Source organism: Labrys sp. KB_33_2, assembly GCF_052114505.1.
Lineage (GTDB): Bacteria > Pseudomonadota > Alphaproteobacteria > Rhizobiales > Labraceae > Labrys.
The window spans coordinates 454,768-512,132 of record NZ_JBFREW010000003.1; the positions used below are offsets into that span (position 1 = coordinate 454,768).

General features: G+C 64.4%; 51 protein-coding genes (2 of these 51 only partly in view). 19 read left to right on the top strand and 32 right to left on the bottom strand.

Translation table 11 applies throughout. The features are described from left to right. From AB4037_RS07635 to AB4037_RS07655, 5 genes are all read right to left on the bottom strand, one after another. Positions 1-228: the 5' portion of an HPr family phosphocarrier protein gene (locus AB4037_RS07635; protein ID WP_434959713.1), read on the bottom strand. It extends 51 nt beyond the left edge of the window; 228 of the gene's 279 nt are visible here — the first part of the coding sequence; the start codon lies at positions 226-228; its stop codon lies beyond the left edge, outside the window. A 251-nt stretch (positions 229-479) separates the two neighbouring features. After that, positions 480-881, bottom strand: a complete 402-nt coding sequence (locus AB4037_RS07640) for a PTS sugar transporter subunit IIA (protein WP_068296680.1) — start codon at positions 879-881, stop codon at positions 480-482. A gap of 295 nt (positions 882-1,176) precedes the next feature. Then, complete coding sequence (locus AB4037_RS07645; protein ID WP_441771083.1) at positions 1,177-1,644, bottom strand: HPr kinase/phosphorylase; 468 nt, start codon at positions 1,642-1,644, stop codon at positions 1,177-1,179. Between the two features lie 10 nt (positions 1,645-1,654). Further along, positions 1,655-3,397: a stimulus-sensing domain-containing protein gene (locus AB4037_RS07650; protein WP_434958429.1), complete on the bottom strand. Its 1,743-nt coding sequence runs from the start codon at positions 3,395-3,397 to the stop codon at positions 1,655-1,657. 130 nt (positions 3,398-3,527) lie between these two features. After that, the gene (locus tag AB4037_RS07655) at positions 3,528-4,226 is read right to left on the bottom strand and encodes a response regulator transcription factor (RefSeq protein ID WP_149253366.1); all 699 of its coding nucleotides are present in this window, start codon (positions 4,224-4,226) and stop codon (positions 3,528-3,530) included. Positions 4,227-4,427: 201 nt separating this feature from the next. Here AB4037_RS07655 and AB4037_RS07660 point away from each other — a divergent pair, with 201 nt between their 5' ends. Further along, positions 4,428-5,204, top strand: a complete 777-nt coding sequence (locus AB4037_RS07660; RefSeq protein ID WP_441771084.1) for a HugZ family pyridoxamine 5'-phosphate oxidase — start codon at positions 4,428-4,430, stop codon at positions 5,202-5,204. Positions 5,205-5,279: 75 nt separating this feature from the next. On the opposite strand, the gene AB4037_RS07665 is transcribed toward AB4037_RS07660, so the two are convergent. Beyond that, positions 5,280-6,101, bottom strand: coding sequence for an alpha/beta fold hydrolase (locus AB4037_RS07665; protein WP_441771085.1), 822 nt, complete (start codon positions 6,099-6,101; stop codon positions 5,280-5,282). A 128-nt stretch (positions 6,102-6,229) separates the two neighbouring features. Here AB4037_RS07665 and AB4037_RS07670 point away from each other — a divergent pair, with 128 nt between their 5' ends. Continuing rightward, the gene (locus tag AB4037_RS07670) at positions 6,230-7,240 is read left to right on the top strand and encodes a GlxA family transcriptional regulator (protein WP_441771086.1); all 1,011 of its coding nucleotides are present in this window, start codon (positions 6,230-6,232) and stop codon (positions 7,238-7,240) included. Between the two features lie 119 nt (positions 7,241-7,359). On the opposite strand, the gene AB4037_RS07675 is transcribed toward AB4037_RS07670, so the two are convergent. From AB4037_RS07675 to AB4037_RS07690, 4 genes are all read right to left on the bottom strand, one after another. Further along, positions 7,360-8,601 carry an MFS transporter gene (locus AB4037_RS07675; RefSeq protein WP_441771087.1) on the bottom strand — a complete coding sequence of 414 codons (1,242 nt, stop codon included), beginning with the start codon at positions 8,599-8,601 and terminating at the stop codon, positions 7,360-7,362. Between the two features lie 325 nt (positions 8,602-8,926). Beyond that, on the bottom strand, positions 8,927-10,285 hold the full coding sequence (locus AB4037_RS07680; RefSeq protein WP_441771088.1) for a hypothetical protein: 1,359 nt from the start codon (positions 10,283-10,285) through the stop codon (positions 8,927-8,929). A gap of 276 nt (positions 10,286-10,561) precedes the next feature. Next, positions 10,562-10,963 (bottom strand): RidA family protein, encoded by a 402-nt coding sequence (locus tag AB4037_RS07685; protein WP_434958423.1) that lies wholly within the window; start codon positions 10,961-10,963, stop codon positions 10,562-10,564. Positions 10,964-11,085: 122 nt separating this feature from the next. Then, positions 11,086-11,781, bottom strand: a complete 696-nt coding sequence (locus AB4037_RS07690; protein WP_441771089.1) for an NUDIX hydrolase — start codon at positions 11,779-11,781, stop codon at positions 11,086-11,088. 243 nt (positions 11,782-12,024) lie between these two features. Here AB4037_RS07690 and AB4037_RS07695 point away from each other — a divergent pair, with 243 nt between their 5' ends. The 11 genes from AB4037_RS07695 (at position 12,025) to AB4037_RS07745 (ending at position 23,803) form a co-directional block, all read left to right on the top strand. Then, on the top strand, positions 12,025-12,330 hold the full coding sequence (locus tag AB4037_RS07695; RefSeq protein ID WP_441771090.1) for a hypothetical protein: 306 nt from the start codon (positions 12,025-12,027) through the stop codon (positions 12,328-12,330). 176 nt (positions 12,331-12,506) lie between these two features. Then, positions 12,507-13,562: an SPFH domain-containing protein gene (locus tag AB4037_RS07700; RefSeq protein WP_441771091.1), complete on the top strand. Its 1,056-nt coding sequence runs from the start codon at positions 12,507-12,509 to the stop codon at positions 13,560-13,562. A 72-nt stretch (positions 13,563-13,634) separates the two neighbouring features. Beyond that, complete coding sequence (locus tag AB4037_RS07705; RefSeq protein WP_441771092.1) at positions 13,635-14,525, top strand: hypothetical protein; 891 nt, start codon at positions 13,635-13,637, stop codon at positions 14,523-14,525. Positions 14,526-14,725: 200 nt separating this feature from the next. Next, complete coding sequence (locus AB4037_RS07710) at positions 14,726-15,913, top strand: pyridoxal phosphate-dependent aminotransferase (RefSeq protein WP_441771093.1); 1,188 nt, start codon at positions 14,726-14,728, stop codon at positions 15,911-15,913. A 126-nt stretch (positions 15,914-16,039) separates the two neighbouring features. Continuing rightward, a complete protein-coding gene (locus AB4037_RS07715; RefSeq protein ID WP_441771094.1) occupies positions 16,040-17,632 on the top strand; it encodes a 5-guanidino-2-oxopentanoate decarboxylase in 1,593 nt (530 codons plus the stop codon). 126 nt (positions 17,633-17,758) lie between these two features. Continuing rightward, entirely contained in the window at positions 17,759-18,922 is a 1,164-nt protein-coding gene (locus AB4037_RS07720) for an acyl-CoA dehydrogenase family protein (RefSeq protein ID WP_441771095.1), read from the top strand. Positions 18,923-19,035: 113 nt separating this feature from the next. Then, positions 19,036-19,773, top strand: a complete 738-nt coding sequence (locus AB4037_RS07725) for an SIS domain-containing protein (protein ID WP_434958415.1) — start codon at positions 19,036-19,038, stop codon at positions 19,771-19,773. Between the two features lie 163 nt (positions 19,774-19,936). Then, the gene (locus tag AB4037_RS07730; RefSeq protein ID WP_434958414.1) at positions 19,937-22,003 is read left to right on the top strand and encodes an acetate--CoA ligase family protein; all 2,067 of its coding nucleotides are present in this window, start codon (positions 19,937-19,939) and stop codon (positions 22,001-22,003) included. Positions 22,004-22,082: 79 nt separating this feature from the next. Next, positions 22,083-22,871 (top strand): enoyl-CoA hydratase-related protein, encoded by a 789-nt coding sequence (locus tag AB4037_RS07735; protein WP_441771096.1) that lies wholly within the window; start codon positions 22,083-22,085, stop codon positions 22,869-22,871. 170 nt (positions 22,872-23,041) lie between these two features. Continuing rightward, complete coding sequence (locus AB4037_RS07740) at positions 23,042-23,512, top strand: hypothetical protein (protein ID WP_441771097.1); 471 nt, start codon at positions 23,042-23,044, stop codon at positions 23,510-23,512. A gap of 3 nt (positions 23,513-23,515) precedes the next feature. Continuing rightward, entirely contained in the window at positions 23,516-23,803 is a 288-nt protein-coding gene (locus AB4037_RS07745; protein WP_441771098.1) for a type II toxin-antitoxin system RelE/ParE family toxin, read from the top strand. A 40-nt stretch (positions 23,804-23,843) separates the two neighbouring features. Here AB4037_RS07745 and AB4037_RS07750 read toward each other — a convergent pair whose 3' ends face one another. The 3 genes from AB4037_RS07750 to AB4037_RS07760 are packed head-to-tail and all read right to left on the bottom strand — an operon-like array spanning position 23,844 to position 28,341. Continuing rightward, positions 23,844-25,757: a pYEATS domain-containing protein gene (locus AB4037_RS07750; protein ID WP_441771099.1), complete on the bottom strand. Its 1,914-nt coding sequence runs from the start codon at positions 25,755-25,757 to the stop codon at positions 23,844-23,846. Beyond that, the gene (locus AB4037_RS07755; protein ID WP_441771100.1) at positions 25,744-26,820 is read right to left on the bottom strand and encodes a caspase family protein; all 1,077 of its coding nucleotides are present in this window, start codon (positions 26,818-26,820) and stop codon (positions 25,744-25,746) included. The genes AB4037_RS07750 and AB4037_RS07755 overlap by 14 nt, the downstream gene beginning before the upstream one ends. 3 nt (positions 26,821-26,823) lie before the next feature. After that, on the bottom strand, positions 26,824-28,341 hold the full coding sequence (locus tag AB4037_RS07760) for a hypothetical protein (protein ID WP_441771101.1): 1,518 nt from the start codon (positions 28,339-28,341) through the stop codon (positions 26,824-26,826). A gap of 294 nt (positions 28,342-28,635) precedes the next feature. Here AB4037_RS07760 and addB point away from each other — a divergent pair, with 294 nt between their 5' ends. Next, positions 28,636-31,746: a double-strand break repair protein AddB gene (addB, locus tag AB4037_RS07765; RefSeq protein WP_441771102.1), complete on the top strand. Its 3,111-nt coding sequence runs from the start codon at positions 28,636-28,638 to the stop codon at positions 31,744-31,746. Further along, a complete protein-coding gene (addA, locus tag AB4037_RS07770; protein ID WP_441771103.1) occupies positions 31,743-35,186 on the top strand; it encodes a double-strand break repair helicase AddA in 3,444 nt (1,147 codons plus the stop codon). Before addB ends, addA begins: the two co-directional genes overlap by 4 nt. A 23-nt stretch (positions 35,187-35,209) precedes the next feature. On the opposite strand, the gene AB4037_RS07775 is transcribed toward addA, so the two are convergent. Next, the gene (locus AB4037_RS07775) at positions 35,210-35,599 is read right to left on the bottom strand and encodes a winged helix-turn-helix transcriptional regulator (protein WP_434958408.1); all 390 of its coding nucleotides are present in this window, start codon (positions 35,597-35,599) and stop codon (positions 35,210-35,212) included. 98 nt (positions 35,600-35,697) lie between these two features. On the opposite strand from AB4037_RS07775, the gene AB4037_RS07780 reads away from it, so the two are divergent. Together AB4037_RS07780 and AB4037_RS07785 are read left to right on the top strand one after the other, a co-directional pair. Then, on the top strand, positions 35,698-36,675 hold the full coding sequence (locus AB4037_RS07780) for a quinone oxidoreductase family protein (protein WP_441771104.1): 978 nt from the start codon (positions 35,698-35,700) through the stop codon (positions 36,673-36,675). Positions 36,676-36,875: 200 nt separating this feature from the next. Beyond that, on the top strand, positions 36,876-37,397 hold the full coding sequence (locus AB4037_RS07785) for a GNAT family N-acetyltransferase (RefSeq protein ID WP_441771194.1): 522 nt from the start codon (positions 36,876-36,878) through the stop codon (positions 37,395-37,397). A gap of 256 nt (positions 37,398-37,653) precedes the next feature. Here AB4037_RS07785 and AB4037_RS07790 read toward each other — a convergent pair whose 3' ends face one another. The 13 genes from AB4037_RS07790 to AB4037_RS07850 form a co-directional block, all read right to left on the bottom strand. After that, positions 37,654-38,448: an ABC transporter ATP-binding protein gene (locus AB4037_RS07790; protein ID WP_434958406.1), complete on the bottom strand. Its 795-nt coding sequence runs from the start codon at positions 38,446-38,448 to the stop codon at positions 37,654-37,656. Between the two features lie 10 nt (positions 38,449-38,458). Beyond that, positions 38,459-39,400, bottom strand: a complete 942-nt coding sequence (locus tag AB4037_RS07795) for an ABC transporter permease (RefSeq protein ID WP_441771105.1) — start codon at positions 39,398-39,400, stop codon at positions 38,459-38,461. A gap of 70 nt (positions 39,401-39,470) precedes the next feature. Continuing rightward, on the bottom strand, positions 39,471-40,451 hold the full coding sequence (locus AB4037_RS07800) for an ABC transporter substrate-binding protein (RefSeq protein ID WP_441771106.1): 981 nt from the start codon (positions 40,449-40,451) through the stop codon (positions 39,471-39,473). 96 nt (positions 40,452-40,547) lie between these two features. Beyond that, complete coding sequence (locus AB4037_RS07805; protein ID WP_434958403.1) at positions 40,548-41,513, bottom strand: ABC transporter substrate-binding protein; 966 nt, start codon at positions 41,511-41,513, stop codon at positions 40,548-40,550. A gap of 326 nt (positions 41,514-41,839) precedes the next feature. Then, positions 41,840-42,469 carry a S1 RNA-binding domain-containing protein gene (locus AB4037_RS07810; RefSeq protein WP_441771107.1) on the bottom strand — a complete coding sequence of 210 codons (630 nt, stop codon included), beginning with the start codon at positions 42,467-42,469 and terminating at the stop codon, positions 41,840-41,842. A 279-nt stretch (positions 42,470-42,748) separates the two neighbouring features. Continuing rightward, the gene (gene rpsA, locus AB4037_RS07815; protein ID WP_434958402.1) at positions 42,749-44,446 is read right to left on the bottom strand and encodes a 30S ribosomal protein S1; all 1,698 of its coding nucleotides are present in this window, start codon (positions 44,444-44,446) and stop codon (positions 42,749-42,751) included. 321 nt (positions 44,447-44,767) lie between these two features. Then, positions 44,768-45,133: a cupin domain-containing protein gene (locus tag AB4037_RS07820; protein ID WP_441771108.1), complete on the bottom strand. Its 366-nt coding sequence runs from the start codon at positions 45,131-45,133 to the stop codon at positions 44,768-44,770. Between the two features lie 26 nt (positions 45,134-45,159). Further along, entirely contained in the window at positions 45,160-45,414 is a 255-nt protein-coding gene (locus AB4037_RS07825) for a formate dehydrogenase subunit delta (RefSeq protein ID WP_434958400.1), read from the bottom strand. Then, positions 45,404-46,234: a formate dehydrogenase accessory sulfurtransferase FdhD gene (gene fdhD, locus AB4037_RS07830; RefSeq protein WP_441771109.1), complete on the bottom strand. Its 831-nt coding sequence runs from the start codon at positions 46,232-46,234 to the stop codon at positions 45,404-45,406. Before fdhD ends, AB4037_RS07825 begins: the two co-directional genes overlap by 11 nt. Positions 46,235-46,443: 209 nt before the next feature. Further along, positions 46,444-49,275 carry a formate dehydrogenase subunit alpha gene (gene fdhF, locus AB4037_RS07835; RefSeq protein WP_441771110.1) on the bottom strand — a complete coding sequence of 944 codons (2,832 nt, stop codon included), beginning with the start codon at positions 49,273-49,275 and terminating at the stop codon, positions 46,444-46,446. Positions 49,276-49,294: 19 nt separating this feature from the next. Further along, positions 49,295-50,848 (bottom strand): formate dehydrogenase beta subunit, encoded by a 1,554-nt coding sequence (locus AB4037_RS07840; RefSeq protein ID WP_441771111.1) that lies wholly within the window; start codon positions 50,846-50,848, stop codon positions 49,295-49,297. After that, on the bottom strand, positions 50,845-51,318 hold the full coding sequence (locus AB4037_RS07845; RefSeq protein WP_434958396.1) for a formate dehydrogenase subunit gamma: 474 nt from the start codon (positions 51,316-51,318) through the stop codon (positions 50,845-50,847). The genes AB4037_RS07840 and AB4037_RS07845 overlap by 4 nt, the downstream gene beginning before the upstream one ends. Before the next feature lie 190 nt (positions 51,319-51,508). After that, complete coding sequence (locus AB4037_RS07850; RefSeq protein ID WP_441771112.1) at positions 51,509-52,003, bottom strand: hypothetical protein; 495 nt, start codon at positions 52,001-52,003, stop codon at positions 51,509-51,511. Positions 52,004-52,497: 494 nt separating this feature from the next. On the opposite strand from AB4037_RS07850, the gene AB4037_RS07855 reads away from it, so the two are divergent. Then, positions 52,498-53,538 (top strand): carbohydrate kinase family protein, encoded by a 1,041-nt coding sequence (locus tag AB4037_RS07855; RefSeq protein WP_441771113.1) that lies wholly within the window; start codon positions 52,498-52,500, stop codon positions 53,536-53,538. 2 nt (positions 53,539-53,540) lie between these two features. On the opposite strand, the gene AB4037_RS07860 is transcribed toward AB4037_RS07855, so the two are convergent. The 4 genes from AB4037_RS07860 to AB4037_RS07875 form a co-directional block, all read right to left on the bottom strand. Continuing rightward, positions 53,541-53,738, bottom strand: a complete 198-nt coding sequence (locus tag AB4037_RS07860; RefSeq protein WP_441771195.1) for a DUF2569 family protein — start codon at positions 53,736-53,738, stop codon at positions 53,541-53,543. Beyond that, on the bottom strand, positions 53,699-54,019 hold the full coding sequence (locus AB4037_RS07865) for a DUF2569 family protein (RefSeq protein WP_441771196.1): 321 nt from the start codon (positions 54,017-54,019) through the stop codon (positions 53,699-53,701). Before AB4037_RS07865 ends, AB4037_RS07860 begins: the two co-directional genes overlap by 40 nt. 156 nt (positions 54,020-54,175) lie before the next feature. Beyond that, positions 54,176-54,460 carry a hypothetical protein gene (locus AB4037_RS07870; protein ID WP_441771114.1) on the bottom strand — a complete coding sequence of 95 codons (285 nt, stop codon included), beginning with the start codon at positions 54,458-54,460 and terminating at the stop codon, positions 54,176-54,178. Between the two features lie 18 nt (positions 54,461-54,478). Further along, positions 54,479-55,375, bottom strand: a complete 897-nt coding sequence (locus AB4037_RS07875; RefSeq protein WP_441771115.1) for an MFS transporter — start codon at positions 55,373-55,375, stop codon at positions 54,479-54,481. A 162-nt stretch (positions 55,376-55,537) separates the two neighbouring features. Here AB4037_RS07875 and AB4037_RS07880 point away from each other — a divergent pair, with 162 nt between their 5' ends. Continuing rightward, on the top strand, positions 55,538-56,440 hold the full coding sequence (locus tag AB4037_RS07880; RefSeq protein ID WP_434958390.1) for a LysR family transcriptional regulator: 903 nt from the start codon (positions 55,538-55,540) through the stop codon (positions 56,438-56,440). 123 nt (positions 56,441-56,563) lie between these two features. On the opposite strand, the gene AB4037_RS07885 is transcribed toward AB4037_RS07880, so the two are convergent. Further along, positions 56,564-57,365 carry the 3' portion of an ABC transporter ATP-binding protein gene (locus AB4037_RS07885; RefSeq protein ID WP_441771116.1) on the bottom strand. It continues 383 nt past the right edge of the window, so the window shows 802 of its 1,185 coding nt (coding positions 384-1,185); its start codon lies off the right edge, out of view; it ends in the stop codon at positions 56,564-56,566.

Sequence of the window (57,365 nt, forward strand, 5' to 3'; positions counted from 1 at the left end):
GCAAGCCTGGGCATCATTGCCCGATGTCTCGACCACGATGCTGGTGCCGCGCGCCGCAGCCAGCATCATCAGGCCCATGATCGACTGGCCGCCGACCGTTTCGCCGCAGCGCGTTACCTTGACGGTGGCATCGAAGGCTTCGGCTGTCTGCACGAATTTCGCCGAAGCGCGGGCATGCAGGCCCTTGAGGTTGATGATCGGGAGGATGCGGACGATACCGCCTTCCATCGAGGGAGCGGGAACTGCCTCCGGTTCCTCGCAGGCTTGGCCGTCGGTGCTGTCGGCCTGCATCTGCTGGCCGCCTTGCATCTGCTGCTTGTGCATCGAGGGGGTCTCCGCCTGCATCTGCACCGGGGTGCACCCGCTTGGGGCACTGCTGCCCCAACATTTTGCCCAAGGATTGCTGAATGCGAGCGGTACCGCAAGAGCCGCCTCGGCAAGTTTCTGGCCGCGGCCAGCATAGTTAAGCGAACGTCGAATCATTGGCCTGACAACACACGACTGGCAATATTGATATATTTCCTGCCTGCCTCTTGGGCGCGTGTGACTGCCTCGGCGAGGGGAACCTCGCTGCGGAGCCGCGCCAGTTTGACGAGCATGGGAAGGTTGATGCCGGCCACGACCTCGATGGAGGGGCCGCTCATCACGGAAATCGCCAGATTTGAAGGTGTTCCTCCGAACATATCCGTGAGAACCGCCACGCCGGAGCCGTCTTCGACCCGGCCGATGGCATCGATGATGTCGCGGCGTCGTTGCTCGACATCGTCTTCGGGGCCGATATCGATGGCCTCGACATTGCGCTGCGGCCCCACGACGTGCTCGAGGGCCGACAGGAACTCGGTTGCGAGATGACCATGCGTGACAAGCACCATGCCGATCATAGGATGATCCGCATTGAATCTTTCCGGTCGCCGTCGCTATCGCGACAACTATCCAGGTCCGTTTCGCTTTCGCGCCACCCGGTGTTGAGCAAAATGAGACGACGCCTCCGCAACGCACGGCCAGGATGCCCTTCGGACACCCTGCAACCCGTAGCTCCGAGCGCTGATATTATTCCCGCGCTGCACAAAAACAAGCCTCTGTCCGGCTCACATTGTCGCAGTCTCGTCACATCACGGCCATAGGCGTCAATGTTTCGTTAACGGAGCCAGGGGCGGTTCGTGCCCAAAAATCAGGTCAAACCGGCGGCAATTGCGGCAGGATTGCCTCGATCAGAGCGACAGCCCCGTGAAAATCGCGCGGAACCGGCAAATAGGGCAAGTTCACGCCCTTCAGGCGGATGTGCCGAATTTTTTTGCTGGGGATGACGATCTCTGCGTCATCGTCGAGAATATCCACAATCAGGCTGACCGGCGCCGAGGGTTGCCAGTCGATCCTCTCGATGCCCGAATCCCGCAGGCCGGTGGTGCGCCGTTCGATCAGGCCGGCGATGGTTGATGGCACGGAGGCGATCAGCTTGCCGTCGACGGGTTCGAGATAGACGCGGTCGTCACCCACCAGGCGGGCCTGGCGGCCGCGAGCCGGCGCCGTCTCGATGAAATGCAGCGCCAGCCGGCTCTTGCCGGCGCCGGAGGCCCCGCGCAGCAAGATACCCTGCCCGTCGATGACGAAGCAGGTGGCATGCACGGTCGGCGAGGTTGGCATGGCTAAGGGCCTAAGCCTGCGCGGCCGGCAGGCGCGCCACGAAACGGGCGCCGAGCACCTTGTCGCCATCCTTGCGGTTCTCGACCCAGAGCTTGCCGCCATGGGCCTCGATGATCTGCTTGGAGATGGACAGGCCGAGGCCCGAATTCTGGCCGAAGCCCTGCTCCTCGGGGCGGTCGGTGTAGAAGCGCTCGAAGATCCGCTCGATGGCGTGGTCCGGCACGCCCGGTCCGTCATCCTCCACCGTGATTTCGACGTCGTTCTTGTTTCGCCGCAATTCGACCCGTACTTCGCCGTTCTCAGGCGAGAAGGAGCGGGCATTGTCGACGAGATTGTTGATGACCTGGCCGAGCCTGGAATCGTGGCCGCTGATGAAGAGGGCCGTCGGCGGCAGGCCTGTCGGCATCGACAGGCGCACCGTGACCCCGTCCTCGCGCTCGACGCTGTTGAACACGCCGGTAAGGGCGGTGAGCAACCTGACGAGGTCGACGGGTTCGGCGCCGGAACGCAGCAGCTCGGCATCGAGGCGAGAGGCGTCGGAGATGTCCGAGATCAGGCGGTCGAGCCGGCGGACGTCGTGCTGGATCACCTCGAGCAGCCGGGTGCGCGAGGTGTCGTTGCGGGCGAGCGGCAGGGTTTCGACGGCCGAACGCAGCGAGGTCAGCGGGTTCTTGAGTTCGTGGGCGACATCGGCGGCGAAGCTCTCGATCGCCTCGATGCGCTTGAACAGCGCGTTGGTCATGTCGCGCAGGGCGCCGGAGAGATGGCCGATTTCGTCGGAGCGCTCGGTGAAATCGGGGATTTCCTGGCGCGATTTCACGCCGTAGCGCACGCGCTCGGCCGCCCGCGCCAATTGGCGGATCGGGCCGGCGATGGTACTCGCCAGCAGGATCGACAGGATCACCATCACCACGGCGGCGACGGCGAAGACACGCAGGATGGCGAGGCGCTCGGCCGTGACGATCTCGTCGATCTCGCCGGGACGCGTGGAGAGCAGCAGCACGCCCAGCACCGATTTGAAGCGCTGGATCGGCACCGCCACCGACACGATGGATTCATTCTGCTCGTTGATGCTCACCTGGGTGGAGGGAGCGCCGTCGAGCGCCGTTATCACCTCCGGATAGCCCTTGCCGTTCTGGTTGCCCAGTTCCTTGTAGAGCGGTGCATCGGAACGGAAGAGGTAGCGCTTGACCGTGTTCCAGACGCGCTCCGCCAGGTTCGGTTCCTGCTTGGGCTGCGGCAGGTCGGTGCGGACGATGTCGGAATAGATGAACAGGGCCCGGGAATCGATGACCAGATTGCCGTCGCGATCATAGACCCGGGCGCGCAATTTCGTCGGCGAGATCAGGCGCCGCATCAAGGGCGCGACCTTCTCGGGATTGATCGGAAAATCGAGCGAGCTTGCGTCGTCGCTGTCGTCCTCGCCCGCCGCCTGCTGTTCCAGCAGCTTTTCCGGATCGATGCGGATCGAGCCGGTCTCGACGGAGGCCGATGCGGCCACGGCGCTCGCCATGATCTCACCCTGGGTGAGCAGGGCCTGCACACGCGCGTCGATCAGGCCTTCGCGGAACTGGTTGAGATAGAAGATGCCGACGACCAGGGCGACCAGGCCGGCCAGGTTCAGCACAACGATGCGCCGCGTCAGGCTCGAGAAGGTCTGCACGGTGATGGCGCGCAGGGCCAGCCGCAAACGCCGCCGGATGATTGATCTCGATTTCAGGTGCTCGGATTGGTGCGCGCGCTCGGGGCTCATCGGATCTGGTACGAAATTCTATCGAGAGGAGCGCGAAAGCCTGTTTCACGGCATGAAGAAGGCATCGTTTGACAGAGTGGCCTTCTCCGTTGCGCGGAGAAGGCCCTCGGAACTGGCCGGGAGGAAAGCCTCACGCTTCCTTGAAACGATAGCCGACGCCATAGAGCGTTTCGATCATCTCGAAATCGTCGTCGGCCTGCTTGAACTTCTTGCGCAGGCGCTTGATGTGGCTGTCGATGGTGCGATCGTCGACATAGACCTGATCGTCATAGGCCGCATCCATCAGGGCGTTGCGGCTCTTGACCACGCCCGGGCGCTGGGCCAGGGCGTGCAGGATGAGGAACTCGGTGACGGTGAGCACCACGGCCTCGCCCTTCCAGGTGCAGGTATGGCGCTCGGGATCCATGCGCAGCAGGCCGCGTTCCAGGATCTTGGCGTCCGAGGCCTTGGCGGCGGCGGCATCCTTGGGCTGGAAACGGCGCAGGACCGCCTTCACGCGCTCCACCAGCAGGCGCTGCGAGAAGGGTTTGCGGATGAAATCGTCGGCGCCCATCTTCAGGCCGAACAATTCGTCGATCTCCTCGTCCTTGGAAGTGAGGAAGATCACCGGCAGCTCGGACTTCTGGCGCAGGCGACGCAGCAGCTCCATGCCGTCCATGCGGGGCATCTTGATGTCGAAGATGGCGAGGTCCGGCGGATTGGCCTTCAAGCCGTCCAGGGCCGACATGCCGTCATTGTAGGTCTGGATGCGATAGCCTTCCGCCTCCAGCGCGATGGAAACTGAGGTCAGAATGTTGCGGTCGTCATCGACCAGCGCAATCGTCGGCATTGCAATCCTTTCATGACGCGGTGTAACCGCCAAAGGCTATTATGATGCTTTGCGCGGCAAATCACCATACTTGCCTTGCCATTCTACGCCTAAACCGGCGGAAGTGTGACAATTATCGGTTCAAAACGGTACTTCTTGTTGCCAGTCGGCAGCAAAACGGCATTTTCGTATCCTCTCAATCCAACCGAGTCTTCTAGAGCGATGTCTTCGAGCGATACCACGCGTCTGCCCGGCCAGCCGGTCCCGGCGAACCAGCCTGCCGATTTCGAGCCCGTCACGGAGGCCAAGACGCTGTTGCGGCGTGTCCGCGCCGGCGCGCTGGCGACGCTCGATTCGGCCGACGGCTCCCCCTTCGCCAGCCTCGTCAACGTCGCCACCGACTTCGACGGTGCGCCGCTGCTGCTCCTGTCGAAACTGGCGGCCCACCGCACAAATATCGAGAACGATGCACGTATTTCCCTGTTGCTGAGCGAAGGCGGCAAGGGCGATCCGCTCGCCCATGCCCGCTTGACCGTGAAAGGACTGGCCGAGATCGTCGAGGAGGAGGGCGCCAAGGCTCGCTGCAAGGCCCGCTTCCTCGCCCGGCACCCCAAATCAGCGCTCTATGCCGATTTTCCCGATTTCAGCTTCTTTCGCGTGACGGTAGGCGGTGGCCATCTCAATGGCGGTTTTGCGCGTGCTGCGCTGTTGTCGGCCGAGGAACTCCTCAGCGATGTCGCCGGCGCCGAGGCCCTGCGCACGGCGGAGGCAGGGGCGATCGAGCATATGAACGCGGACCATGCCGACGCGGTCAGGCTGTACGCCACCAAGCTGCTCGGTGGCCGCGAGGGGCCGTGGCGCATCACCGGCATCGATCCCGAAGGCCTGGATCTCGCCTTTGCCGACGACACGCTGCGCCTTGTCTTCGACAAGCCCGTCCTGGACGCCACGGCCCTGCGGTTGGCCCTGGTGCACCTGGCCGAGAAGGCGCGAGGCTGAGGGCAGGCAGAAAGAACCGCAACAAAACCTTCTCCCGCGAGGGGAGAAGGTTTTCTGCGTCTTTTCCGGCTTGCATCACCCCTTGATGAAGGCGAGCAGGTCGGCGTTGAACTGGTCCTGCTGCGTCAGGGTCAGGCCGTGCGAACCGCCCGGATAGACCTTGAGGGTGGCGTTGGGGATGAGCTTGACCGATAGATGTGCGGCAGCGCCGATCGGCACGATCTGGTCGTCGTCGCCATGAATGATCAGGGTCGGCACGTCGATCTTCTTCAGATCTTCGGTGAAATCGGTCTCCGAGAACTGCTTGATGCAGTCGAGCTGGCCCTTGAGGCCGCCCAGCATGCCCTGCAGCCAGAAGGATTCGCGCGCACCCTCGGAAACCTGCGCACCCGGACGGTTGTAGCCGTAGAAGGGCAGGGTCAGGTCCTTGTAGAACTGCGAGCGGTTGTCGAAGGTGCCCTTGCGGATGCCGTCGAAGACTTCGATCGGCAGGCCGCCGGGATTGGCGTCGGTCTTCAGCATCAGGGGCGGCACGGCGCCGACCAGCACGGCCTTGGCGACGCGCTTGGTGCCGTGGCGGCCGAGATAGCGGGTAACTTCGCCGCCGCCGGTGGAGTGGCCGACGAGAACGGCATCCTTGAGGTTCAGTTCCTCTATAAGTTCGGCGAGATCGTCGGCATACTGGTCCATGTGGTTGCCGTCCCAGGTCTGGGTCGAGCGGCCATGGCTGCGGCGATCATGCGCGATCACCCGGTAGCCATGCTGTCCGAGGAACACCATCTGGGCGTCCCAGGCATCCGCGCTCAGAGGCCAGCCATGCGAAAACACCACGGGCTGCCCGCTGCCGAAATCTCGATAGTAGATCTGGGTGCCGTCTTCGGTGGTGATCGTGCTCATCGTCCGTCTCCTGCTGGGTTGAAATGCGGGGCGCCTCGGTACGTGGCGGCCTTGTGAAACATTGAATAACGCGCCATAGGCGTGATACGGATTGGCGAAACTGACATTGTTCGGGGCAAAACTGACAAATGGCGATGGGTAGCACTCTACCTGAGATTGGCCTGCTGCTGTATCCTGGTGTGCGCACGGCCGCTGTCTACGGCATGGTCGATCTTTTCGACGCCGCCAACGACATCGCACGCCGCAGGGCTGGCGATGCGAGTATCGGCATTCGTGTCTCCCAATGGAAGATCGCCGAGGGTGGCGGCATCGAATGCGTGGCGGACAGCCATGGTCAGGCGCCCCACAAGCCGGTGGCGATCGTTGCCCTGCCGGGGCTCGGCGATTTGCCGTCCCATGCCGTCTCCGCTCCCTTCGCCGCCTGGCTGCGCCAGCGCCATGACGAGGGCGCCATGCTGTGCTCGGTCTGCGCCGGCGCCTTCCTGCTCGCCGAGACCGGTCTGTTGGCCGGGCGGCTGGTCACCACACATTGGAGCTTTGCCCAGGCCCTGTCCCAGCGCTTTCCCGATATCCTGATCGATACCGACAAGATGATCGTCGACGATGGCGATATCATTACAGCCGGTGGCATCATGGCCTGGACGGATCTCGGCCTGACGCTGGTGGATCGGGTGCTGGGGCCGGAGGTGATGCTGGAAACCGCACGCTTTCTGTTGGTCGATCCGCCCGGACGAGAACAGCGCTATTACTCGAGCTTCGTGCCCAATCTGCGCCATGGCGATGAAGCCGTGCTCAAGATACAGCGCTGGCTGCAGGACCAGGAGGGAGCCGAGGAAGACATGCGGCCGGTTTCCCTGTCCGCGATGGCTGAAAGGGCTGGCCTGGAGGAGCGCACGTTCCTGCGTCGCTTCCACAAGGCGACGGGCTTGAAGCCGACCGAATATTTCCAGCATATCCGGGTCAGCAGGGCCCGCTCGCTGCTCGAAACCACCAATCGCAATGTCGACCAGATCGCCTGGTCGGTCGGCTATGAGGATCCGGCTGCCTTCCGCAAGGTGTTCGCCAAGCTGATGGGTCTGTCGCCGCGCGACTATAGGCGCCGCTTCGCCGCAGGGCCGGCGATCGGGGTGGCCGCCTAGAGCAAAATGACTTTTCTCTGAATCGTCATTGTCTCTAACCCTTTGTTTAGACGCGTTTTCCTAATCGAAAAGTCTGTCGACTTTTGTGGAAAACGCTCTAAGCGGGTTCCCCTTGGCTCTTAGCCCGCGACGGCGGCGGCTTCGGGCTCGCGCCTGTCGGCTCGTTCCAGGATCCAGGACACTAGGAAGACCATGAGGCCGGCTACGGCCAGGAGGGCTCCCACCCAGCCGGTCGACGCCCAGCCGAAGCCGGCCGCGACGGCGACGCCGCCGAGCCAGGCACCGAGGGCATTGGCGATGTTGAAGGCCGAATGGTTGAGCGCGGCCGCGAGCGTCTGGGCATCGCCCGCCACGTCCATCAGGCGGGTCTGGATCGCCGGGCAGATGGCGAAGTTGCAGCCGATCAGGAAGATGCAGAGCGAGATCATCCAGGGATTGGTCGCGGTGAGACTGTAGAGCGCCATCACCACGGTCACCCAGACCAGCATGCCGCCGATAGTGGGCATCAAGGCGCGATCGGCCAGCCAGGAGCCGGCGATGTTGCCGACATTCATGCCGATGCCGAACAGCACCAGCGCCACCGGCACGAAAGCAGGCGAGAAACCGCTGAGCTGGGTGAGGGTGGAGGCGACATAGGTGTAGACGGCGAACATGCCACCGAGGCCGATAGCCGGGATCGCCAGGGTCAGCCAGACCTGCTTGCGCTTGAGGGCGCCGAGTTCGCGCAGCGGGCTGGCGCCCGGCTGGACCTTGTCGAGCGGCATGAAGGCCAGGATCAGCACGGCGGTAAGAGCGCCGATGGCACCGACGGTCGCAAAAGCGAGGCGCCAGCCCAGGGCCTGGCCGAGCCAGGTGGCGAGGGGGGAGCCCACCAGCGTCGCGAGCGTGATTCCCATCATCACCCGCCCGACCGCTTGGGCGCGGCGATTGGGTTCGGCCATGCCGGCGGCGACCAGGAAGGAGACGCCGAAATAGGCGCCGTGCGGCAGGCCCGCCAGGAAGCGGAAACCGATCAACTGGTAATAGCCGTTCGCCAGGGCGCTGGCGGCATTGGCGGCGGTGAATACCACCATCAGCCACAGCAGCAGGGTGCGTCGTGCCATCCGGGCCGAAAGCACGGCGATCACTGGCGCGCCGACGACCACACCGAGCGCATAGGCGCTGATCATGTGGCCGGCCTGCGGCTCGGTGACCAGGAGACCGTTGGCGACGTTGGGCAGGATGCCCATCGAGGCGAATTCCCCGGCGCCGACGCCGAAAGCGCCGACGGCAAGGGCGAATTCGATCCAGGCGGCGCGATGGCGATGGGAAGAGCTGTCTGCGGGCAGATCGGCGAGGGAGGCGGTGGCCGGATGGGTCACGGGAAGTCTTTCAGGGCGAACGGCGCGAAACAAACGAAGTGAGAAAGCCGGCAGCGCGGAGCCGCAGGCTGGCAATGGCTTGAATCAGCGATTTGGGAACTATCTATTGCGTTGCAATATCGCTGGCGGCAGGCAAAAAGTAAATCGGTTTACGTCTGCATTTCGGCATGGCTCGGGGCCGAGCTATGCCCGGGGGAAATGCGGCGGCCCGGGGAAGCGGAGTTTCGGCCGGAAGCGCCAATATCCGGATTTTCTCACGGGATTAGCCAACTGTCATTTTCCAAGGGCAGGCAAGGATGCCCGCGAGCCCAAGATGTCGCGTTGGCTAATACGGCTTCGCCGCCACATAGCCATAGTAGTTCATCAGGAAGTCATCCAGCTTGAGCGTTCCACCCAGGGGTACCTCGCGATAGCCGTCGCCCCAAGTGTAGATGTGGAACTTGACCTCGCCGTTCTCCAGCTTCATCTCGGATTGCAGCACGACCCAATGATCGTCGCGGATGTCCGAACTCTGGGTCTGATGGCCGTCGACCATGTTGGAGCCGATGAGCAGGACGACATGGTAGCCCGCCGCGAGCAGCCGGTTGGCTTCCTTCATGTTGTCCGTGTCGCGCTGGTGGCGGAAGAAGTTCGCATCCTCCCGCACGTCCGTGTAGCCGGCTTGGTCGAACCAATAGGCCAGTTCCATGGGTGTCGTCATGCCCGAGAACGCGCCAGCGGTCGAATCGTAATGAATGACCCAGTCGTTGGAGTTGCGGATGCTCGCCAGCGTCAGCCAGTCGACCGGAGCAATGTCGGAGGACGAGGGCGTGGCGTGGCGCAGATCGGATTTCGGCTTGATCGGCAGGTTGTAGAGCTTGCCCTCGCCCTTGTCGTACATGTCGCAGGCGTAGGCGGCATAGGTTCCCGGGCGGTCGCGCAGGACGTTGAAGACCAGCGCGGCCGGTCCGCACAAATTCGTCTGGTTCTGGTCGAGCGTGCCCGGATAGGCGACGCGGATGATGATGCCGATGCCGACTTCGTCCCGGTCGAGGTTGGGCCATTGGCCGCGACCGAGCTTGCGCATGAAGTCGCAGGCGCGGCCAACGGCATAGCTGCGCTGGACCGAGGAGACGTCGAAGGGCCATTTGGCGATCATCTTGCCGGCCTGGTCGACGAAGGTCTCCAGCATTGTCTTCGAACGCGGCATGATGGTGTTGGATTTCTCGCTGATCATCTTCAGGTCGGCGAGTTCATTCTGCGTCACGCGACCATCCTGCATGGTGGCGCGCAGGATCTCGACGATCTCGACATGATTGAGAAGGCGATCGTCCTGCAGGGCTGCGCGCAGCGCCTTCGGCACCGATCTGCTCTGGAACACGCCCCACGGCCCGGTGGGAGCGGCAGTCGGTGTCGGTGAGGGACGTGTCGCGAGCTCCTCCAATTTGGCGATCGCCGCGCCCACGGGTTCAATGAAGCCGGTTTGTTGCGCGGGAAAATATTTCTTCTGGAACGTCAGGATGGCGCTGCAGAGCGCATCGCTGGCAATGCCGCCGACGACACGGCCCGCAATGCCGGCCTCGGTTCCGCCGTCAATCCTGGGAATGAGGTTGAGGAGCGCAATGACGATCTGTTGGTCTTCGGCCCAGTTCTGACACTGGGCGCCGGTCGAGGCGTGGCGACCTACGCGCGCACGAAGGGGCATGGCGATCCTCCTTCTCGCGATTGGCACTGTTTTTCGCGATCGGTACTGTCTCGGATTGCCTGACCTTAGTGATGCCCGGCGTTTTGAGTATCCACTTTATAGGGGAAGTCGCGTGACCTGCCCGGTGTCGGCCCGTGTCCATTGCTTCGGGTGGCGGGTGAGATCAGGACGGGCGGGCGTACATTGGGGGCGCGTTGTGGTATCGCCTGCTCCGATGGAACCAAGATCCATTGAAAATGACGCACTTTCCGTCGCTGCCCGGCACCGCCGAGACGTTCATGGCTTCTCGTCCGGCAGCACGGCGATGGCGTCGATCTCCACCAGGACATCGGGCAGGAACAGCGAGGCGACGCCGACGAGGGAACTGGCCGGCGGTCGCTCCTTGCCGATCCAGCGATCGCGCACGGCCCGGATGGTCGGCAACTGGCTGGGATCGTAGTCCCGCACATAGATGGTCACCCGCGCCAGGGCGCTGAAATCGGCGCCGGCCGCCTGCAGCGTGGCGAGAAGATTGGCGAAGACCTTGTCGAGCTGGGAGGCGAGGTCGTCGCCCACGACCTTGCCCGCTTCGTCAAAGGGGACGTGGCCCGAGAGCAGCAACAGGCGGCCGCTTTCGACCAGCATGGCTTGCGAGATGCCAGGAATGGTGGAGCCGGGCGGATTGATCGGGCGCAGCATGAAGATCTCCTCAATCTGTCGGCCTGTTTTCGCAGACAATGATGACCTTGCCTCGACTGGAACATTCTCCAGGAAGGCCGGCAGGGTTCTTGGTTAGGGATGCAGGACGGAGAAAGGCTGGATCACACCGTCCTGTCGAATTCCGTCAGTGCGCGTTTAGCCAGCCGGTAAAGCTGTGCCGGGCGCTTGCGTTCGGCGGTGGCGCTCGCCTTGGCGTCGATCTCCTCGAGAATCTGCATTTCCATCAGCTTGCGGCGGAAGGCGCTGTCATTGAGCGGGATGCCGATGGCCTTCTCATAGACGGCCTTGAGTTCGGGCAAAGTGAACCGCTCGCCGAGCAGGAAGGCCGGCAGGGTGGAATAGCTCGCCTTCGAGCGCAGCCGTGCCAGGGCGGCGGCGATCAGCCTGCCATGGTCGAAGGGCAAGGACGGGCAGTGGTCGGGATTGATGCGCTCGAAACGGGGCGCGCCGGCCGCCTCGGCGGCGGCCAGGCGCTCTTCCGGCACCAAAGCGAGATAGACGATGGCGATCGACCAGCCGCGCGGGTCGCGGTGCGGACCGCCAAAGCTGCGCACTTGTTCGAGATAGAGGCCGTCGAGCCTCGCCTTGTTGGCCAGGATGCGCCGCGCCGATGCCTCGATGTCGGCATCCTCCTCCGGCCTGACATAGCCGCCGATCAGGGCGAGTTCGCCGGCATGGGGATCGTATTCGCGCCGTTGCAGGCAGAGCCGCAGGCCATCCTCGTTCAAGGTGACGAGCACGATATCGACCGTAGCGATCGGGCGCTGTTCAGGTCCGGAAGGGGGAGCGGAGGGCATTTCGACATCCATTCGCTAGAGTATGGAGCAATGGCGAGGTCTGTGAATGCTCCTCGCCTGCGCTGCCAATTCCACCAAGTCGCCATAGCAAAGCCGGACGCGGAGGCAAGAGCAAGACGCAAAATGCAATTTGTGATTTTATTGGCTGGCGGAGGTGCATTCCTGTCACCGCGTGTTCGCTCGGGAACTGACCGGCGGTGCGATCCGTGGTGAAACGACATCCGATCCGGAGCGGAGGAAGATATGCGCTCGTTTCTGTCGGCTGCCTTGCTCGCCGCCTTCGTCGCGGGCTGCACGGCGCCGCAATCCGAAGTCGTCATCAAGCCTTTTACCGGCCATGTGCCGAGGATACCCGGCAACTACGAAGCGGCGGCCCGATTGCCGGAGCCTCCGCGGCCGGAGCCGGCACCGCCTTCCTCTTCAAGCAGTTCGTTCGATCAGACAGGGAACTCTGTCGACGAGAATTATTGTGCCGGGGTCGTCACGCCCACGCACAGTTCCTATCGCTGGTGCAACAGGCACGGCTATCGGACCAAGGATAGGCGGTAGGAGAAGCCTGGCCTCCGTCTTTCCCGGGCGGAGTTTGCGCGCTCCACCCACCTGCATGTGTGGTCCGACACACATCCAATATCGGCGTGGAATAAATATACAAAATACAATTTGCACTTTGTAATTTAATGAATTACAACGAACCCAATCGATCTCGACCAGCCCAGGAGCCAGCCATGGCCACCATTCGCCGCTATCCTTTCTTCAGCCACGCCCGCGTCGAGGCTGCGTCCTTCCTCGGCGTCTACCGGCAAGGCCGCCTCGCCCGGTCGGGCAGGGGGCAGGCCCTGTGGTTCTCGCCCCAGGGCAGCACTTCGCTGGTCGAGGTGCCGGCCGACGACCGCAATCATGTCGTTGCTGTCGCCGGGCGCACTGCTGATTTCCAGGCGGTGAGCGTGCAGGGCCTTGCGAGCTGGCGTGCTCAAGAGCCGGCACTACTGGCCGAGCGCATCGATTTTTCCATCGATCTGCGCACCGGCTCCTATCGCGCCGATCCTCTGACCCAGGTCGAGAATCTGATCGACGGTCTGGTAAAGACGGCGGTCGAGCGTTTCCTCTCGGCCCGCAGCATCGGTGCCGTGCTGGCCGAAGGCGTCGGCGCTTTGCTGGCCGAGGTGGAGCGGGATCTTGCCGCAACCGTAGCGCTGTCGGCGATCGGCATTGCCCTCACCGGCATTCATTTGTCCGATCTCACTCCCGCACCGGAACTGGTGAGGGCCCTGCGCCAGCCGACGGCGGAGAAGCTGCAGCAGGCCGCCGACGAGGCGACCTTTGCCCGCCGCGCCGCTGCGGTCGAGAAGGAGGCTGCGATCGCCGAGAACGAGACCAAGGCGAAGATCCGGCTGGAGGAAGAGCGCGGCAGGCTGTTCGAGCGCGAGCGCGAAAACGAACTCGCGCAGGCACGCACGACTGTCGACAAGAACATGGTGGCAGCCGAGGGCGAGGCGACGGCGCGTGAGCTGACGGCGCGCAGCCAGGCGGTGACACGCGGTGTCGCTTCCGTGGCCGAAGCCGAAGCGATCCGCCGGCTCGACGAGGCGAAGCTCGTCGGCGAACGCGTCCGAGCCGAGATCGCCAACACCCTGCCGGTGCTGATCCCGGTGGCGGAGGCCCTGAAGGAAGCCTTCGCCAATACCAAGGTCGGCACGCTCAATCTCGGCCCCGACGTACTGGCCCAGCTCGGCACCGTGCTCGGCGCTGCCCTGGCCAAGGGCGAGAAGCAGGCTGGGTAGCCTCCACGTTTTCCTTCTCCCGCAAGGGGTGAAGGAGACATTCCTCCGATCCCTTCAACCTCGGAATCCGCCATGTCCCTTCTCGCCCCCCGCGTCATCCTTATCAGGCGCGAGACCGATCTCGATCGCATCCGGGCAAGCTACACCAGCGCTGCCGCGGCGCGCTTCGTGCTGGAGCGCAAGGGCCTGACCCTGGAAGCGGTGGAGGACACGCATCGGCGTTTCACCGAGGCGCTGCATCGCATCAGGGCCGCCATTCCGGCCGACTGGCGCCAGGCCACCATTCTGAGGGCCGATGTCGAGCGCTTCGTCTTCGGCCCCGAGGATGTCGTGCTGGCGGTCGGGCAGGACGGTCTTGTCGCCAACGTTGCCAAATATCTCGATGGGCAGGTCGTCATCGGCATCGACCCCTTCCCGGGCCTGAATGCCGGCGCCTTGGTCCGGTTCGGCGTCGGCGATACCGCGCAGGCCTTGCGGGAGGCGGTGAAGGGCAGCATCCGGGTGGAGGAGCGGGTGATGGCGGAAGCGCGCCTCGATCAGGGTGAACGCCTGCTGGCCCTCAACGAGATTTTCGTAGGCCATGCCAGCCATCAGTCGGCACGCTACACGCTGTCATCAGGCGGGCAAAGCGAGCGCCAATCCTCCTCCGGCCTCATCGTCGCCACGGGGACCGGAGCGACCGGCTGGGCAGCCTCGATCCTCAACGCCACCCATGCCAGCCTGGACCTCTCGCCAGTGCAGCCTCGTCTCGGCTTCCTGGTGCGCGAAGCCTGGCCCGGCCCGGCAACCGGCACCGAACTCGTCAGGGGCCTTGTCGAGGATGCACCTGTCGTCGTGACTTCCGAAATGGATGGCGGCACCATTTTTGCCGACGGCATCGAAAGCGATCATCTTGTCTTCGACTGGGGCCGCCGCGTCGAGATCGCGCCATCGGCAAGGCGGCTGAGGCTGGCCGTGCCGTGAGCGTTGGGGCCAGGCCTTGGTGTCAGGCCCTTGGTGTCAGGCCCTTGGGGCAAGACGTCGCGGGGGTTACGCCGGATCGCGCGCCATGGTATCCGCTTGCTCATCTCATTCGGTGTCGTCAACCGTCCGTCAGGTTGGCCTCGATGCGTCTCCTCCCCGAAACACCGACATCCCGGGAGGCATGTTCTTAGGAGTGTACTGTGCGCTTTGCTTCCGTGACCGATCGTTTGGCCGATTTGGGTGCGGCGAAATGGGCCGTGCATTTTGAGGCGCGCCGCCGGGTCGCTGCCGGCGAGCCGATCATCGAGCTCACCATCGGTGAACCCGACACGCCGGCGCCCCAGGCGCTGGTCGACACCGCCATTGCCAGCCTCCGGGCCCGTCGCATCCGCTATTCGGGCGGGCGTGGAGAGCCGGCCGTTCTGCAGGCGATCGCCGCCAAATATTCCAAGCGCACCGGCCGCACTGTCACCACCGATAACGCTGCCTATATGCCCGGCACCCAGACCGCCCTCTATGCCGCCATCGCCGCCTTGGCGGAAGCCGGCAACGAGGTCTTGGTGGGCGATCCGCTTTATGCCACCTATGAAGGCGTGATCCGTGCCAGCGGCGCCGACATCGTGCTGGTGCCGCTCGACCCGGCCAATGGCTTCCATCTGCGCGCCGAGGACCTGGAGGCCCGCATCACGCCGCGCTCGCGCGTCCTGCTGCTCAACTCTCCGCACAACCCGACCGGCGCCACGCTGTCGCGTGACGAGATCGCCGCCATCGTAGACGTCTGCCGCCGCCACGATCTATGGATCGTCTCGGATGAAGTCTATGAGATGCTGTCCTATGGCGCGCCCTTCGCTTCGCCCTTCGACCTGCCGGAGGGAGCTGAGCGCACCGTGGTGGTGTCGTCGCTCTCCAAGTCGCATATGGTACCGGGCATGCGCGCCGGCTGGTGCGTCGGGCCGGTGGAATTCATCGAGCGCCTGCTGCCGCTGTCGGAGATGATGCTGTTCGGCGGCCAGCCCTTCATCCAGGACATGGCGGCCTATGCGCTCAGCGAAACCTTCGCCGAATGCGCCGAGAGCGCTGAGAGCTTCCGGGTGCGGGCCGAGATCCTGCCCGAGATGCTCGCCAATGCACCGGGCCTGCGCTGCCCCAAGCCGGAAGGCGGCATGTTCGCCATGGTCGACGTCTCCGGCACGGGCATCGACGGCGAGGCTTTTGCCTGGCGCCTTCTCGAGGAGGAGAAGGTCGCCGTCATGCCCGGCGCCTCCTTCGGCCAGCAGGCGGCGGGCCATGTCCGCGTCGCCCTCAGTTCCGATGCCTCGCAACTGCGCGAGGCTGCCAGCCGCATGGTTCGCCTCGCGATCCGGCTGAGCCAGGGCAAGGCCGCCTGAGCCTACGTTCCCTTCTCCCCTTGCGGGTGTCGTCAACTCTCTTGAGTTGACGACACCCGCAAGGGGAGAAGGCGATAGTTCTGCAAGACCGATCCAATCAAAGACAAATCCATTCCCGGGGGAACCATGGCCGAACATCCTCATCTCGGCACGCTCATTCCGCAATTGTTGGTCGAACGCGGCATCGACACGGTGTTCGGCATTCCCGGCGTGCACACGGTCGAGCTTTATCGCGGCATTCCCGGCTCCGGGCTCACCCACATCACGCCGCGCCACGAGCAGGGCGCCGGCTTCATGGCTGATGGCTATGCCAGGGCGACCGGCAAGCCCGCCGCCTGCTTCATCGTCACCGGCCCCGGGCTTCTCAACATCGCCACGGCGATGGGGCAGGCCCTGGCCGACAGCATCCCCATGCTGGTGATCACCACGCTGAACCCGCGCCAGACCCTTGGTCGCGGCGAGGGACGCCTTCACGAATTGCGCGGCCAGTCCGTGGTCGGCCGCGAGGTGTCCGCACTCGCCTTGACGATCTGGACGAAGGATCAGCTCATTCCCGCTTTCGACGAGGCCTTCGCCTTCATGGCCTCCTCGCGACCCGGCCCGGTGCTGATCGAGATTCCGATCGACCTGTTGTCCGAACCCTTCCCGGCCCCCGTGACCGCCATGCGCAAGCCGGCGGGGCCGCCGGTGCCGCGCGCCGATGACGTCGAAGCCGCTGCCGCTTTGATCGCCAAGGCGAGAAAGCCGCTGGTGATCGCCGGTGGTGGCGCCGTCACAGGTGGCGATGCCGTTCGCGGGCTGATCGAGAAGCTGGGTGCCGCTACGCTGCTCACCGCCAATGCCAAGGGCATCCTGCCATCAGGTCATCCGCTGCTGGCCGGCGGCTGCATGCTCACGCCGGCGCTGCATCAGGCGATCGGCGAGGCCGATCTCGTGCTGGCCCTCGGCACCGAGCTCGGCGAGACGGAATTCTGGTACGAACTCGAGGGTTTGAAGCTGAACGGGGCGGTGATCCGCGTCGACATCGATCCGCGCCAGCTGCATCGCAATGCCCGCCCGACCCTTCCGGTGGTGGGGGATGCCGGCCGCTTTGCCGCCGCGCTGGCGCCGCTGGTAAAGACGGTCGAGGGCGGGGCAGCCTATGCCAAACAGCTGCAAGCCGCCCGCCTCGACGGGGCAGACCCGCGCTATGTCCGGCATCGTCCGCTGCTCGACGCGATCTGGCAGGTATTACCGGAGGCCGTCGTCGCGGCCGACTCTACCGCGGCCAGCTATGGCGGCAACTTCATGGCTGAACCGCCGGCGGCCCGACGCTGGATGAGCGCGGCAACCGGCTTCGGCACGCTTGGCTATGCCCTGCCGGCCGCCGTCGGCGCCAAGGTCGGCCGTCCCACGGTGCCGGTGGTTTGCATCATCGGCGATGGCGGCCTGCAGTTCACGCTGCCCGAACTTGCCAGCGCGGCCGACGCCGGTGCGCCGATCATCGTGCTCTTGTGGAACGACCAGCGCTATGGCGAGATCGAGGAATATATGATCCGCAATCAGATCGCCCCGCTCGGCGTGCGTCTGCAGGCGACCGATTTCAGTGCCGCCGCCAAGGCCTTCGGGGCCAAGCATGTCGCCGCCCGCTCCCTCGACGAGGTCAAGGAAGCCCTGCTTGCCGCGGCCGGTGCGCCGGTCACCACCATCATCGAGATGGACGCGTCGCAATACGCCTGATCCATGTCGCGATCGGCATGAAGGGCGCCCTGAAAAGACTAGAAATGGCGCCTTCATTTGCTGGAAGTTTCGAGCGCCGATCGATGGGCGCGAATCGAATTCCGCTCGACTGGAGGGGAAACGCCGATGCAGTTCGCATTGACCGAAGAGCAGGACATGCTGGTCGAAACGGTGCGCCGTTTCGTCGAGGAAGAGCTCTATCCGCATGAGGCGCTGGTCGAGCGTACCGACGAAGTGCCCGACGACCTCGCCGCCGGGATCAAGAAGAAGGCGATGGAACTCGGCCTCTACGCCGCCAACATGCCGGTGGAACTGGGGGGCGGTGGTCTCGACGCCGTCGGCGTCGCACTTCTGGAGCGCGAGCTTGGCCGGGCTAATTACGGCCTGCAGATGGCGGTGGCCCGTCCCTCCAACATTCTCCAGGGCTGCAAAGGCGCCCAGCGCCAGCGCTGGCTGCTGCCCGCGATTCGTGGCGAGCGCGTCGACTGTCTGGCGATGACCGAGCCGGGCGCCGGCTCCGACGTGCGCTCGATGAAGACCAAGGCTGTCCGTAAAGGGGACAGCTACGTCATCAACGGCCAGAAGCATTTCATCAGCCATGCCGACAAGGCCGATTTCATCATCCTGTTCGCCGTCACCGGAACCGAGGAGACCAAGCGCGGCCCGCGCAATCAGATCTCCGGCTTCCTGGTCGACAAGGATACGCCCGGCCTCACCGTGCGCCCAGGCCCGCATGCGCTGTCGCATCGCGGTTACCACAATTGCGAGCTCTATTTCGACGACTGCGTCATTCCGGCCGACCAGCTTCTCGGCGAGGAAGGCAAGGGCTTCGACCTGATGAGCGAATGGCTGGGCGCCACCCGCCTCACCGTGGCGGCCACTTCCGTCGGCCGGGCGCGCCGCGTCATGGACGAGACACTCGCCTGGGCCGGCCAGCGCAAGCAGTTCGGCCAGGCGATCTCGCAGTTCCAGGGCATCTCCTTCCCGCTGGCGGATCTCGCGGTGGAGCTGGAGGCGGCCGATCTTCTCACCCTGCGGGCCGCCTGGCTGCTCGACCAGGGCAAGGCCACCGATGCCGATTTCGCAATGGCCAAGCTGGCGGCGTCCGAGATGCTGGGCAAGCTGACCGATCGCGCCATCCAGACCTTCGGCGGCATGGGCCTCATGGACACCCTGCCGATCGCCGGCTGGTGGAAGGATGCCCGGGTCGAGCGCATCTGGGACGGCACCAGCGAGATCCAGCGCCTGATCATCGCGCGCCAGATGCTGCGCCCGCATGAGGGGCGTTGAGGCGGCGGTAAACGGCGGCGCTTGGATGAGAGGCAATGCTTGGCGGGAGCATCATGATCGTGCAGGAAGGAACACCTCTCCCGCATGCAATAGCCAGTTCCCGGAAGATTGCCATGACCGAAATACCGACCGCCGCCGCCTATCTCGCCGAGCTCACCCGGCGCATCGGAGCCCTGTTCTGGGCCAATGCCGAGGCGATCGCGGCAGCGGCAGCCGCCGTCGAGCGCACGGCCCGGCAGGACGGCCTGGTCTATGTCTTCGGCACCGGCCACAGTCACATGCTGGCGGAGGAGGCGCACTACCGCGCCGGCGGCCTCGCACTGACCGTGCCGATCCTGTCGGCGGTGACCATGCTGCATGACGGCTCGGTGGCCAGCACGGTCTTCGAGCGGATCCCGGGCCTGGTCGCTCCCGTGCTGGCGCGCTATCCGATCGGGGCCAAGGACGTGCTGTTCATCGCCTCCAACAGCGGTGTCAACGCCGCCATCATCGAGGCGGCGGAGATCGGCAAGGCTACCGGCGCCACCATCGTCGCCATCACCTCGCTCGCTTATTCGAGCCAGGTGGCGCGGGGCCGGCCCCGGCTTGCCGATCTGGCCGATGTCGTGCTCGACAATGGCGCTCCGCCCGGCGATGCCGTGATGGTGCTGCCAGGCAGCGAATTGCGCACCGGCCCGGTGTCGACCTCGATTGGCGCGGCCCTGCTCAACGCGGTCTTTGCGGAGGCGGCTGCGCGCCTGCAGGCCGAGGGCGGCAATGCTCCGATCTATCGCAGCGCCAATATGCCGGGCGCCCAGGAGATCAATGCCGGATTGGTTGCGCGGTATCGACCACGCAATCCGCATCTATGAGACCATCGTCGATAAGGGCGGTCCATGACAGAATTTTTACGCGAAGCGGTATCAATCTACATGAGCAGATTGACGCCGATGCCGCGCTCGTCAACCTTGTAGCAACGCCTCCTCCCTAGGGTGCGAGGTTTCCCGCCCGCTTTGTCTCGATAGGTCCTACCGCATGTCCGTCGTCGATGGCCTCCGCCGCCTGCTCAAACCCCGCCATATCGCCGTCGCGGGGGGGCGATTGGCGTCCGTGATCATCCGCGAATGCGACCGCATCGGCTATGCCGGGCCGATCTGGCCCATTCATCCCGACAAGACCGAAATCGCGGGACACAAGGCCTACAAGACCGTAGCGGATCTGCCCGAGGCGCCCGACGCGGTCTTCGTGGCGACGCCGCGCGAGCCCACGGTCGACATCGTCGCGGCCCTCGCCGAGCGGGGAGCCGGCGCGGCCGTCTGCTATGCCGCCGGTTTCGCAGAAGTCGGCGAGGAGGGCGCGGCGCTTCAGAAGAAACTGGTCGAGCTCGCCAAGGGCATGCCGATCGTCGGCCCCAATTGCTATGGCGTGCTCAACCTGCTCGATGGCTGCGTGCTCTGGCCCGATACCCATGGCGCCGAGCGGGTGGAGAAGGGCGTCGCCATCATCACCCAGTCCGGCAATATCGCCCTCAACATGACCATGCAGCGGCGCGCGCTGCCGATCGCCTATGTCATCGCCGTCGGCAACAAGGCGGTCGGCGATCATGGCGACTATATCGAGGCGCTGCTGGCGGACGAGCGCGTCACCGCCATCGGGCTGCATGTGGAATCGATCGATGATGTCGCCCTGTTCTCCAAGGCGGCGATCAAGGCGCTGGAAAAGGGCGTGCCGCTCGTGGTCCTGAAGACGGGCCGCTCGGAGATCGGCTCCGAGATCGCCATGAGCCACACCTCCTCGCTCGCCGGTGCCGATGCGCTCTACAACGCCCTGTTCGCCCGCTATGGTGTCGCCCGCGTCATCGATGTACCGGCCTTCGTCGAGACGCTCAAGCTCATGCATCTGTTCGGTGGCCTGCCCGGCAAGCGCATCTCATCGATGAGCTGCTCGGGCGGCGAGGCGGCCCTGATTGCCGACCTCGCGGCCGACCGGGATCTCGATTTCGCGCCGATCCCGCCGGAGAACGCGGCGCGCCTGCAGGAATTGCTCACCGACAAAGTGCATATTTCGAACCCGCTCGACTACCACACCTATATCTGGGGCAATGAGCCGGCCAACGAGGCGGTTTTCACCGAGATGCTGAACTCGGGCTTCGACCTCAACCTGCTGGTGCTGGATCAGCCGCGCACCGATCGCGGCCTGGTGCCGGATGGCGGCTTTGCCGCCGCCCGCGCGGCGATCACTCGGGCTGCCGCAGCATCGGGTGCCCGCGCCGCCGTGGTTTCTTCGCTTCCGGAGAACATGCAGGAGGAAGATGCCAAGGCGCTGCTCGCCGATGGCGTGCTGCCGATGCAGGGCATGGGCGACGCGCTGACCGCCATCACCCACGGCGTCGACTTCACCACGGCGCGCGCAGGCTGGGAGAAGCTCGTCCCCCTGCGCAAGGTCGCGCGCATCGAGGTCGGCAAGGCGCGCCTGCTCAGCGAATATGAATCCAAGCATTTGCTCGGCCGTCACGGCCTGGAGCTGCCGCCCAGCCGTATCGCCGGCACGGTCGAGGCCGCCTCGACGGCTGCCGCTCTCGGCTTTCCGGTGGCGATCAAGATCCACAGTGACAAGATCGCCCATAAATCCGATGTCGGCGGCGTCAAGCTAGGCCTGCGCTCGCGCGCCGACGTGACCGATGCCGTCGCCTCCATGTCGCATCTCGGCGATCGCTTCCTGGTCGAGCGCATGGTGGAGGGTGCCGTCGCCGAACTCATCGTCGGCGTGGTGCGCGATCCCCAGTTCGGGCCGACGCTCACCGTCGGGGCCGGTGGCGTCCTGGTTGAGATGCTCAAGGACGCGGCCGTGATGCTGCTGCCTGTTACCGCCGAGGAGATCCGCGAAAAGCTGATGAGCCTGCGGGTCGCCCGCCTGCTGGAAGGCTTCCGCGGCAAGCCGCGCGGCGACATTCGCGGCACCATCAAGGCCATCCTGGCGATCGCCGACTTTGCCGAGCGCCATGCTGACCGGCTGGTCGAACTCGACGTCAATCCGCTCTTCGTGCTGCCCGAGGGCCGTGGGGCCATCGCAGCCGACGCGCTGGTCCGCATGCTGGATTGAGACCGGGAGTGCGGGCTTCCAGCTCGCTCTGCCATTTGCTGATTTTAGAGCGGGCAACCGGCCTGCCAGGGAGATTGCCATGTCTGAATCCGTCAAGCTCGAACGCCGCGGCGCGGTGCTGGAGGTCACGCTGGATCGCCCGAAGGCGAATGCCATCGATCTCGCCACCTCCAAGGCCCTTCACGCCGCCTTCCGTACCTTGCAGGATGATCCGGAGCTGCGTGTGGCGATCCTCACGGGTGGAGGCGAGCGCATCTTCTCCGCCGGTTGGGACCTGAAGGCCGCCGCTTCCGGCGCCGAAGAGCCGGACACCGATTTCGGGCCGGGCGGCTTTGCCGGCCTGACCGCCTTCTGGGAACTGACCAAGCCGGTGATCGCAGCCGTCAACGGCGTCGCCATCGCCGGTGGCTGCGAATTGGCGCTGGCCGCTGATCTCATGGTGGTGGCCGATCACGCCGAATTCGCCTTATCGGAAGTCACCGTCGGCCTCGTCGCGGATGCCGGCGGCATTCAGCGCCTGCCGCGCCGCATCCCGCTCGCCATCGCCAGCGAATTGTTGCTCACTGGCCGCCGCTTCACGGCACAGGAAGCCCATGGCTGGGGTCTCGCCAACCGCGTCGTGCCGATGGCCGAGCTGATGACCACGGCGCGGGAGTTGGCGGATACCATCGCGGCCAACGCGCCGCTGTCCGTCGCCGCGGTCAAGGCCATCCTCGCCGCCACCGAAGGCATGGGCGTGCGCGAGGCCTATGAGCATGTCTATGCCGGCAAGGTGCCGGAGCACCGCGCCATGCAGCTTTCCGAGGATTCACGCGAGGGAGCCAAGGCTTTCGTCGAAAGGCGCGCACCGGTCTGGAAGGGGCGGTAGTTTCCGAGAACGGGCAAGATGTGCGTGTACCGGGAAAGAGCCGGCGGCCTTCCGATATTCGGAATGCTTTTTCGATTCGAATTCGCAGTTCGTGGCTGCGAAGCCTCGATTGCCTGACACTCGGAAGTTTATATAATAAGCTTCCGGAATTCATTGAATGAAAGTCAGGTATGGAAAAGCCAGCCGAGACGCCCGACCTCATCGACAGCAAGGCCGTGAAGGAGCTGGTGGCGGCGCGCGCCCTGCGCGGAGCGACCGTGCTTGGGCGGCCGGGCGGCTGGGGGGTGCTGGTACGCTATGGCAATGCCGAGCGTGCCGTGGCGGGGCAGAAATCACGCCGCATGCGCCTGTGGCGCCATGCCGACAGCGCCATCGGCTTCGTGCGCAGCGAACTGGGCATGGACCGCTTCGACGTCGATGCGCAGGATTATCGCCCTGATGAAAGCGAGCGCCGGCGCCCGGATGCCTCGGAGCGCCTGAAGCGGCAGCAGGCGGTTATCGAGCATGATCGCTGGTTCCGTGGCCAGGTCCAGGATGCGATGAATGCCATAGCCGAGGGAACGAATCCGCTGGTGGCTGAAGATGACCTGGCGAAGCGCCTCGGCTCACTCCGCGAGACTCTCAAGCGCAAGGCGGGCTGAACGGTGCGAATCGTCTGGCGCGAAAGCGCGCTCGCGGATGTCGAGCGGGCGATCGGCTACATTACCCTGGAAAGCCCAGGAAATGCAGAGCAGCAACTGAGCCGCATCGAGCAGCGCGTGCAAGTTCTCGTCGATCATCCGCGTATGGGCCGTGTCGGGCGTGTGACCGGAACGCGGGAACTCGTGGTCCCTCGAACGCACTTCGTGATCGCCTATAGCTTGGGCGAGGACGTGGAACTGATACGTATCCTGCATGGTGCGCAACAGTGGCCTCCGGCAGCTGAAGCCTGATGCTCCCCTTGTCAGGAAGGGGCAGTAGTTTCCGCACCGTTCAGCGTTCGCGAAACCAATCCGGCAGGGAGGGATCGTCCGCCAGATCGAGTTCGAGTTTAGTGCTGTCGCCGGTTTGGGCGCCGACGGTAAAGGCCCCCCAGGCGAAGCAATCGATCATCGCTCTGCCGTCGATGACAGCCGCGACTTGAATGGCCGGATTGAAGGTTGGGTGGAGAAAGAAGGTGACGTGATCGCGAGGGCGGCCGGCGTTCGGTGCAAATTCCACGGCGATGGAGAGCACGAGGAATTCGTCGTCGTTCGTGGGCTTGTAGTTGATCAGTCGCAACGACACGCCCTCACGTTCGGCCAGACCGCCGAAGCAGCCCTTGTGAGGGTCGTCGGACGACGAAATCTCGGACGCTGCCTGCGACTGCGCGGTATCCGAGCGGAGGTGATTGACGATGCCATCGACGGCGGCGCCCAAAACGCCGACGGAAAGGCCGGTCGCCCCGGCAAGCCGACTGAGGCCCGTCTGTCCCGCCGCGGACCAATCCACCGATTGGCCGACGCGCTGAATGGTTTCTGCCAGGTCGGCGGTTTTTGACGGTAGCAGTGACCGCCAGAGCACGCCGCGGGTCAGGCTATCAGAGATTTCGACGACCGATTCCAGCCGCAGGGAAGGTGCCTCACTGCTCCGAGAGGCTTCGCTGGTTGGGTCGGCCGTGGCGGTGTGCTGGCGATCGTCGGTGGAACGCCATGTCAGCCATGGGGTGCTGCGTACCTGTCCCGAGAGGAGGGCGCGCATGCCGGGTGCGTTTGAGGGGTTGATAACCGCGTGGTGGACGCTCCAGGCCGAGGCCCATTGCCAATTGGCCTCAAGCAGCGGCGGCGCGGCAAGTGACTGGTCAGCTTGTGGAAACTGGGTTTCCTCCCGAGCCATGGCTATGCGCCAACGCGCGCAGAGCAAATCCGGCCAGGCAAGCGCCGAGGTGTCCCCAAGGAGGGGGGCGATCAATTCCATGCTCTGCATGTAATTGCGGGCAGGCGTCGCCATCGCATTGGTCGTCTCCGGCCAGAGTTCGTCGCCGTGCCGGGGCCGCGTCAGCAGAGCGCAGGCGGTGTAGAGCCGCAAGAGAGGATTTTCGAATTGCAGCGCGTTTTGCACGAGCGCGTCGTCGAGCTCGCCCATCCCACGCGAAAGGTGGTGGAGCAGCACGTCAAGGAACAGGAGATCGGAAGAAAGCCGTTCCGTCGAAGCCCGGGCCGGAAGGGGCAGAAAGAGCGACCGCGAGGGATCGACGCCCCGGCGCGAACGCAGCTTTGCCTCGCCCTGTTGGGTTTCCGCCCGTGCGGTGCGGCTGTAACGCAGCCAGCACAACATGCGGCACCCAGGCAAGACCGACACCGCTTGCTCCAGGGTCGCCCGGTCGCTGGATACGAAGCGCAGCAGATAATTGCCGGGCTCGACCGCGAATTCAAGCAGCGTCCAGCCATCCGCGATATGCACGTGGCGATAGAACGGCTCTAGTCGGCGCATGGCCCGGGACGACCCCAGGAGGGGCTGTAGCAGCGAAATTCCGCCAGCGACGTCCGAGTTGGTGTTGAGATCGCTTGCGCAGACGAAAAGCAGGACGGTCGTCGTTGCGCCAATGTCCTGGGCCAGATGCTCCCCAAGCACCGCGAATTGGCGCCCGGCCAGCACCTTGTCGTCTCCCCCCCGAGCGCCGGGGATCAGTTCCATGGGACCGAGTTCGAGCGTTTCACCGTCGCGCAGGCGAACGATCCTCTGCTCGGTTTGCTCGCCGGCTGCCCAGCGCGCTCTGTAGATGCCTTCCGGCAACGCATGCTCGATCCGCCCGAAACCGGCTTCGATCGTACCGAGATCGGCGTCGAGAAGCTCGATCGCCACGCCGTGGCTCGCGCGCACGACGATATGGCCGCTACCGCGGCTGTCAGCTTCAGACGACGACATCGGGCGTCCCCGGTCCAATGTGATTGAAGACGGCGAGGATCGCACCGCCTCGTTCGAGCGAATACACGCCGATGGGAAGCGACAGGGCTTGGCGGCGATCGCTGGTCGTGATCGTCTGCACCAAGGCGGCATTCTTGTCGCGCACCTCGACCTCGATGCCGTCGCCCTGCGTGCGGAAGACGATGTGGACATGCGCCGGATTGCCGGCGGGCGGACCTGTGGCGATCACAATCCTGGGAGGTCTGGGCTTCTCGTCGAAGTCTGGAACCTGGATTTTTGGCTTGACGATTTCCTTCAGCCCTTCGGTGACATAGGCCTCCAGCGTTTTCAAGGTGAGTTCGTCGTTGACCCTGATCTCGCGCAGGCCGTAGGTCAGGAGATGGGTGAACGCGCCGCGTTCGGGCTGTGGCGCGTCGATCGGAATTTCGTAGGCCACGCATTCGTCCTGCGCGGCGCGCCCGACGCCGAGGCGCAGATGATTGCCGTTGGGCGCGAGATCGTTGAAGCCCGTTCCCGGACGCTTGACTTTGAGCGGCAGGGGATTGCGGCAGCAATCGGCGAAAATGATGATTTCCTCCGGTCCCTGGCTTTTGAGATAACGGCGCATGTCGTCGCAGTTTATTAATCCAACGGACGGGACATTCTGTATAAACTCGCCCGTAATGAAGCAATTCTGCGGGTCTTCCGAAATGGATTGCGCCTGGGTTTGAGCGCCATGTCCTGCAAAATAGACATAGAGCCGCGTGGCGCCGGCGGCAGTTGCTTTTCTGTTTATTTCCGTGATGCCGTTGATTAGCTCGGCAAAGGTCGGTGCATGCGTGAAATCAGGACCGATCACCGGCCAGCGGGTCGGGTTTTGCATGAATTCGACGATGCGCGGCGTCGATGCCCGAGGCGCCGGATGGGTCCAGAAAAACAGGCGTTCGGGCGCGACCCCGCCCCCTTGAGGATCGAGAAGCCAATCGGCGAAGTCGGCGGCATCCGCGACGGCCCCGTGCAGCGGCCGTAGGCCCGAATAGGGGCCATATTCATTGATTCCCACGATGATCGCCCAGGTGGTCATGGCTCAGAACATCGCCCCGACGCTCGCCAAGGTCGGCGGATCGTCGTCGAACCCGCCATGGGAGACAGCAGAGCTGTTCAATCCCGCCCCCGCGCTCGATTTGGAGAAGACGAAGCGATGACCAACCTGCGAAAGGAAGGCGTGAACGGATACCAACGCCTTGCCTTCCACGGCATCCTCCAACCACGGCGATTCAGCCGCAAGGAAGCGCTCCATGCCCAGCAGTGGCGCGTCGGCCAATTCCTTGCTCTCATGCTCTTCGCATAGGCCGGAAACGAAATAGAGCAGCGAGGAAGGATAGAGGAAGCCGAAGCCTTTGCCCAACAGGGCGTCCGCGCGCTCCAACTCGTCATGCATGGCGAAGAGGCGGAATTTGCCGATCCTGCTGCCGCTCGCGGCCAGAGCTTGCGCGAATTTCGCCGTTCGCACCGCTGGCGCCAGGAAGACGATGTCCAGAGGCGAGGCAATCTTCTTGGCCGCAGCCGCCAGCAGCATTTCGCTCGCCCAAATCGAGCCCGCGCTGTGACCGGAGACGAAAAGCCGGCGCTTTGAATTGACTTCGAAGATATCGAGTAGGTCGCTCCCCAGCGCGCCGGGCGCAAAATGATCGGAAGCGTCGCCCTTCATCATGCCCCATACGATCGAGCCGATCAGATCTCCATAAAGTTCGCGCACGATCTCCTCGGCAATGGTCGCGTGCAGGCCGTGATCGCGGCCCTGGCGGTAGCGTCCGATGACGCGCGAGCCGATGGCGACTCCGTGCGTGACGAGACCCTTGAGCACGGCCCCCCCCAGGAAGCTTCTCTCTCCTCGTGCGATCTGTGTGTGCCAGGGCTCGATGATGCCGTCGTCGACGCGATCCAGTGTCTTCCGCCCGGCGACGGCATCGCCAGCCTGGAAGCTACGCGTGGCGCCGACATCATCCAGGTTGAGCGTCGCTTCGATGTCGGCCGCGACCGTGTTGAGTTCATCGTCGCGCTCCAGCAAGCCAGTCAGCTCGCTTTTGGCGTCGGCTGTGTCGTCGATCAAGCTCGCGCGGCTCGAAGAGCCTACCTCCCGGCTTTTCGCGTCGATATCGGCAAAGGGCTGGTCGTCTCCCGATATGAGGCGGCGCTGAACCTCGGCCGGCGTCAGCTTGAACTCCGCGCCGACCGCACGACCCTCCTGCCCGGCAACGCCGACTTTACCGGCAATGAAGCTGATCAGGCGCTTGAACAGTACTCTATATAACCGATCGTTGTCGAAAACGTCTTTCCAGTTGGTTCGCAACGTCTCCAACCCACCAGTGCGCCAGATGACATAGACCTGTTCCCAGTCGGCGGGCGCGTTATAGGCGCTCTCGCCCTCGCCGGAGAGGCGGATCGCGGCCGCCAGGCCTGATGCTTCGTCAACGAGTCCACCATGCAAATGGAGCAGGATATTTGGCGCGCCGCGTCGAAGGCGCTGCCGTAGATCCTGTAGCGCCACTTTATCCTTCTCATCGAGCTTGCCGTTTTGGGTGTGCAGGATCGTCACCGGCATGAGTTTAACCTCATATATACTCGAGCTTTGTAGATATATTGTAATTTTTATAATTTAATTTATCTATGTAGTAAGTTTATTTTTTGGAAAATGAATTTAGATTTATAGGTATGGCATGAGTGCTTCAAAAAGTTTTTACATGGATACATAATCCTCTCTTATTTGTAGGTTTGATTGGTATAGATCACAATGGTCGTGACGAACGCGTGAAATGCTCTAGTGCTGTGCTCGAAACAGGTTGCGGATCGGAGCGTGCCTTGCCATTGAGACCGGCGTCCTGTTTATCTCACCATCATGGCGCATCGCCCGAATCTCCTGACCATCGCTCCCGGCTCGCCTTTTCTGGAGACGCTGGTCGACGCCCTGCTGGATGGCCGGCTGGTGCCGGGCTTTGCGCCGCGCGAGGATCCGCTCGCGCTCGCAAGCGCGACGCTCTATCTGCCGACCCGCCGCGCCATCCGCGCCTTGCGCGGTATCTTCCTCGACAGGCTGGGCAGTGACGCCGCATTGCTGCCGCGCCTGAGGGCGCTCGGCGAAATCGACGATGACGAGGTCGCCTTTGCGCAGGCGAGCGACGATCTGCCGGAACCGGTCGCCGGGCTCGACCGCCAGGTCGCCCTGACGCGGCTGATCCTGCAATGGAGCGCGGCGCTGAAGCAAGCCCTCCTGCCGGTGCCGGGTGAGGAAGGGGTTGAACCGCTGCTGATTCCCTCCTCGCCGGGCGATGCGGCAGGGCTCGCGGCCGAGCTCGGCAATTTCCTCGACGGCCTGCAGATCGACCGGGTGGTGCCTGAGGCAATCCTCAATCTCGGCGAGAGCCATGCCGGCCTCTACGACAAATATTGGGACATCACGCTGCGCTTCCTCGAGATCGCCACCGTGCATTGGCCTGGCCATCTCAAGGAGATCGGCCGCAGCGACGCCGTGCTCCTGCGCAATGCCCGCATGGAGCGCGAGGCCGCCAGGCTTTCCGAAAACCCCAAGACAGGCCCGGTGATCGTGGCCGGCTCGACCGGCTCCATTCCGGCCACCCGCGACCTCATCAAGGCGGTTGCCGCCCATCCCCGGGGCGCGGTCGTCCTGCCGGGTCTTGACCTCGACCTCGACGCCATCGGCTGGAACGCCATCGGCAAGGGCGAAGGAGCCCCCGGCCATCCCCAGGCGGGTCTTGCTGCCTTGCTAACCGATATCGGCGCCGAACGCGTCAGCGTGACCGAGCTCGCCTCGCCGCCCTTGCCTCTGGCGCTACGCGCAGCCCTGGTGTCGCAGGCCCTGCGGCCGGCGGAAACCACGGATCTGTGGGCCGGCCAGCGGCATGTCGATCCCGCGGCGATGACCGAGGCTTTTGCAGGCGTCGCCCTGATAGAGGCGGTGCATGAGGGCGAAGAAGCCCTGGCGACGGCTCTGGTGCTGCGCGAGGCCTTGACGGTAGCAGGCCGCAAGGCGGCGCTGGTGACGCCGAACCGCCAACTCGCCGAGCGCGTGGTCACCGAACTCGGCCGCTGGGGCATCGAGGCTGACGACAGCGCCGGCCAGCCGCTGACCCAAACTCCGCCCGGCCTGTTCGCGCGCCTGGTGCTCGACGCCGCGCTGCATGATTTCGACCCCATCACGCTGTTGTCCCTGCTCAAGCACCCGCTGGCGCGCCTTGGTCTGTTACGTGCGGATCTGGAGCGGGCGGTGACGGCGCTGGAGATCGGCGCCCTGCGTGGCCCCAGGCCGGCCGGCGGTCCCGCCGGTCTTGTGGCGGCCCTGGCGCTCGGCAAGGCCTCGCTCGGCGATCCCCATTGCCCACCCGCCCGGCGGGCTTTGAGCGAGGAGGAATGGACCGGAGCCGAGGCTGTGATCGAGGCCTTGACCGCCAGGCTCGAACCCTTCGCGGCACTGCTGCGCCAATCCGAACCCTTGCCTGCCGCCAGCTTTTTCGCCGCGCATCGCGCTGCCGTGGAGGCCCTGGGCGAAGTGGCGCCCGACGAAGTTGAGGGGCTCAAGCAAGGTGAAGCCGGTGAAGCGCTTACGGGCTTCCTCGACGATCTCGGCACCATCGCGCCCGAGGCTCTCTGCCTGCCGGCGCATGAGTATCCCGGCCTGTTCGCGGCCCTGATCGCCGGGCGCTCGGTTCGGGGCGGCGAGCCCAAGCACCCACGCATCGCCATTTACGGCCTGCTGGAGGCCCGCCTTCTGCCGGTCGACCGGCTGGTGCTGGCAGGGCTCGACGAAAGCGTCTGGCCGCCCGACGTCAAGACCGATCCCTGGCTGAACCGGCCGATGCGGGCGGCGATCGGCCTGTCGCCGCCGGAAAAACGCATCGGCCTCGCCGCGCACGACTTCGAGCAGGCGCTCGGCTATCGCGATGTGGTGATCACGCGGTCGCTGAAGCGCGGCGGCTCGCCCAGCGTGCCGTCGCGCTGGCTCCAGCGGCTCGGCGCCTTTCTGGGGCCGGTTTTCGGCGCCATGCGTGCAAGGGGCGAGCATTATTGCGCCCTCGCGCGCCAGCTCGACGCGGCCGAAGGGCCACCGCCCCTGCTCACCGCGCCCAAGCCCACACCACCGCTTGCGCTGCGTCCGACCCGTCTGTCGGTCACCCAGATCGAGCACCTCGTGCGCGATCCTTATACGATCTATGCCCGCCACATCCTCAGGCTCGAACCGCTCGACGAGATTGCCATGCCGCCCGGGGCGGCTGAAAGGGGCACGCTAATCCATGGCGCGCTCGAACGTTTCGCCGCCCTTTGCGCAGACGGGGTGCCGCCGGATGCCCTCGCGCGCTTGATGGCCATCGGCGAGGAGCTCTTCATCCCTCTCGTCGATTTTCCCGAGGTTCTAGCCTTCTGGCGGCCGCGCTTTGCGGCCATCGCCGAATTCCTGGTAGAATGGGAACGCGAGCGTCGGCCCCGCCTTGCCCGCGTGCTGAGCGAGATCCCCGGCAAGCTCACCTGGTCGACCCTGGCCGACCGGGCCTTCACACTGTCCGCCCGTGCCGACCGCATCGAGGTCGCCCCCGATGGCCGGGTTGCCATCCTCGATTTCAAGACCGGTCAGGCGCCGACGGCCAGGCAGGTGGAAACGGGCCTCGCGCCGCAATTGGCGCTGGAAATGGCGATGCTACTCGAGGCCGGTTTCAGCGGCGTGCCGGCACCCGAGGCTTTGGGCGATCCCGCCATCGTGCATCTTGCCGGCGGCGGCAAGGGGCCGAGCGAAAAGCCGTTGATCTTCAAGGACACCACGCCGATCGAGGTGGCCCTGCAGAGCCTCGAACGGCTCAAGGCCCTGATCGACCGTTTCGAGAACGAGAGAACGCCCTACACCTCCCTGCTGCACCCGATGTTCAAGGGGCGGCGCTATGGCGACTATGACCATCTTGCCCGGGTGCGCGAATGGTCTGTGAGCGGGGAGGAAGCATGACCCAGCGCAAGCCCTCTGCCGACACGGTTCACCATCAACGCCTGGCCTCCGATCCCTCGCTGTCGGCCTGGGTGTCGGCCAATGCCGGCTCGGGCAAGACCACCGTGCTGACGCGGCGTGTCATCCGCCTTCTGCTCGCCGGTATCGATGCATCCGCCATTCTATGCCTCACCTTCACCAAGGCCGCGGCGGCGAACATGCAGAATCGCATCTTCGCCACGCTCGGCCAATGGGCCGTCGAGGAGGAGGGCAAGCTCATCGAGGCGATCGAGGGCATCACCGGTTTCAAGCCCGACGGCGCCGGCCTCAAGCGCGCGCGCCAGCTCTTCGCAGCGGCGATCGAGACACCCGGCGGCCTGAAGATCCTCACCATCCATGCCTTCTGCGAGCGCGTGCTGCACCTGTTTCCCTTCGAGGCCAACGTCCCGGCGCAGTTTTCGGTGCTGGACGACAGGGCCGCGCGCGAACTGCTCGATACAGCCCGCACCAGCCTGATCCTGGAGGCGAATGCGCATCCGGACGGCGGGCTCGGGCGCGCCATGGCGCGACTCCTGGAAGATACCGGGGAGGGCGCCTTTGACGGTCTGCTCGCCGAAATCACCTTCGAACGCGAAGCCCTGCGTCCCTTCCTGAGCGGGAAGGGCGCTGCCGATGCGCTTAGCCAGTTGCGCGGCCTGCTCGAACTGAAGGAGGGCGAAAGCGTCGCCACCATCGAAGCCGAGATCGATGAAGCCTCGATCCCCCTCACCGAATGGGCGGCGATCGAGGCTGCCATGCGGGACTATGACAGCAAGCGCATCCTCGATCTTGCCGACAGGCTCGGCGCCGCAATCGCGGCTGCGCCGGCACGGCGTGGTGAAGCCTGGCGCGCTGTCTATCTCACCGGCACGGGCGAGGCGCGCTCGGCCAATGCCTTCCTCGTCAAGGATTTCAGCAAGGACTACCCGGCTTATGCCGAGCAACTCCTCGCCGAGTTGGAGCGGATCGCCGACCTCCTGCAGCGCCGGAAGGCGGCGGCCGCCTATGAGCGCAGCGAGGCTCTGATTGCCGTCGCGGCGGCTTTGCTCGGGCGATACAAAGCCGGCAAGGTAATGCGGGCAGCGCTCGATTTCGACGATCTCGTTCAGCGTACGGCCGATCTGCTCAGCCGGGCCGGCGCCGAATGGGTGCTCTACAAGCTCGATCGCGGCATCGACCATATCCTGGTCGACGAAGCCCAGGACACCAGCCCAGCCCAGTGGCATATCATCGCGATGCTGGCGCATGAATTCACCTCGGGCTCGGGTGCGCGCAGCGAGCGGCGCACCATCTTCGCCGTGGGCGACGAGAAGCAGTCGATCTTCTCCTTTCAGGGCGCGGCGCCGGCGGAGTTTGCCCGCATGCGCAGCCATTTCCGCCACAAGGTGGATGAGGCGGAAGAGCGTTTCGAGGCGATCGAGCTCAAGCAATCCTTCCGCTCGACGCCCGATATCCTCAAGGCGGTCGATCATGTCTTCGCCGCCGCCGACAACCGCCGCGGACTGTCCTCGGACGACGTCGCCACCGTGCATGAGACCGTGCGGGCTCTCGATCCCGGCCGTGTCGAGGTCTGGCCGGTGGAAAAGCCGCAACCGGCGGTCGAGATCACCGCCTGGGACGCGCCTTTCGACGAGACGCCCGTCTCCAGCCCGGTGGTGCGTCTCGCCCGCATGATCGCCGCCGAGGTGAGCAGCCTCATCCGGGAGGGTGATTCCGCCACCGGCGCGCGCTACGATGCCGGCGACGTCATGGTGCTGGTGCGAAGCCGCAACGCTTTGTTCGAGGCGGTGATCCGCGCCCTGAAATTCGCCGGTGTGCCGGTGGCCGGTGCCGACCGCATCGTCTTGACCGACCATATCGCCGTGATGGACCTCATGGCGCTTGCCCGGTTTGCTTTGCTGCCTGCCGATGACCTCACCCTCGCGACGGTGCTCAAGACCCCGCTCGTCGGGCTCGACGACGAGGATCTCATCCGCCTGGCGCCGGGCCGCAAGGGTACGCTCTGGGCCGCCTTGGCCGTGGCTGCGCAAGAGGATGAGCGCTTTGCCTCCGCCTTTGCCCGCCTCACCGTTTGGCGTACGGAGGCCGCCGGCAAGACGCCCTTCGCCTTCTTCGCCGACATCCTGGCTCGCGACGGCGGCCGGCGTATCATGCTCGCCCGCTTCGGGGCGGAGGCCGCCGATGCGCTGGACGAGTTCCTCCGCGTGGCCGGCGATTATGAGCGGGCCAACACCGCCAGCCTGCAGGGCTTTCTCGCCTGGCTCGCCGAGGCCAAGGCCGAGATCAAACGCGACATGGATGTGGCGCGCGGCGAAGTGCGCGTGATGACGGTGCATGGCTCCAAGGGGCTGGAGGCGCGCGTCGTCATCCTGGCCGATACCTGCAGCGCACCGGACGGACGGCACGATCCCAAGCTCTTCTTTTTGCAGGCACCGGGGCGGCCCGCTGGCAGCGAGATCCCGGTCTGGTCGCCCAGCAAGGCCTCCGACCCGACGCCGGTCGCAGCCGCCCGCGATGCGATCCGGGCCGAGAACGAGGCTGAGCACCGCCGCCTGCTCTATGTCGCCCTGACGAGGGCCGAAGACCGGCTCGTCATCGCCGGCTTCGAAGGTGCCACGGCGCGGCGGGCAGGCAATTGGTACGACATGATCGCCGACGCCCTGCGCGAAGCAGGTGCCAGGGTCGAGCCGGACGGCGAGGGCGAAAGGCTGGTCTATGAGCCGACGCCGCGACGCGCGGTCGAAGGCCGGCCGGCAAGGCGTGAGGATGCGGCGGTGCCGGCGCCGGCCTGGCTGCGCCAGAAGGCGGCGCCGGAGCGGGCCGAGGAGGTCTCCCTTGCCCCCTCCGAGACCGAGCATCCCGAGGAACTGCCCGGGCTCGTGGGCGCGGCGGCGCCTGACGGCAGGACCTTGCGGCGCGGAGCGCTGATTCACGCCTTGCTGCAATATCTGCCCGATGTCGATGCGTCGGCTCGGCGCGAGCAGGCGCTCGCCTTCCTGGACCGGGCGGCGGCGCAATGGCCGGAGGATCACGCAGCCTGGGCCGAGGAGGCCCTGTCGGTGCTGGCCTTACCAGCCCTCGAACCGTTCTTCGTCCCCGGCAGTCGTGCCGAGGTCGCCTTGGCCGGCCGCATCGCCCGTCCAGGCCGGGCGGATTATGCCGTGTCCGGGCGGATCGACCGCCTGGCCGTCGGGCCGGATGCTGTCTGGATCGTCGACTTCAAGACCAACCGCCAGCCTCCCCGCGGGCTCGACGCGGTACCGCAGGCCTATCTCAGCCAGCTTGGGCTCTACCGACATCTGATGAAGAGGCTCTATCCGGCGAAAGATGTGCGGGTCGCCCTGGTCTGGACGGCGACGGCGGAGATCATGGAGTTGCCGGCGGAGCGGCTGGAGGAGGCGGTGCGGGCGATCATCGGGTAGCATCGGCATGGATGCTTCACCCCTCATCCGGCTGCCGCCACATGCCTGACAGGCCTGATGATGCAATCCCGCGTGTGGTCGAGTTCATCCAGTTCGGCGGCGTGTCGCTGTCCCCAGTCGCACAGAGCCAGCAGCACCGGTTCGAGGCTTTGTCCGAGCAGCGTTGCCGAATAGTCGACACGGGGCGGGACCTGCCGGAAGATTTCGCGATGGACGAGCCCATGCTCCTCCATCTCGCGCAATTGCTGGATCAGCACCTTCTGGCTGATCTCGGGCACCAGTCGCTTCAGTTCGGAAAGGCGCTTGGGGCTATCCAGCAGATAATACAGGATCACCGCCTTCCAACGGCCTGAGATCACCTTGAGGGCTCGCTCGACGGGGAGCATGGGCAGGCGCTTGATCGGCTCCGTCATGGTTACCTCCAAGTCTGTATGGCACAAAAGAGTGTGTAGAGACAAAACGGTAAATACCACAGAACCGGGGTCATTCGAGACCAACCCCCCGGTGAACCATGAAAGCCATTCGTTTGAGCCGCTTCGGCGCTCCCGACGTCCTCAAGCCCATCGACCTGCCCGTCCCCGTTCCCGCCGAGGGGGAGGCGCTGATCCGCATGCAGGCCGCCGGGGTGAACTATTTCGAGGTGCTGATACGGCAGGATCGCTACGCGGTGACGACCGAACTGCCGATGGTGCCGGGTGTCGAAGTCGCCGGTATCGTCGAGGCGCTCGGGCCCGGCGTCACCATGCCGGCGATTGGTACGCGAGTGGCCGTGCCCCTCTTCGCCATGGGCCGTGCCGGTGGCTATGCCGATTATGTCATTGCCGAAGCCGCCTCGCTGGTGCCGCTCCCGGACGGCCTGTCCTTCGAGGTGGCGGCCGCTCTGATGGTGCAGGGGCTGACCGCCCTGCACCTCCTTCGCCGGGCCCCGCCGCAGGCTAAGTCGATCCTGATCAACGCCGCCGCGGGCGGGGTAGGATCGCTGCTGATCCAGCTCGCGCATAGCGCCGGTGCCCGCCAGATAATCGCCGCTGCCGGGTCGGCGGAGAAGCTCGATCTTGCACGATCCCTCGGGGCGGATCTCGGCGTCGACTATCGCAGCGCCGGCTGGACCGGGCAGGTGCTGGCGGCGACCGGCGGGCTGGGTGTCGATATCGCCTATGACCTCGTCGGCGGGCCAGGCACCGGGGCCTGTCTGGAAGGGCTCGCTCCGGCTGGAGAGCTCGTCTGTGCAGCCATGGGGCGATTCGAGCTCGGCAAGCCCGAGGTCGAAGCCCTGCTGGGGCGCAACCAGTCCGTGAAAGGCTTCGCCTTGCTGCCCTTGCTGACATCGGACACGTTGCACGCCGATCTCGGTGATCTTTTCGCGCAAGCAATGGCAGGCTCGCTCAAGGTAACAATCGGAGGCCGTTTTCCTTTGGAACGGGCCGCCGAGGCACATGAGAGCCTGCAATCGCGCCGGAGCGTGGGCAAGCTCGTTTTGGTGCCATGACGGGGCTTCCTTCATGCCCTTGCAACACCCATCTAGAAGGAGCGGTTGACCGATTTTCTCGGTCGCCTCAGGATCGGCAATCGCGCTGCCCACCGGACGGATGAGGGTTCATGACGTCAGACAAATACGGCGTGGACGCGCCCTGGATACGGAATGGAACAGGGGCCTGCAAGGCGGTCAGGATCGCCAAAGCCGAGGATATGGCATTGCTTGCCGCCTGCGACTTCTCCTTCCTCATCACGCAGATAGCCGTCGGCCCATTCGACGGGCCTCGGTTGGGGCGGGTCGCGCAGGTCGAACCGGCCTATCGCAAGAACTATGGCTTCGATGGGCAAGAGGTCGGCAGCTATATCGACGGCGAGGACAGCACTTTGTTCGTGGTCGAGACGCAGGTTGGCCTGCCCGTCGGCTATGCTGCGGTTTCGCATGGCTGGAATGACTTTGCCTTTGTCGACGACATTGCGGTTGATGCGAACCATCGAGGCAGCGGCTTGGCCCGGCAATTGATGGATGCCGCGGTGGCCTGGGGTTTACACCAGGGCCTGCCCGGCATACGCCTGGAGACGCAATCCAACAATGTCGGCGCCTGTCGCTTCTATGAGAGCTATGGTTTCGAGCTCGGCGGCTATGATCGCCATTTCTACGAGGCTCTGCATCCCGGTACCGAAGAAATCGCCCTGTTCTGGTATTTTCGGTTTGAAACCAAGCCTGGAAGATACTGATACCAAGAGGCATTGAAAATGACTCATGGGTCCATCCCGCGATTTTTGCCAAATCTTTGATTTGGTGTCGGAAATCGCGGGGAGGGGGGCAAGTCTCGTATGCATCAATATATTCGAGGCTTGGTATGACACATTGAAGACGTGTCTTCCTGGAATCGCGGACGTCCCCTCCGCTCTTCCTCTGTTCAGTGCTTTCAGGAAGCGGACATCGCGACATGCAGGCATGTCGCTGAGACGTCCGCGCTCCCCGGGGGCATTAACCTAGCAGCAGGCTGTCGTCGTCGAGCTGCTCGCCGCGCACCTTGCTGAACAGCTTGAGGAGATCGGGCACGTCGAGGCCGCGGCGATGCTCGGCGTCGAGATCGAAGGCGACCTGTCCCTCATGCAGCATCACCGTGCGGGTGCCGTAGTCGAGGGCATGCCGCATCGAATGGGTCACCATCAGGGCGGTGAGCTGCTGTTCCTCGACGATCTTGCGGGTGAGTTCCAGCACGAAGTCGGCGGTGCGCGGGTCGAGCGCCGCGGTATGCTCGTCGAGCAGCAGGATCTTCATACCCGTCAGCGTCGCCATCAAGAGGCTGACGGCCTGGCGCTGGCCGCCTGAAAGCAGCCCCATCGAGTCGCCCAGGCGGTTTTCCAGCCCGAGGCCGAGAATGGAAAGCTTGTCGCGAAACAGCGCGCGCCTGGAGCCGTTGAGCGAAGCGCCGAAGCCGCGCGAGTGCCCGCGCGCGAAGGCGAGCGCCATGTTCTCCTCGATCGACAGTCTCTCGCAGGTGCCGGCCATCGGATCCTGGAATACGCGGGCGATCAGCCCGGCGCGGCGTGGCGTCGGCCAGCGCAGCACATCGACGTCCTCGATAACGATGCGGCCGCGTTCGGCCGGGGCATCACCGCTCAGGACATTCAGGAGGGTGGATTTGCCGGCGCCGTTCGAACCGATCACCGTGAGGAACTGGCCGGTCGGAATCGTCAGCGAGAGCCCGCGCAAGGCGCGGTTCTCAAGCGGCGTACCGCGGCCGAAGGTGACGTGGATGTCCTTGATCTCGATCATCGCCGCCTCCTTACTTGGACGCTGACTTGGGCGCGGGCGCAAAGATCGCACGCAGGCGGGGGAACTGGCTCGGCAGGATCAGTGCCAGGCCAACCAGAACCGAGGTCACCAGGTTCTGGTCGCTGGAATTGAGCCCGATGGTGCGCGACCACTCGGAATTGAGCGCGAGCGCGATGGCGAGGCGGTAGAGGATGGCGCCGACAACGCAGGCGACCAGCAACCAGGCGATGGAGCGGGTGCGAAACAACGTCTCCCCGAGAATGACCGAGGCAAGGCCGCCGACGATAGTGCCCGTGCCGAGGGTGATGTCGGCAAAGCCGCTGGTCTGGGCGAACAGGGCGCCGGCGAGGGCGACCAGGGCGTTCGAGATTGCCATGCCGACATAATTATGCAGCTGGGTGGAGACGCCTTGCGCCCGCGCCATGCGCGGATTGGCGCCGGTCGCCCGCATGGCGAGGCCGAATTCGGAATTGAGAAACCAGCTGAGCAGCGCCCAGACGATCAGCACGATCACGCCGAGCATCCAGACTTTCAGCTGATAGGAAGGCGGAGCCCAGCCGAAGATCGCCATCAGATGGTCGCGTGTCCAGGTCACCAGCGTTTCCTGGTTGAGCAGAGGGACGTTGGGCCGGCCCATGATGCGCAGATTGATCGAGTAGAGCGCCGTCATGGTCAGGATGCTGGCCAGCAATTGCAGGATGCGGAAGCGGATGTTGAGCCAGGCCGTCATCATCCCGGCCAGAGCTCCGGCAAAGATGGCCAGGGCCGTTGCGCTGAAGGCATCGAAGCCCGCAACGATGGCGGCGGCGGCCGTAGCGGCACCGAGCGGATAGGAACCATCGACTGTCAAGTCGGGAAAATCGAGCACCCGGAACGATAAAAACACGCCCAGCGCAATCAGCGCATAGATCAGGCCGATCTCAATCGAACCGACAAAAGCGAATAGGCTCATGCATCAATCCCAACAGGAACAGGAGAAGACGCTGGCGCTGGCATGCCCCGGCGTTCTCCAAGGCTTGTTATTACTTTGCAACGTCCTTGGCACGCGCCAATACGGCCTGCGGCAAGGGAGCGCCCATCTTTTCGGCGGCCTTGGCGTTGACGACCAGGCTGACGCCTTTGGAATTTTCGACCGGGATGTCGCCGGGCTTCTCGCCCTTCAGCACGCGGGCCGCGACATGGCCGGCCTGACGGCCAATCTCGAACTGATCGAGACCGAGAGCGGCGACCGCGCCACGCCCGACGCTGTCGGGATCGCTGGCGAACACCGGCAGGCGGCTGTCGAAGCCGACCTGCAGCACCGATTCCAGGGCCGAGACCACCAGATTGTCGTTGGGGATGTAGATCGCATCGGCCTTGCCCACCAGACTTTGCGCGGCTGCGCCCACATCGGAGGATTTGGTCGCGGGAGAAGGCAGGATTTCCAGCCCGCGTTCACCTGCCAGCTTGCGTAGCGCCTCGATCACCGACAGGCTGTTGACCTCGCCGGAATTATAGACGACGCCCACCACCTTGGCTTTGGGCAGGACCTCCTTGATCAGGTCGAGCTGGCCGGCCGCGGGTGGAAAGTCGCTGACGCCGGTGATGTTGCCGCCGGGCTTGTCGAGGGTCTTCACCAATTGCGCGCCGAGCGGATCGGTCACGGCGGCGAAGACGACGGGGATGTCCTTGGTTGCCGCGGCGACGGCCTGGGAGGAGGGGGTGGTGATCGGCACGATCACGGCCGGGTTTTCGCCGACGAATTTCTGGGCAATCTGGGCCGCCGTGGCCGGGCTGCCCTGGGCCGATTCATAGAGGATGGTGATGGCCTCGCCCTCCGCATAGCCCTTGTCCTTGAGGCCGGCCTTCACGCCCTCGCGGATGGCGTTGAGCGAGGGATGTTCGACGATGGCGGTGATCGCGACCACCGGTTTGTCGGCCGCAGCGGCGCCCGTGACGGTCGCGACCTGGGCGAAGCTGGCGAGAAGAACGGCGGCAAGGCCGAGAGAACGGAGGGGGATCATGGCGCGGCTTGCTCGGAATGGGTTGATCTTATGAGGGCGGCCGCGCAACGCGCGGCCGCCTGCCCGGTTATGATGATCCGGATTACTTGGAGAGGCTCATTTCACGACCGTCTTGGCCTTGGCGACCAGATCGGCTGGCAGCGTCACGCCCATCGGGCCGGCGGTCTTCTGGTTGAGGAAGAGGTCGGTGGCGGAGGGGACGGCCACGGGAATGGCGCTTGGCTTCTCACCCTTGAGGATGCGGACGACCATCTCGCCGGCCAATACGCCGGACTTGAAATAGTCGACGCCGATGGAAGCGACCGCGCCGCGCTCGACGCCATTGGTATCACCGGAGAAGACGGGGATCTTGTTTTCGGTTCCCACCGTGATCACCGCTTCCAGGGCCGAGACCACTAGATTGTCGGTCGGCACGAAGATGGCGTCGGCCTTGCCGATCAGGCTCTGGGCCGCAGCTCCGACATCGGCCGACTTGGTGGCCGGTGCCTCGATCGTCTCCAGGCCAAGGGCCGCGGTCGCCTTCTTCATGGCCTCGAGCTGGACGACCGAATTGGCCTCGCCGGGATTGAAGATGAAGCCGATCTTCTTGGCGTTGGGCGCAATCGCCTGGATCAGCTTGACCTGGTCGGGCATCGGGGTTGCGTCGGTCACGCCAGTGACGTTGCCTTCGGGCTTGGCGGGGTCCTTGACGAGCTGGGCCGCGACAGGATCGGTCACGGCGGTGAACACAATCGGAATGTCCTTGGTGGCAGCGAGGGCAGCCTGGGCYGATGGCGTGGCGATACCGACGATCACATCGGCTTTCTCGCCGACATATTTCTGGGCGATCTGCGCTGCGGTGGCGGGGCTGCCCTGAGCCGTCTCGAACTGGAAGGAGAGGGTATCGCCATCCTTGTAGCCGGCATCCTCCAGGGCCTTCTTGACACCGTCGCGGGCGGCATTGAGAGCCGGATGCTCGACGATCGAGGTTACGGCCACGGTCTTCTTGTCGGCAGCAAAGGCGGCGCTGCCGAGGAGGGCAAGTGCCACGCCGGCTACGAGTGTCAAACGATTGATACGCATGTGGTTGTTTCCCCCTTGCTCGCGAATTTTCCGCCAGGGTGGCGGCCATTCGGGGCTTGTAAGCGACAACCGATCAACCAAACGCTGCGGCAATGCAAGATGCTCGTGCGCTCGAAAGCGGAAAAATTCACCAAACATGGAAGGGCGCCCATTCAAGCGCCCGTTTTGGAAAGATTATTAAACTGAGAGGCTCTGACGCGAAATCTTGCCTGTGTATCGCTGGTGCCAGTTTTGCAGGCTGGGCGGCTTTTGTGCGGGATGTATGGGGCGCGGGCGGTGGGTATGAGGCACCTATGTGTCTGCGCCCGAGAGCTTTCTGAGCAGACTCACCTACTCGCTGCTTCCATGCGGAGTGAGATGCGCCGTTTGGCCGGGTCAATCATCATGATCTGCACTTTTACTTTCTGTGCGACGGAGATGGTCTCACCCAATTCTTCGTCCCGATCAGCCAATCCTGTCTCGGGGTAGTGGATCAGGCCTTCGATGCCGTATTCCAATTCCACGAATATACCGTAGTCGGTAATGCTGGTAACGCAGCCTATTGCCACGGAATGCAAGGGATATTTGGTATCGATATCTAGCCACGGATCGGGTTGGAGCACTTTCATGCTTAGGGAAGCATGACTTCTATTAAGACTAATCCCACGGATTTTTGCCTTGATACGTTGGCCTGGACTCAAAAGAACGCTGGGATGAGGCACGCGGGCCCATGAGATGTCGACAACTAAGAGCAGGGCCACGATATCGTCGATGCCATCGATATCCACGAAGGCGCCGTAGTCTTCAACGCGTTTTACGGTGGCTTCGATTATTTGGCCTACTTCAAGATCGTGGAAGCAGGTTACGATTTCCGGGCCTTGCGGGAAGTCGCTTACTTGCCGAGACTCGCGGGTTACCGGCACCTCGCGGGAGGCTTCCTGCCCCGTAATGGTCGTCCATGATTTGGGGTGGGTCATAGAGTTACCCTACGCCATCGGGCTTTCGTCGCAAGATGCATGTAGTCAAGTTTTCGGCGAGCTGCTGTTCACTCTCTATGTTGTGACAGCCGAGGCTCCATGCCGGTCTGAAGACCGGCACACCAGTTTGACGCGCCCTTCTCGGTGCCGGTCTGAAGACCAGCATGGGCCACACGACGTTGGCGAGAGGACCAAAAGAAAGGGCGCGAACCCTGTAGGTCGCGCCCTTTCTGCAATCGTGGTGGCTCCGAGAGCCGGCTGAGAAGCCGGCCCTCCGGCTTACTTCTTCTCGGTGCGAGCGCGCAGCGCGGCGCCGAGAATGTCGCCGAGCGAAGCGCCGGCATCGGACGAACCGTAGGTCGCGATGGCTTCCTTCTCTTCGGCCATTTCGAGGGCCTTGATCGAAACCTGGACCTTGCGGGCCTTGCGGTCGAACTGGATGACGCGGGCGTCAACCTTTTCGCCGGCAGCGAAGCGCTCGGGGCGCTGATCGGCGCGATCGCGGGCCAGATCGCCACGGCGGATGAAGGCCGTGAGATCGGTGCCGGTGATCTTGACGTCGATGCCACCTTCCTTGACGTCGGTGACTTCGCAGGTGACGACCTGGTTCTTCTTCAGTTCGCCGGCATCGACGAAGGGGTCACCGGCGAGCTGCTTGATGCCCAGCGAGATGCGCTCCTTCTCGACGTCCACGTCGAGCACCACGGCCTTGACCATGTCGCCCTTGCGGAAGTCGTCGATGACCTGCTCGCCCGGACGGTTCCAGTCGAGGTCGGAGAGATGGACCATGCCGTCCACATCGCCGTCGAGGCCAATGAACAGGCCGAACTCGGTCTTGTTCTTGACTTCGCCTTCCACGACGCTGCCGTTCGGATGCTTGTCGGCAAAATCTTCCCAGGGGTTGGAAAGGGTCTGCTTGAGGCCGAGCGAGATGCGGCGCTTGATCGGGTCGACCTCGAGGATCTGCACTTCCACTTCCTGCGAGGTGGAGACGATCTTGCCGGGGTGGACGTTCTTCTTGGTCCACGACATTTCGGAGACGTGGATCAGGCCTTCGATGCCCGGCTCCAGTTCCACGAACGCGCCGTAGTCCGTGATGTTGGTGACGCGGCCGGTGAACTTGGCCTGCAGCGGGTACTTGGCGTCGATGCCCAGCCACGGATCGGCCTGGAGCTGCTTCATGCCCAGCGAGATGCGGTGCGTCTCGTGGTTGATCTTGATGATCTTGACCTTGACCTGCTGGCCGATGGTCAGAAGCTCCGTCGGATGGTTCACGCGGCGCCATGCGATGTCGGTGACATGCAGGAGGCCGTCGATGCCGCCGAGATCAACGAACGCACCGTAATCGGTGATGTTCTTGACCACGCCGTCGACCACCTGGCCCTCTTCGAGGTTCTGGACGATCTCGTGACGCTGCTCGGCGCGGCTCTCTTCGAGGACCGTGCGGCGGGAGACGACGATGTTGCCGCGGCGGCGATCCATCTTGAGGATCTGGAAGGGCTGCGGAACGTTCATCAGCGGGGTGACGTCGCGGATCGGACGGATGTCGACCTGGCTGCGCGGCAGGAAGGCTACGGCGCCGTCGAGGTCGACGGTGAAGCCGCCCTTGACCTGGTTGAAGATGACGCCGTCGACCTTTTCATTGGCTTCGAACGACTTCTCGAGCTTGACCCAGCTCTCCTCGCGGCGAGCCTTGTCGCGCGAGATGACGGCTTCGCCCAGCGCATTTTCGATACGCTCGAGATAGACCTCGACGATATCGCCGACCTTGATCGCGCTGTCGCGACCCGGGCCGTTGAATTCCTTCAGAGCTACGCGGCCTTCGGTCTTGAGGCCGATATCGATGACCGCAAGGTCCTTCTCGATGGCGACGACAGTACCCTTGACGACCGAACCTTCGGCCATGTCGCTGGTGCCGAACGTCTCGTCGAGCATCGCAGCGAAATCTTCACGCAGCACGTTTGTCTGTACGGACATATGTTTTCCTGGCGCCGGCGGTTGGTGTTGATCATCGTTTCCGGAAGGCGGCAGGGCTGCTGGAGCAGCCACAGGCGGGGTGTTTTAGGAAAAACACGCCCGGCCGGCGCAAGGCCCGCACTGCGGAAACGTCTTTCTGGTCTATTTTTCGGACGCTTGTCTCATCGAAGATGACAGCTGAGCGTCACATGGGCGGTTCCATATCAAGATGGAAGGGGTAGAGCAAGATGAAAGGCGATTTTTCGCCGTTTCCCAGCCGCTGAGAGCAGGAACCCGGCCAAAACGACGATGGATGCGGTTGAGCGGCGGCAAAGCGCCCGCTTATTCCGGCATCGCCTGCTGCAGCACGCTCGGGGCGCCTGTCCGATAGTCTTCGCGCAGGGGATGGAAGACGTCCATGGTCCGGCAGGCCGTCAACGCGCGGCCGGAATGCGGCGCATGGGACGGCACCACCGCGACCATGCCCGGCTTCAGCACCGTGCTCTGGCCGTCGACCGTGACTTCCAATTCGCCTTCGAACTGATGCACCACCTGCTCATGCGGGTGTGAATGCAAGGGCAGCGTGGCTCCCGCGTCGATCTGCCAGAGTACGAAAGTCATCGAAGCCGAATGCATGAAACGGCCGTGGAAGCCGGGAATGACTGTACGCGGTTCGATCTTGTCCCAGTCGAAGAGGGTGCCGGACATGGAAGTCTCCTGGGATGCCAGAGAGTTCACGCCTTCTCGCGCAATGTCTCCAGAGCCTTCCTGACCAGCGGATCGATGCCTTCGCCGCCTGCGTCCAGGTGGGCGAAGATCTGGTTGCGCATGCGCGGCTCCCAGAATTTGCGGATATGCTCGGCAATACCGGGGACCCGCACCTCCTCGCGCTGGGACGCGAAGAACATGCCGATCTGGTTGGCCATCCTCACCAATTTGGCAGACGGGTCATGTGCATGGCCATCATGCGCGGCTTCATCATGCGACATGGGCGAGTTTCTCCGAAACGATGCGATGGGGATGGGTGAAGATCTCGAAGCCGTCGGAGCGGGCGATGCCGATCAGCGTGATACCCGCTTCCTCGGCGGTGCGGATGGCCAGCGCCGTGGGGGCGGAGACCGCCACCACGATGGATGCACCCATCGCGGCCGATTTCTGCACCATCTCCACCGAGATCCGGCTGGTGAGGACGACGATGCCCGGAAGGCCCTGGGAAGCGGGAGCGATCGAACGCCTGGCCAGGGCGCCGGCCAGCTTGTCGAGCGCATTGTGCCGGCCGACATCCTCGCGCAGGGCGATGAGGCCATCCGCCTTGGTCCAGAAGGCAGCGGCATGCACGGCACGGGTCTTGTGGTTCAGTACCTGGGCGGGCGTGAGCGAAGCGAGGGCGGTTTCGATATCGGCCGGTGACAGCTTGAGCTCACCGGTGACCGGTCGCGGCTTGCGCACTGCCTCGGTCAGGCTGTCGATGCCGCACAGGCCGCAGCCCGTGGGCCCGGCCAGTATGCGCCTGCGGGCGGCAAGCGCTGAGCCGCGATCGCCCCTCAGCCACATACGCAATTCGACGCCTTCCTCGTAATCGACGCGTTCGAACTCGGTAATGTCGTCGAGAGAGGCGATGATGCCTTCGGTCATAGAGAAACCGTAGGCAAAGTCCTCGAGATCGACAGGGCTTCCCATCATCACGGCGTGGGAGCCGCCGTCATAGACCAGCGAGATCGCCATCTCCTCGGGAACCGTGCGCTCGCCCGGCGTGAACACGCCGTCACGCCAGGCAAAGCGGGAGATGGAGCGGACGGGATCGGTCATGGTGTTTTTCTCCTTCTCCCCCTGTGGGACCTGGCACTTCCCATGGAAGTGCCATGGGCGGCCGAAGGCCGGACGAGGGGGTGGATCAACCTCTCAATCCCTGATTTCAGCAATATGATTCGCATAGGTCACGACCCCTCATCCCCCCGCCGGGATCTGGCACTTCCATGGGAAGTGCCAGATCCCGCAAGGGAAGAAGGGTGCTGTTCTCACTCCGCCGCGATGCGACGCGAGTTCTTCGCCATTGCCTCATATTCCTCCTGCCACTGCGACGGGCCGTTGGAAGGCATGACCTGCACCGCCGTCACCTTGTATTCGGGGCAGTTGGTCGCCCAGTCCGAATAGTCGGTGGTGATGACGTTGGCCTGCGTCGAGGGATGGTGGAAGGTGGTGTAGACCACGCCCGGCGCCACGCGATCAGTGATGGTGACGCGCAGCGAAGTCGAGCCGGAGCGGCTTTCCAGGCGCACCCAGTCATGATCTCGGATGCCACGCTGCTCGGCGTCGTGCGGATGGATTTCCAGCACATCCTCCTCGTGCCACATCGAATTTTCGGTGCGCCGCGTCTGCGCGCCGACATTGTATTGCGACAGGATGCGGCCGGTGGTGAGCAGCAACGGGAAGCGTGCGCCGGTGCGCTCGTCGGTCGGGATATATTCGGTGACCATGAAGCGGCCCTTGCCGCGCACGAAATGGTCGATATGCATGATCGGCGTGCCCTCGGGCGCCTTGTCGTTGCAGGGCCACTGCACCGAGCCGTCCCGCTCCAGCTTCTCATAGGAGACGCCGGCGAAGGAAGGCGTGAGGCGGGCAATCTCGTCCATGATCTGCGAGGGATGCTCGTACGGCATGGGGAAGCCCATGGCTTCGGCGATCAACAGCGTGATTTCCCAGTCGGCATAGCCGGCCTTGGGCGCCATCACCTTGCGTACGCGCTGGATGCGGCGTTCGGCGTTGGTGAAAGTGCCGTCCTTCTCCAGGAAGGAGGAGCCAGGCAGGAAAACATGGGCATAATTGGCGGTTTCGTTCAGGAAGAGGTCCTGCACGACGACGCATTCCATCGCAGCGAGGCCCGCCGTGACATGCTTGGTGTCGGGATCGGACTGAACGATGTCTTCGCCCTGCACATAGAGGCCGAGGAAGGAGCCCTCGACGGCGGCGTCGAGCATGTTGGGAATGCGCAGCCCTGGTTCCTTGTCGAGATGGACGCCCCAGAATTCCTCGAACATGTGACGGACTTCATCGCCCGCGATATGGCGATAGCCCGGCAGTTCATGCGGGAACGAGCCCATGTCGCAAGAGCCCTGCACGTTATTCTGGCCGCGCAGCGGGTTCACGCCGACGCCGCGGCGGCCGATATTGCCGGTGGCCATGGCGAGGTTGGCGATCGCCATCACCGTGGTCGAACCCTGGCTGTGCTCGGTGACGCCGAGACCGTAATAGATGGCGCCATTGCCGCCGGTGGCATAGAGGCGGGCGGCGCCACGCACCAGTTCGGCCGGCACGCCGGTATATTTTTCCACCGCTTCCGGCGAATGCCTGGGATCGGCGACGAAGCTGGCCCAGTTCTGGAATTCGTCCAGGTCGCAGCGCTCACGCACATAGTCCTCGGCGACCAGACCCTCGGTGACGATGACATGGGCAAGCGCCGTCACCACCGCAACATTGGTGCCCGGCTTGAGCGGCAGATGATAATCGGCCTCGACATGGGGCGTGCGCACGATGTCGGTCTTGCGCGGGTCGATGACGATCAGGCGGGCACCCTGGCGCAGGCGCTTCTTCATGCGCGAGCCGAAGACCGGGTGGCCGTCCGTCGGATTGGCGCCGATGACGATGATGACGTCGCTGTCCTCGACCGAGTCGAAGTCCTGCGTGCCGGCCGAGGTGCCGAAGGTCTGGCCGAGGCCATAGCCCGTCGGCGAATGGCAGACACGGGCGCAGGTATCGACATTGTTGTTGCCGAAGCCGCCGCGGATCAGCTTCTGGACCAGATAGGTCTCTTCATTGGTGCAGCGCGAGGAGGTGATGCCGCCGATCGAGGCCTTGCCGTGCTTGGCCTGGATGCGCTTGAACTCGGAAGCGGTGTAGGCGATCGCCTCTTCCCAGCTCACTTCCTTCCACGGATCGGTGATCTTGGAGCGGATCATCGGCTTGAGGATGCGCTCCTTGTGGGTCGCATAGCCCCAGGCGAAGCGGCCCTTGATGCAGCTATGGCCGCGATTGGCCTTGCCGTCCTTATAGGGCACCATGCGCACGACTTCCTCGCCGCGCATCTCGGCCTTGAAGGCGCAACCGACACCGCAATAGGCGCAGGTCGTCACCACCGAATGTTCGGGCTGGCCGATCTCGATCACCTTGCTTTCGGTGAGGGTGGCCGTCGGGCAGGCCTGCACGCAGGCGCCGCACGAGACGCATTCGGAATCGAGGAAAGCCTCGTTCATGCCCGGCGAGACCCGGCTTTCGAAGCCGCGGCCGGAAATCGTCAGCGCGAAAGTGCCCTGCACTTCCTCGCAGGCGCGCACGCAGCGCGAACAGACGATGCATTTGGAAGTGTCGAAGGTGAAATAGGGGTTGGAGGTGTCCTTATCGAGGCCGAGATGGTTGTCGCCCTCATAGCCGTAGCGCACTTCGCGCAGGCCGACGGCACCAGCCATGTCCTGCAATTCGCAGTCGCCATTGGCGGCGCAGGTCAGGCAGTCGAGCGGATGGTCGGAGATATAGAGCTCCATCACGCCCTTGCGGATCTCGGCGAGGCGCGAGGTCTGGGTCTTGACCTTGATGCCTGGCGCGACGGGTGTCGTGCAGGAAGCCGGCGTGCCGTTGCGGCCCTCGATCTCGACCAGGCACATGCGGCAGGAGCCCCAGGCGTCCACCATGTCGGTGGCGCAGAGCTTGGGGATCTGCGTGCCCATCTCCATGGCAGCGCGCATGATCGAGGTGCCCTCGGGCACGGTGATTTCCTGGCCGTCGATGATCAGAGTGACCATCTTCTCCGACTTGGAGAGCGGCGTGCCGTAGTCGATTTCGTGGACGAGGGACATTGACTGTCTCCTTGGGCGATTATTCGGCGGCGATGCGCTGGGGCGTGCCGTGGAAATCTTCGGGGAAATGGCGGATGGCCGAAAGGACGGGATAGGGCGTGAAGCCGCCGAGCGCGCAGAGCGAGCCGAACTTCATGGTCTGGCAGAGGTCCTCGACCACGGCGATGTTGCGGGTCACGTCCTTGCCGGCGATGATCTTCTCGATGGTTTCCTTGCCGCGGATCGCGCCGATGCGGCAGGGCGTGCACTTGCCGCAGCTCTCGATGGCGCAGAATTCCATGGCGAAACGAGCCTGGCGGCGCATGTCGACGGTATCGTCGAACACCACGATGCCGCCATGGCCGATCAGCCCGTCCCTGGCTGCGAAGGCTTCGTAGTCGAAGGGCGTGTCGAAGAGCTCGCGCGGGAAATAGGCGCCCAGCGGGCCACCGACCTGCACGGCGCGCACAGGACGGCCGGTGAAGCAGCCGCCACCGATATCATCGACGAGTTCGCCCAGCGTGATGCCGAAGGCCGTCTCGAACAGGCCGCCGTAGTTGAGATTGCCGGCGAGCTGGATCGGCATGGTGCCACGCGAACGGCCCATGCCGAAATCGCGGTAGTGCTCGGCGCCCTCGGCCAGGATGATCGGCACGGTGGCGAGCGAGAGCACGTTGTTGATCACGGTCGGCTTGCCGAACAAGCCCTTGTGGGCCGGCAGCGGCGGCTTGGCGCGCACGGTGCCGCGCTTGCCTTCCAGGCTTTCGAGCAGCGAGGTTTCCTCGCCGCAGACATAGGCACCGGCGCCGGTGCGGGTTTCCATGTCGAAATCATGGGTCGAGCCAAGGATAGCCTTGCCGAGCACATTGGCCCGGCGGGCCTTGTCGATGGCTGCATTCATCGCCGCGATGGCATGGGGATATTCGGAGCGGATATAGACATAGCCTTTGGTCGCACCAGTGGCGACGCCGGCAATCGCCATGCCCTCGATCAGGCAGAAGGGATCGCCTTCCATCAGCATGCGGTCGGCGAAGGTGCCGCTGTCGCCCTCGTCGGCATTGCAGACGATATATTTCTGCGGGCCGGCCGTATCGGCGACCGTCTTCCATTTGATGCCGGTCGGAAAGCCTGCGCCGCCGCGGCCGCGCAGGCCGGATTTGGTAACCTCGTCCACGATGGCTGATGGCCCGATGGCAATCGCTTTTTCCAGGCCCCTGAGGCCACCATGGGCCTTGTAGTCGTCGAGATCGCGCGGATCGACGATGCCGACGCGTGCAAAGGTCAAGCGTGTCTGGCGCTTGAGGAAGGGCAGTTCCTCGGGCTTGCCCACCCGCAATTTATGGGCGCCATCGCCAGTAAAGGCGGCGATCAGGCTGTCGGCATCCTCCGGCTCGGCCGGGCCATAGCCGATGCGGCCTTCCGGGGTCACCAGTTCCACCAGCGGGTCGAGCCAGGCAAGGCCGCGCGAGCCGTTGCGGATGATTTCGATGTCGAGCCTGCGGGCGATCGCGGCGACCTTGAGGGCGGCGGCGAGTTCGTCGGCACCGCAGGCGACGGCGGCTGCATCGCGTGGAACGTAGATGCGCATGGTCATCGCACCACCTCTTCCAAGGCCTTGTCGAGTCGCTTGGCATCGAGCCTCGCCACCAGGCGACCGTCGATCATCGCGGCGGGGGAGATGGAGCACAGGCCGAGGCAATAGACCGGCTCAAGCGTAATCCGTCCATCCGGCGTCGTTTCGCCGAACTCGATGCCGAGCTTTTCGACGAGATGGTCGGCGAGAGCCTCGCAGCCGGCGGATTGGCAGGCTTCGGCACGGCAAAGCTTGATGACATGCTCGCCGGCGGGTTCCCTGCGGAAATCATGGTAAAACGTCACCACGCCATGCACGTCGGCGCGGGAAAGATTGAGCGCCTCGGCCACCATGGGGACGGCCGGGTCGGGGACATAGCCGAAGGTTTCCACAAAAGAGTGGAGGATCGGCAAAAGCGGGCCTTCCAACGTCTGGCCTGCCGCGATGAGTTCAGCCGCGCGTGCGGTATTCCAATCTTCGTGGGCTGGCATGCCACTCTCTTTCGACTAGTTCTAGAGAGGAAGAATGTGCCCTCGTTCCAAGGCGATCAAGCATCAATTTTCGTCGGACGATAGAGATTCTCTATTAAGCTCCACAAGTCACGAGAGACACTGCAAGACGCATCGCCCCTCCAACCTCCAGCTGCGGTAGCGGCGAGAGACGGGAGGGGCATGAAAACGCTCAGTACTGGTAGCAGACACGCTGACGGCGGATGCGCCAGCCATAATCGGTGTAGATCCGCACCCGCCGCCAGCGGCAGGCCGGTGCATAATCATAATAGCCGTCGTCGTAATAGCCGCCGCCATAGCCGCCATAGAGGCCGGGCGTCATCAACAGGGGAGCGAGCGCCAGGCCGGCCCCCAAGCCCCAGCCGTCATCGCGCCAGCCCCGGCCATAGCCGCGGCCATACCAACGCCGTCCGCCGCCACCCCAGTGACGACCACCCCAGCCGCCGCCGCGCCAACCACCGCCGCCCCAGCGATTGCCGCCCCAGCGATTGCCACCCCAGCCGCCACCGCCGCCCCAGTGACGGCCACCGCCGCCCCAGTTGCCGCCGCCGCCATGGTGGGGAAAGAAATAACCGTTGCTGCGCGCTTCGGCCGGAGCTGTCGCCGTCAAACTCGCAGCACTCAGGGTGACGGCCGCCAATGCGGCCACTAGTAATTTGCGAAACATGGAACACTCCTTGAGAGGTGGCTCCGGCCTTCGTCGTACCAGGGCCGGCGGGCAGCCTCTCCACCTGGAAATTACCTTAAGTTAACCATTAAGCCAGAATAGATGAACTCTTGCTATCAACGCCGTTCATGTGGCGTTCATCTTGGCGGGTAGAGCCGTCTAAGATCTTGAGATGATAGCACAAAACGACGCGTTTGTCATGAAATGACGAGGCGGCCCGAACCGAGACAATTCCAAGTCGGGGATTTCCGGTGTATGTCTTTCAGCTGAAAAGAGCATGGGCCGATCGCTGCAACCGCCCGGTTCCGGCAAGTATTCGCTCCGCGATACTACTCGAGGTTGATGCGCAGCTGGACACGCGCCGCCCAGGCGTGGCAATCGCGCCATTGCAAATGGCCTCGAATGATTGTTTCTTTTCGCTACAAATAAACTCGGGCAGCCGGTGAGTCGTCATCGCGATTCATCGCAACCGGACATTTCGACAGGTAGAGGAAATGCAGGGTGAGCGTCCAGCCTCGACGCGTTCCGGGATCATCACGGCCGGAACCTGGTGCGTCGACGGCAACAAACTGGTGGAGTATTGGCCGGGTGAAGACGGCCTCGTCGAAATCCTGCACGAGGAATCACGCGGCGGCGGTTCGGGCTGCAACCTCGCCATCGATATCAAGCGCCTCGATCCGAATATGTGGGTGGAGACGCAGGGGCTGATCGGCGACGACGAGGATGGCCGCCTGCTCCATGCCGAGGCCGATCGCTATGGCATCGACCGCCGCCGCCTGGCGATGACCCGCGATGCCCGTACGCTGCACACCGATGCCTATACCTCCCAACGCAGCGGCCGGCGCACCCACATCTTCAATCCCGGCGCGGCCTCGCTGATGACGCCGGAGCATTTCGATTTCACAGACACACGGGGACGCATCCTCCATCTCGGCCTGCCCGGCGTGCACAAGAAGATGGATGTCCCCTGGAACGGCGATGCCAATGGCTGGCTGACCGTGCTGCGCAAGGCCAGGCAGGCAGGCCTCATCACCAATCTGGAACTGGCCACCGCTTCGCCGGCACGGCTCCGCGAACTGGTTCGTCCGCTGCTGGCCCATCTCGATCTTCTCATCGTCAATGACAGCGAGATGGGAGCGATCGGCGAGGAAGAGACGGTGCGGGATGACCGCACGGTGGTGGAAGCCTGCATCAACGCCGCGCGAAAGGTCCTGGAAACCGGCAGTTGCCAAGTGGTGGCGGCGCATTTTCCGACGGGCGCGGTCGCCGTGACCCGGGACGGCGACATCGTCACCCAGCCCTCCATCCGTGTGCCCAAGCAGGTCATCGCCGGCGCCAACGGGGCGGGTGATGCCTTTGCCGCCGGTTTTCTCTATGGCTTTCACGAGGGCTGGGACCTCCGGCGCTGCCTGGCGCTCGCCCACGCCGCCGCGGCGGCATCGCTGCGCTCGGTGACGACCTGCGACGCTGTGGCTTCCTGGCGCGAATGCCTCGCCCTCGCGGATGAATGGGGATGGAACGACAAGATCGGCTGAGGTCAGAAGATTTCGCCGATCTTGCGATCGACGGCGGCCTCCTGCGTACGGAAGGTGTTGGCGACACGGCGCGAGCGGTGGAAATAGGGAATCCAGATCGCCGAACCGACCGGCGCCCGGACGAGATCCTTGATATGGGTCGGATCGCTCGGCGTGTTGGTCAGGTTGGAGATATAGGAGTCCCCGCCAGTTCCGCCAATGAGACCACGACCAGCCCGATATAGAAGATCGTCATCAGGCGGGGTACGCTCGGCGAATAGGTGAAGATGCGATAGAGGCACAGGGCGGCGAGGCCGATAAGGGCGAGGCCGCCAAAAAATGATCCCGCGACCGACAGTCTCAAGGCCGCCGTCGTCTGGTTATCGCCGGCGATGATGGCCTTGATGCCTTCCCATTCCGTGACGACGCCATAGAGGTTGATCAAGGTGAACACCAAGGTTCCGACCAGGCCGATGATCGGCAGGATCATCCAGCCGCCGATGCCGCGTGGCCCGTCCTGTCTTGTGCTGCTGCCGTTATGGTGTCGCTCGAATTGGTCATGTTGTCCCCCTGCCGCCGCCGGGGATCATAATCGAACGCCCATGCCTGCCTGTGCAACACCGCACGGCCGGCGTCCTGGCGATCCTCGCGGCGCCCGTCAGATCGCAGGAGGCTTTGGAAAGGCCGTCGACCTCGCCAGCCAGGCCGTGAGCCAGGCCAGGGCCAGCAGGCCCACCATGGCCCAGGGCAGGGCTGAGGCGCCCAGGGCGCCGAGCAGCAGGCCGCCGGTGAGGCCGGCCAGCGCCACGGCGCTGTTCCAGACCGTGACGAACAAGGCCTGGGCGACATCGGCTGCTTCGCCGGCCGCCTGCACCGACGCCGTCTGGAACAGGGTCGGTATGCCGCCGGCGACCATGCCCCACACGGCCGCGGCGGCCAGCACGACGACGGGAGAAGCCGGTCACAGGCCGAGAGCGACCGCACAGGCGCCGAAAAGGACGAGATTGCCCAGCACCATCAGGCGCAGGCGTCGATCGATCAGGGCGCCTACCACCCACAGGCCCGCCAGCCCGGCCAGGCCGAAGCACAGCAGCACGACATCCACCCGCTCGGCCAAGCCCGAGGGTACCAGGAAGGGGGCGATATAGGTGTAGAGCAGGTTGTGGGCGACGACGAACAGCCCCATCACGGCGAGGATCGGCCTGATGCCGGGCAGGCTCAGGATGGGTCGCAGCGCCAGGCGCTGATCCTGGCGGCGGCCGGCGAAATCGGGAAGGACGGCGAGGATCCAGCCGGCCAGCAGCAGGGCCACCACGCTCATCAGGCCGAAGGCGAGGCGCCAGCCGATCAAGGTGCCGATGAAGGTGCCGGCCGGCACGCCGAGCGAAAAGGCCAGCGGCGCGCCAATGCCGGTGAGGGCAATGGCCCGGCCAGCAAGATGCGAGGGCGCCATGCGGGCGGCATAGCCGGTGAGCAGGGCCCAGACCAGGCCGCCGCAGGCTCCGGCGAGGAAACGGGCCGCCATCGTAACGGGAAGGCTCGAGGACACGGCCGTGACGGCGTTGAGTGCGGCAAAGCCGATGATGGCGATGAGCAGCAACAGGCGCCGTGGCAGGGCCTGGGTCAGCGTCATCAAGGGAATGGCGGTCACCAGCGAACCGGCCGCATAAGTGGTGACGAACTGGCCGGCGACGGCGTCGGAGACGCCGAGGCTCCCGCCCATCTGCGGCAGCAGTCCAGCGGGCATCACCTCCGTCATGATGGTGATGAAACCGGCCATGGCAAGGGCCAGCAGCCCGCCGACCGGCAGGCGATCGACGGCGGGCGAAGGGCCGCCGATCGAAACAGTCGAACTCATTGCAAGAACTCCTGAGGGAAGGCCATGGAAAGGGCCCTCCACAGGAGGCGACTTGCCGGCCGTACGGGCATGACCTTAGCTGTTTTCGCAAGGGCGAATAACTGGCTATAGTGCAAAACACTTTTGACATTTATGTCATGAATGCTCGATGCGGGAACCGTCATGGACAGTCTGGGCGCCCTCAATGCCTTCGTGCAGGCGGTGGATGCCGGCGGCTTCACTGAGGCTGGCCGGCGGCTCGGCATTTCGCCTTCCGCCGTCAGCAAGGCGGTGGCGCGGTTGGAGGACCGGCTGGGCACGCGCCTGTTTCACCGTTCGACCCGCAGCGTCACCCTGACGGCGGAAGGCACGCTGTTCCTCGAACGCTGCCGACGCATCCTCGGTGAATTCGAGGCGGCGCAAACCGAACTCGCCCGCAACCAAGCCGCCCCACAGGGCAAACTGCGCATCAGCCTGCCCTCGATGGGGCTGCGCTTCATGTCGAAGCTGGCCGAATTCCGGCGGCTCTATTCCCTGATCGAGATCGAACTCGATTTCTCCGACCAGCTCGTCGATGTGATCGAGGACGGTTTCGATGCGGTGATCCGCACCGGGGAGCAGGCCGATTCCCGCCTGATGAGCCGCACGCTCGGCTTCTATCGCCGGGCCATCGTCGGATCTCCCGGCTATTTCAACCAGGCCGGCCTGCCCCGGCGCCCCGAGGATCTGAGCGGGCATGCCTGTCTCGTCTATCGCTTCCGGACGAGTGGCAAGCTCGACAGATGGCCGCTGCGTCGGGACGGAGAATGGCTGGATATCGACCTGCCTGTCAGCATGGTGATGAACACGCTGGAGCCGCAGATCACCCTGGCGGAAGAGGGGCTCGGCCTTGCCTGCGTCCCCGATCTGGCCGTCCGGGAGCAGTTGCGCGCGGGAACGCTGGTGAGCGTACTCGGCGATTATCTCGAAACGGCCACCCGCATCCAGGTGATGTGGCCGTCCAGCCGGCACTTGTCCCCCAAGCTGCGCGCTTTCGTGGACTTCCTGGCGGCGAGCGACCTGATACCGCCCCTCGACCCTCCCTGAAGCTGCCATTCCCGGCGAGCGGAGCGAGGGAAGGGAACCGAGGGGCAATCACTGCGACGTAGGCCCCTGGATCCCCTTCCCGGGGCCTATAGCCCCGCCGGGGATGACGGAGCGCTTTTCAACTTATCGCAGCGCGAGGCCGGTGTCGGGGGCAAAGAAGCGGGCCTGGCCCATGTCGACGCCGATCTCGATATGGGCGCCGCGTTCGGGTAGCCGGACCGGCTCGACGCGCGCGGTGATGCGGTTGGCGGCGCCGGCACCCGCCTCCGATCCGGTGGCGAGCCGGACGGTTCCTGCCACCGACGAGGCGGCGGGCAGGTCGAAGAAGATATAGGCGTCGGCGCCGGTCATCTCGGTGAGCAGCACTTCGCAGGAAATGCCTTCACCCGCGGCAACGGGCAGGCGGAAGCTCTCGGGCCTCAGGCCGAGGATGACGTCGCGACCCTTGAAGGCGGCGAGCCCGGCATTGGCTTGAAGCAGCCCCGCCGGTAGGGGCAGGCGCAGCGAGGTGCCGGCAATCGCGGCAAAGGCGGCGCCGGCCTCCTCGCCGAGGCGCACGGTGAAGAAATTCATGGCCGGTGAGCCGATGAAGCCGGCGACGAACAGGTTGACCGGGTTCTCATAGAGCTCGCGCGGCGGGGCGCATTGCTGGAGATTGCTTTCGCCCTCCTTCGTCACCGGACGCAGCACCGCGACGCGATCGCCCATGGTCATGGCCTCGACCTGGTCGTGGGTGACATAAAGCGTGGTGACGCCGAGCTGGGCGTTGAGCAGCTTGAGTTCCGCGCGCATCTGCACGCGCAGCTTGGCGTCGAGATTGGAGAGCGGCTCGTCCATCAGGAAGCATTGCGGATCGCGCACGATGGCCCGGCCCATGGCGACGCGCTGGCGCTGGCCGCCGGACAGGGCACCGGGCTTGCGCCTG

Excerpts from the sequence above, each read along its gene's own strand:
- AB4037_RS07640 (WP_068296680.1), bottom strand. The coding sequence starts at position 881 with ATGATCGGCATGGTGCTTGTCACGCATGGTCATCTCGCAACCGAGTTC.
- AB4037_RS07645 (WP_441771083.1), bottom strand. The coding sequence starts at position 1,644 with ATGCCAACCTCGCCGACCGTGCATGCCACCTGCTTCGTCATCGACGGG.
- AB4037_RS07650 (WP_434958429.1), bottom strand. The coding sequence starts at position 3,397 with ATGAGCCCCGAGCGCGCGCACCAATCCGAGCACCTGAAATCGAGATCA.
- AB4037_RS07655 (WP_149253366.1), bottom strand. The coding sequence starts at position 4,226 with ATGCCGACGATTGCGCTGGTCGATGACGACCGCAACATTCTGACCTCA.
- AB4037_RS07660 (WP_441771084.1), top strand. The coding sequence starts at position 4,428 with ATGTCTTCGAGCGATACCACGCGTCTGCCCGGCCAGCCGGTCCCGGCG.
- AB4037_RS07665 (WP_441771085.1), bottom strand. The coding sequence starts at position 6,101 with ATGAGCACGATCACCACCGAAGACGGCACCCAGATCTACTATCGAGAT.
- AB4037_RS07670 (WP_441771086.1), top strand. The coding sequence starts at position 6,230 with ATGGCGATGGGTAGCACTCTACCTGAGATTGGCCTGCTGCTGTATCCT.
- AB4037_RS07680 (WP_441771088.1), bottom strand. The coding sequence starts at position 10,285 with ATGCCCCTTCGTGCGCGCGTAGGTCGCCACGCCTCGACCGGCGCCCAG.
- AB4037_RS07685 (WP_434958423.1), bottom strand. The coding sequence starts at position 10,963 with ATGCTGCGCCCGATCAATCCGCCCGGCTCCACCATTCCTGGCATCTCG.
- AB4037_RS07690 (WP_441771089.1), bottom strand. The coding sequence starts at position 11,781 with ATGCCCTCCGCTCCCCCTTCCGGACCTGAACAGCGCCCGATCGCTACG.
- AB4037_RS07695 (WP_441771090.1), top strand. The coding sequence starts at position 12,025 with ATGCGCTCGTTTCTGTCGGCTGCCTTGCTCGCCGCCTTCGTCGCGGGC.
- AB4037_RS07700 (WP_441771091.1), top strand. The coding sequence starts at position 12,507 with ATGGCCACCATTCGCCGCTATCCTTTCTTCAGCCACGCCCGCGTCGAG.
- AB4037_RS07705 (WP_441771092.1), top strand. The coding sequence starts at position 13,635 with ATGTCCCTTCTCGCCCCCCGCGTCATCCTTATCAGGCGCGAGACCGAT.
- AB4037_RS07715 (WP_441771094.1), top strand. The coding sequence starts at position 16,040 with ATGGCCGAACATCCTCATCTCGGCACGCTCATTCCGCAATTGTTGGTC.
- AB4037_RS07720 (WP_441771095.1), top strand. The coding sequence starts at position 17,759 with ATGCAGTTCGCATTGACCGAAGAGCAGGACATGCTGGTCGAAACGGTG.
- AB4037_RS07725 (WP_434958415.1), top strand. The coding sequence starts at position 19,036 with ATGACCGAAATACCGACCGCCGCCGCCTATCTCGCCGAGCTCACCCGG.
- AB4037_RS07730 (WP_434958414.1), top strand. The coding sequence starts at position 19,937 with ATGTCCGTCGTCGATGGCCTCCGCCGCCTGCTCAAACCCCGCCATATC.
- AB4037_RS07735 (WP_441771096.1), top strand. The coding sequence starts at position 22,083 with ATGTCTGAATCCGTCAAGCTCGAACGCCGCGGCGCGGTGCTGGAGGTC.
- AB4037_RS07740 (WP_441771097.1), top strand. The coding sequence starts at position 23,042 with ATGGAAAAGCCAGCCGAGACGCCCGACCTCATCGACAGCAAGGCCGTG.
- AB4037_RS07750 (WP_441771099.1), bottom strand. The coding sequence starts at position 25,757 with ATGTCGTCGTCTGAAGCTGACAGCCGCGGTAGCGGCCATATCGTCGTG.
- AB4037_RS07755 (WP_441771100.1), bottom strand. The coding sequence starts at position 26,820 with ATGACCACCTGGGCGATCATCGTGGGAATCAATGAATATGGCCCCTAT.
- AB4037_RS07760 (WP_441771101.1), bottom strand. The coding sequence starts at position 28,341 with ATGCCGGTGACGATCCTGCACACCCAAAACGGCAAGCTCGATGAGAAG.
- addB (WP_441771102.1), top strand. The coding sequence starts at position 28,636 with ATGGCGCATCGCCCGAATCTCCTGACCATCGCTCCCGGCTCGCCTTTT.
- addA (WP_441771103.1), top strand. The coding sequence starts at position 31,743 with ATGACCCAGCGCAAGCCCTCTGCCGACACGGTTCACCATCAACGCCTG.
- AB4037_RS07775 (WP_434958408.1), bottom strand. The coding sequence starts at position 35,599 with ATGACGGAGCCGATCAAGCGCCTGCCCATGCTCCCCGTCGAGCGAGCC.
- AB4037_RS07780 (WP_441771104.1), top strand. The coding sequence starts at position 35,698 with ATGAAAGCCATTCGTTTGAGCCGCTTCGGCGCTCCCGACGTCCTCAAG.
- AB4037_RS07785 (WP_441771194.1), top strand. The coding sequence starts at position 36,876 with ATGGCATTGCTTGCCGCCTGCGACTTCTCCTTCCTCATCACGCAGATA.
- AB4037_RS07790 (WP_434958406.1), bottom strand. The coding sequence starts at position 38,448 with ATGATCGAGATCAAGGACATCCACGTCACCTTCGGCCGCGGTACGCCG.
- AB4037_RS07795 (WP_441771105.1), bottom strand. The coding sequence starts at position 39,400 with ATGAGCCTATTCGCTTTTGTCGGTTCGATTGAGATCGGCCTGATCTAT.
- AB4037_RS07800 (WP_441771106.1), bottom strand. The coding sequence starts at position 40,451 with ATGATCCCCCTCCGTTCTCTCGGCCTTGCCGCCGTTCTTCTCGCCAGC.
- AB4037_RS07810 (WP_441771107.1), bottom strand. The coding sequence starts at position 42,469 with ATGACCCACCCCAAATCATGGACGACCATTACGGGGCAGGAAGCCTCC.
- rpsA (WP_434958402.1), bottom strand. The coding sequence starts at position 44,446 with ATGTCCGTACAGACAAACGTGCTGCGTGAAGATTTCGCTGCGATGCTC.
- AB4037_RS07820 (WP_441771108.1), bottom strand. The coding sequence starts at position 45,133 with ATGTCCGGCACCCTCTTCGACTGGGACAAGATCGAACCGCGTACAGTC.
- AB4037_RS07825 (WP_434958400.1), bottom strand. The coding sequence starts at position 45,414 with ATGTCGCATGATGAAGCCGCGCATGATGGCCATGCACATGACCCGTCT.
- fdhD (WP_441771109.1), bottom strand. The coding sequence starts at position 46,234 with ATGACCGATCCCGTCCGCTCCATCTCCCGCTTTGCCTGGCGTGACGGC.
- fdhF (WP_441771110.1), bottom strand. The coding sequence starts at position 49,275 with ATGTCCCTCGTCCACGAAATCGACTACGGCACGCCGCTCTCCAAGTCG.
- AB4037_RS07840 (WP_441771111.1), bottom strand. The coding sequence starts at position 50,848 with ATGACCATGCGCATCTACGTTCCACGCGATGCAGCCGCCGTCGCCTGC.
- AB4037_RS07845 (WP_434958396.1), bottom strand. The coding sequence starts at position 51,318 with ATGCCAGCCCACGAAGATTGGAATACCGCACGCGCGGCTGAACTCATC.
- AB4037_RS07850 (WP_441771112.1), bottom strand. The coding sequence starts at position 52,003 with ATGTTTCGCAAATTACTAGTGGCCGCATTGGCGGCCGTCACCCTGAGT.
- AB4037_RS07855 (WP_441771113.1), top strand. The coding sequence starts at position 52,498 with ATGCAGGGTGAGCGTCCAGCCTCGACGCGTTCCGGGATCATCACGGCC.
- AB4037_RS07875 (WP_441771115.1), bottom strand. The coding sequence starts at position 55,375 with ATGAGTTCGACTGTTTCGATCGGCGGCCCTTCGCCCGCCGTCGATCGC.
- AB4037_RS07880 (WP_434958390.1), top strand. The coding sequence starts at position 55,538 with ATGGACAGTCTGGGCGCCCTCAATGCCTTCGTGCAGGCGGTGGATGCC.